This is a genomic window from Thalassobacillus devorans MSP14 (assembly GCF_000496835.1).
Classification (GTDB): Bacteria; Bacillota; Bacilli; order Bacillales; family Halobacillaceae; genus Thalassobacillus; species Thalassobacillus devorans_B.
Genome location: NZ_KI543239.1, coordinates 149,692 through 205,946, shown reverse-complemented (window position 1 = coordinate 205,946; position 56,255 = coordinate 149,692). Strand labels below are relative to the sequence as shown.

At 42.4% G+C, this 56,255-nt stretch carries 67 protein-coding genes and 12 tRNA genes (1 of these 79 running past the window's edge); 20 read left to right on the top strand and 59 right to left on the bottom strand.

What is annotated here, in order from left to right:
* Positions 1–3: 3 nt before the first annotated feature.
* From P855_RS0120155 to P855_RS0120095, 13 genes are all read right to left on the bottom strand, one after another.
* Positions 4–80, bottom strand: a tRNA-Ile gene (locus P855_RS0120155).
* 93 nt (positions 81–173) lie between these two features.
* Positions 174–247, bottom strand: a tRNA-Gly gene (locus tag P855_RS0120150).
* Between the two features lie 26 nt (positions 248–273).
* Positions 274–350, bottom strand: a tRNA-Pro gene (locus P855_RS0120145).
* 5 nt (positions 351–355) lie between these two features.
* Positions 356–432, bottom strand: a tRNA-Arg gene (locus P855_RS0120140).
* Positions 433–490: 58 nt separating this feature from the next.
* Positions 491–578: transfer RNA gene (locus P855_RS0120135), tRNA-Leu, on the bottom strand.
* A gap of 53 nt (positions 579–631) precedes the next feature.
* Positions 632–716 (bottom strand) — tRNA-Leu (locus P855_RS0120130).
* A 6-nt stretch (positions 717–722) separates the two neighbouring features.
* A tRNA-Lys gene (locus P855_RS0120125) sits at positions 723–798 on the bottom strand.
* Between the two features lie 232 nt (positions 799–1,030).
* Positions 1,031–1,105 (bottom strand) — tRNA-Gln (locus P855_RS0120120).
* 9 nt (positions 1,106–1,114) lie between these two features.
* Positions 1,115–1,191 (bottom strand) — tRNA-Asp (locus P855_RS0120115).
* Positions 1,192–1,216: 25 nt separating this feature from the next.
* Positions 1,217–1,288 (bottom strand) — tRNA-Glu (locus tag P855_RS0120110).
* A gap of 19 nt (positions 1,289–1,307) precedes the next feature.
* Positions 1,308–1,398, bottom strand: a tRNA-Ser gene (locus P855_RS0120105).
* Positions 1,399–1,400: 2 nt separating this feature from the next.
* Positions 1,401–1,475 (bottom strand) — tRNA-Asn (locus P855_RS0120100).
* Positions 1,476–1,761: 286 nt separating this feature from the next.
* The gene (locus P855_RS0120095; protein WP_028785218.1) at positions 1,762–2,226 is read right to left on the bottom strand and encodes a SprT family protein; all 465 of its coding nucleotides are present in this window, start codon (positions 2,224–2,226) and stop codon (positions 1,762–1,764) included.
* A gap of 76 nt (positions 2,227–2,302) precedes the next feature.
* On the opposite strand from P855_RS0120095, the gene cmpA reads away from it, so the two are divergent.
* Positions 2,303–2,413, top strand: a complete 111-nt coding sequence (cmpA, locus tag P855_RS22190) for a cortex morphogenetic protein CmpA (RefSeq protein WP_085505089.1) — start codon at positions 2,303–2,305, stop codon at positions 2,411–2,413.
* A gap of 70 nt (positions 2,414–2,483) precedes the next feature.
* Here cmpA and P855_RS0120085 read toward each other — a convergent pair whose 3' ends face one another.
* The 15 genes from P855_RS0120085 to acpS all read right to left on the bottom strand — a co-directional run bounded on the left by P855_RS0120085 (position 2,484) and on the right by acpS (position 15,002).
* The gene (locus P855_RS0120085; protein WP_028785217.1) at positions 2,484–4,652 is read right to left on the bottom strand and encodes a Tex family protein; all 2,169 of its coding nucleotides are present in this window, start codon (positions 4,650–4,652) and stop codon (positions 2,484–2,486) included.
* 111 nt (positions 4,653–4,763) lie between these two features.
* Positions 4,764–5,360, bottom strand: a complete 597-nt coding sequence (locus tag P855_RS0120080) for a SpoIIE family protein phosphatase (protein WP_028785216.1) — start codon at positions 5,358–5,360, stop codon at positions 4,764–4,766.
* On the bottom strand, positions 5,357–6,148 hold the full coding sequence (gene sigB, locus P855_RS0120075; protein WP_028785215.1) for an RNA polymerase sigma factor SigB: 792 nt from the start codon (positions 6,146–6,148) through the stop codon (positions 5,357–5,359). The genes P855_RS0120080 and sigB overlap by 4 nt, the downstream gene beginning before the upstream one ends.
* Entirely contained in the window at positions 6,120–6,596 is a 477-nt protein-coding gene (gene rsbW, locus P855_RS0120070; protein ID WP_028785214.1) for an anti-sigma B factor RsbW, read from the bottom strand. The genes sigB and rsbW overlap by 29 nt, the downstream gene beginning before the upstream one ends.
* A 2-nt stretch (positions 6,597–6,598) precedes the next feature.
* The gene (locus tag P855_RS0120065) at positions 6,599–6,928 is read right to left on the bottom strand and encodes an STAS domain-containing protein (RefSeq protein WP_028785213.1); all 330 of its coding nucleotides are present in this window, start codon (positions 6,926–6,928) and stop codon (positions 6,599–6,601) included.
* 64 nt (positions 6,929–6,992) lie between these two features.
* Positions 6,993–8,003, bottom strand: a complete 1,011-nt coding sequence (locus P855_RS0120060; protein WP_028785212.1) for a PP2C family protein-serine/threonine phosphatase — start codon at positions 8,001–8,003, stop codon at positions 6,993–6,995.
* 14 nt (positions 8,004–8,017) lie between these two features.
* Positions 8,018–8,419 carry an anti-sigma regulatory factor gene (locus tag P855_RS0120055; protein WP_028785211.1) on the bottom strand — a complete coding sequence of 134 codons (402 nt, stop codon included), beginning with the start codon at positions 8,417–8,419 and terminating at the stop codon, positions 8,018–8,020.
* 4 nt (positions 8,420–8,423) lie between these two features.
* Positions 8,424–8,780, bottom strand: a complete 357-nt coding sequence (locus P855_RS0120050) for an STAS domain-containing protein (RefSeq protein ID WP_028785210.1) — start codon at positions 8,778–8,780, stop codon at positions 8,424–8,426.
* Between the two features lie 5 nt (positions 8,781–8,785).
* Positions 8,786–9,655 (bottom strand): RsbT co-antagonist protein RsbRA, encoded by an 870-nt coding sequence (locus P855_RS0120045; protein ID WP_028785209.1) that lies wholly within the window; start codon positions 9,653–9,655, stop codon positions 8,786–8,788.
* A gap of 253 nt (positions 9,656–9,908) precedes the next feature.
* Positions 9,909–10,259, bottom strand: a complete 351-nt coding sequence (locus tag P855_RS0120040; protein ID WP_028785208.1) for a type II toxin-antitoxin system PemK/MazF family toxin — start codon at positions 10,257–10,259, stop codon at positions 9,909–9,911.
* Between the two features lie 4 nt (positions 10,260–10,263).
* Entirely contained in the window at positions 10,264–10,545 is a 282-nt protein-coding gene (locus P855_RS0120035) for a CopG family ribbon-helix-helix protein (RefSeq protein ID WP_028785207.1), read from the bottom strand.
* A gap of 162 nt (positions 10,546–10,707) precedes the next feature.
* Positions 10,708–11,868 carry an alanine racemase gene (gene alr, locus P855_RS0120030; protein ID WP_028785206.1) on the bottom strand — a complete coding sequence of 387 codons (1,161 nt, stop codon included), beginning with the start codon at positions 11,866–11,868 and terminating at the stop codon, positions 10,708–10,710.
* A 127-nt stretch (positions 11,869–11,995) separates the two neighbouring features.
* Positions 11,996–13,012 carry a LolA family protein gene (locus P855_RS0120025; protein WP_028785205.1) on the bottom strand — a complete coding sequence of 339 codons (1,017 nt, stop codon included), beginning with the start codon at positions 13,010–13,012 and terminating at the stop codon, positions 11,996–11,998.
* A 52-nt stretch (positions 13,013–13,064) separates the two neighbouring features.
* The gene (locus P855_RS0120020; protein ID WP_028785204.1) at positions 13,065–14,582 is read right to left on the bottom strand and encodes a bifunctional ADP-dependent NAD(P)H-hydrate dehydratase/NAD(P)H-hydrate epimerase; all 1,518 of its coding nucleotides are present in this window, start codon (positions 14,580–14,582) and stop codon (positions 13,065–13,067) included.
* A 63-nt stretch (positions 14,583–14,645) separates the two neighbouring features.
* Entirely contained in the window at positions 14,646–15,002 is a 357-nt protein-coding gene (acpS, locus tag P855_RS0120015) for a holo-ACP synthase (protein ID WP_028785203.1), read from the bottom strand.
* A 121-nt stretch (positions 15,003–15,123) separates the two neighbouring features.
* Here acpS and P855_RS0120010 point away from each other — a divergent pair, with 121 nt between their 5' ends.
* A complete protein-coding gene (locus P855_RS0120010) occupies positions 15,124–15,888 on the top strand; it encodes a rhomboid family intramembrane serine protease (RefSeq protein ID WP_028785202.1) in 765 nt (254 codons plus the stop codon).
* Positions 15,889–15,973: 85 nt separating this feature from the next.
* Here P855_RS0120010 and P855_RS0120005 read toward each other — a convergent pair whose 3' ends face one another.
* Together P855_RS0120005 and P855_RS0120000 are read right to left on the bottom strand one after the other, a co-directional pair.
* The gene (locus tag P855_RS0120005) at positions 15,974–16,918 is read right to left on the bottom strand and encodes a nucleoside hydrolase (RefSeq protein ID WP_028785201.1); all 945 of its coding nucleotides are present in this window, start codon (positions 16,916–16,918) and stop codon (positions 15,974–15,976) included.
* A 226-nt stretch (positions 16,919–17,144) separates the two neighbouring features.
* The gene (locus P855_RS0120000; RefSeq protein WP_028785200.1) at positions 17,145–18,602 is read right to left on the bottom strand and encodes a DEAD/DEAH box helicase; all 1,458 of its coding nucleotides are present in this window, start codon (positions 18,600–18,602) and stop codon (positions 17,145–17,147) included.
* A gap of 223 nt (positions 18,603–18,825) precedes the next feature.
* Between P855_RS0120000 and P855_RS0119995 the strand changes: the two genes are divergently transcribed.
* Entirely contained in the window at positions 18,826–19,752 is a 927-nt protein-coding gene (locus P855_RS0119995) for a DMT family transporter (protein ID WP_028785199.1), read from the top strand.
* Between the two features lie 21 nt (positions 19,753–19,773).
* Complete coding sequence (locus P855_RS0119990; RefSeq protein ID WP_028785198.1) at positions 19,774–20,631, top strand: DegV family protein; 858 nt, start codon at positions 19,774–19,776, stop codon at positions 20,629–20,631.
* 307 nt (positions 20,632–20,938) lie between these two features.
* On the opposite strand, the gene P855_RS0119985 is transcribed toward P855_RS0119990, so the two are convergent.
* From P855_RS0119985 to P855_RS0119970, 4 genes are all read right to left on the bottom strand, one after another.
* Entirely contained in the window at positions 20,939–21,625 is a 687-nt protein-coding gene (locus tag P855_RS0119985) for an alpha/beta hydrolase (RefSeq protein WP_028785197.1), read from the bottom strand.
* A 69-nt stretch (positions 21,626–21,694) separates the two neighbouring features.
* On the bottom strand, positions 21,695–22,081 hold the full coding sequence (locus P855_RS0119980; protein ID WP_028785196.1) for a YppG family protein: 387 nt from the start codon (positions 22,079–22,081) through the stop codon (positions 21,695–21,697).
* A gap of 142 nt (positions 22,082–22,223) precedes the next feature.
* Positions 22,224–22,487 carry a glutaredoxin family protein gene (locus P855_RS0119975; RefSeq protein WP_028785195.1) on the bottom strand — a complete coding sequence of 88 codons (264 nt, stop codon included), beginning with the start codon at positions 22,485–22,487 and terminating at the stop codon, positions 22,224–22,226.
* Positions 22,488–22,690: 203 nt separating this feature from the next.
* Positions 22,691–23,323 carry an SDR family oxidoreductase gene (locus tag P855_RS0119970; RefSeq protein ID WP_028785194.1) on the bottom strand — a complete coding sequence of 211 codons (633 nt, stop codon included), beginning with the start codon at positions 23,321–23,323 and terminating at the stop codon, positions 22,691–22,693.
* Between the two features lie 120 nt (positions 23,324–23,443).
* Here P855_RS0119970 and P855_RS0119965 point away from each other — a divergent pair, with 120 nt between their 5' ends.
* Entirely contained in the window at positions 23,444–24,541 is a 1,098-nt protein-coding gene (locus P855_RS0119965; RefSeq protein ID WP_028785193.1) for an SDR family oxidoreductase, read from the top strand.
* Between the two features lie 190 nt (positions 24,542–24,731).
* Here P855_RS0119965 and P855_RS0119960 read toward each other — a convergent pair whose 3' ends face one another.
* Both P855_RS0119960 and P855_RS0119955 read right to left on the bottom strand, forming a co-directional pair.
* Positions 24,732–25,139: a hypothetical protein gene (locus P855_RS0119960; RefSeq protein ID WP_028785192.1), complete on the bottom strand. Its 408-nt coding sequence runs from the start codon at positions 25,137–25,139 to the stop codon at positions 24,732–24,734.
* A gap of 540 nt (positions 25,140–25,679) precedes the next feature.
* Positions 25,680–26,144, bottom strand: coding sequence for a MarR family winged helix-turn-helix transcriptional regulator (locus P855_RS0119955; protein ID WP_028785191.1), 465 nt, complete (start codon positions 26,142–26,144; stop codon positions 25,680–25,682).
* Between the two features lie 153 nt (positions 26,145–26,297).
* On the opposite strand from P855_RS0119955, the gene P855_RS0119950 reads away from it, so the two are divergent.
* Positions 26,298–26,909: a class I SAM-dependent methyltransferase gene (locus P855_RS0119950; protein WP_028785190.1), complete on the top strand. Its 612-nt coding sequence runs from the start codon at positions 26,298–26,300 to the stop codon at positions 26,907–26,909.
* Positions 26,910–26,997: 88 nt separating this feature from the next.
* On the opposite strand, the gene P855_RS0119945 is transcribed toward P855_RS0119950, so the two are convergent.
* Positions 26,998–27,384, bottom strand: coding sequence for a VOC family protein (locus P855_RS0119945; RefSeq protein WP_028785189.1), 387 nt, complete (start codon positions 27,382–27,384; stop codon positions 26,998–27,000).
* A 138-nt stretch (positions 27,385–27,522) separates the two neighbouring features.
* On the opposite strand from P855_RS0119945, the gene P855_RS0119940 reads away from it, so the two are divergent.
* Positions 27,523–27,738 carry a hypothetical protein gene (locus tag P855_RS0119940; RefSeq protein ID WP_037986657.1) on the top strand — a complete coding sequence of 72 codons (216 nt, stop codon included), beginning with the start codon at positions 27,523–27,525 and terminating at the stop codon, positions 27,736–27,738.
* Positions 27,739–27,786: 48 nt separating this feature from the next.
* On the opposite strand, the gene P855_RS0119935 is transcribed toward P855_RS0119940, so the two are convergent.
* Both P855_RS0119935 and P855_RS0119930 read right to left on the bottom strand, forming a co-directional pair.
* Positions 27,787–28,680 carry a YegS/Rv2252/BmrU family lipid kinase gene (locus P855_RS0119935; protein ID WP_028785187.1) on the bottom strand — a complete coding sequence of 298 codons (894 nt, stop codon included), beginning with the start codon at positions 28,678–28,680 and terminating at the stop codon, positions 27,787–27,789.
* A gap of 120 nt (positions 28,681–28,800) precedes the next feature.
* On the bottom strand, positions 28,801–29,460 hold the full coding sequence (locus P855_RS0119930; protein WP_028785186.1) for a DUF4396 domain-containing protein: 660 nt from the start codon (positions 29,458–29,460) through the stop codon (positions 28,801–28,803).
* A 396-nt stretch (positions 29,461–29,856) separates the two neighbouring features.
* On the opposite strand from P855_RS0119930, the gene P855_RS0119925 reads away from it, so the two are divergent.
* The 3 genes from P855_RS0119925 (at position 29,857) to P855_RS0119915 (ending at position 33,009) form a co-directional block, all read left to right on the top strand.
* Positions 29,857–30,858, top strand: coding sequence for a C40 family peptidase (locus P855_RS0119925; RefSeq protein ID WP_028785185.1), 1,002 nt, complete (start codon positions 29,857–29,859; stop codon positions 30,856–30,858).
* Between the two features lie 214 nt (positions 30,859–31,072).
* Positions 31,073–31,744: a hypothetical protein gene (locus P855_RS0119920; RefSeq protein WP_028785184.1), complete on the top strand. Its 672-nt coding sequence runs from the start codon at positions 31,073–31,075 to the stop codon at positions 31,742–31,744.
* A gap of 17 nt (positions 31,745–31,761) precedes the next feature.
* Positions 31,762–33,009: an efflux RND transporter periplasmic adaptor subunit gene (locus P855_RS0119915; RefSeq protein WP_028785183.1), complete on the top strand. Its 1,248-nt coding sequence runs from the start codon at positions 31,762–31,764 to the stop codon at positions 33,007–33,009.
* A 39-nt stretch (positions 33,010–33,048) separates the two neighbouring features.
* On the opposite strand, the gene P855_RS0119910 is transcribed toward P855_RS0119915, so the two are convergent.
* The gene (locus tag P855_RS0119910) at positions 33,049–33,420 is read right to left on the bottom strand and encodes a thioredoxin family protein (RefSeq protein WP_084315784.1); all 372 of its coding nucleotides are present in this window, start codon (positions 33,418–33,420) and stop codon (positions 33,049–33,051) included.
* Positions 33,421–34,112: 692 nt separating this feature from the next.
* On the opposite strand from P855_RS0119910, the gene P855_RS0119905 reads away from it, so the two are divergent.
* The 4 genes from P855_RS0119905 (at position 34,113) to P855_RS0119885 (ending at position 38,581) form a co-directional block, all read left to right on the top strand.
* The gene (locus P855_RS0119905; RefSeq protein WP_084315783.1) at positions 34,113–35,108 is read left to right on the top strand and encodes an LLM class flavin-dependent oxidoreductase; all 996 of its coding nucleotides are present in this window, start codon (positions 34,113–34,115) and stop codon (positions 35,106–35,108) included.
* Between the two features lie 12 nt (positions 35,109–35,120).
* Complete coding sequence (locus P855_RS21440; protein WP_051353344.1) at positions 35,121–35,804, top strand: VOC family protein; 684 nt, start codon at positions 35,121–35,123, stop codon at positions 35,802–35,804.
* Positions 35,805–36,105: 301 nt separating this feature from the next.
* On the top strand, positions 36,106–36,471 hold the full coding sequence (locus P855_RS0119895; protein WP_028785180.1) for an ArsR/SmtB family transcription factor: 366 nt from the start codon (positions 36,106–36,108) through the stop codon (positions 36,469–36,471).
* Positions 36,464–38,581, top strand: a complete 2,118-nt coding sequence (locus P855_RS0119885; RefSeq protein ID WP_084315782.1) for a heavy metal translocating P-type ATPase — start codon at positions 36,464–36,466, stop codon at positions 38,579–38,581. The genes P855_RS0119895 and P855_RS0119885 overlap by 8 nt, the downstream gene beginning before the upstream one ends.
* Positions 38,582–38,618: 37 nt before the next feature.
* Here the strand turns inward: P855_RS0119885 and P855_RS0119880 are convergent, their stop codons facing one another.
* Together P855_RS0119880 and P855_RS0119875 are read right to left on the bottom strand one after the other, a co-directional pair.
* Entirely contained in the window at positions 38,619–38,873 is a 255-nt protein-coding gene (locus P855_RS0119880) for a DUF2164 domain-containing protein (RefSeq protein ID WP_028785178.1), read from the bottom strand.
* A gap of 11 nt (positions 38,874–38,884) precedes the next feature.
* On the bottom strand, positions 38,885–39,088 hold the full coding sequence (locus P855_RS0119875; protein ID WP_028785177.1) for a hypothetical protein: 204 nt from the start codon (positions 39,086–39,088) through the stop codon (positions 38,885–38,887).
* A 156-nt stretch (positions 39,089–39,244) separates the two neighbouring features.
* Between P855_RS0119875 and P855_RS0119870 the strand changes: the two genes are divergently transcribed.
* Positions 39,245–39,901: an SIMPL domain-containing protein gene (locus P855_RS0119870; protein WP_028785176.1), complete on the top strand. Its 657-nt coding sequence runs from the start codon at positions 39,245–39,247 to the stop codon at positions 39,899–39,901.
* Positions 39,902–39,979: 78 nt separating this feature from the next.
* Here P855_RS0119870 and P855_RS0119865 read toward each other — a convergent pair whose 3' ends face one another.
* From P855_RS0119865 to P855_RS0119820, 11 genes are all read right to left on the bottom strand, one after another.
* Positions 39,980–41,056, bottom strand: coding sequence for an NAD(P)/FAD-dependent oxidoreductase (locus P855_RS0119865; protein WP_028785175.1), 1,077 nt, complete (start codon positions 41,054–41,056; stop codon positions 39,980–39,982).
* Between the two features lie 82 nt (positions 41,057–41,138).
* Positions 41,139–41,456, bottom strand: coding sequence for a thioredoxin family protein (locus tag P855_RS0119860; RefSeq protein WP_028785174.1), 318 nt, complete (start codon positions 41,454–41,456; stop codon positions 41,139–41,141).
* 28 nt (positions 41,457–41,484) lie between these two features.
* Positions 41,485–42,303 carry a DUF368 domain-containing protein gene (locus tag P855_RS0119855; RefSeq protein ID WP_037986653.1) on the bottom strand — a complete coding sequence of 273 codons (819 nt, stop codon included), beginning with the start codon at positions 42,301–42,303 and terminating at the stop codon, positions 41,485–41,487.
* Between the two features lie 154 nt (positions 42,304–42,457).
* A complete protein-coding gene (locus P855_RS0119850; RefSeq protein ID WP_028785172.1) occupies positions 42,458–43,789 on the bottom strand; it encodes a DUF2254 domain-containing protein in 1,332 nt (443 codons plus the stop codon).
* A gap of 86 nt (positions 43,790–43,875) precedes the next feature.
* Positions 43,876–44,175 carry a hypothetical protein gene (locus P855_RS21640; RefSeq protein WP_152526285.1) on the bottom strand — a complete coding sequence of 100 codons (300 nt, stop codon included), beginning with the start codon at positions 44,173–44,175 and terminating at the stop codon, positions 43,876–43,878.
* The gene (locus P855_RS21635) at positions 44,145–44,441 is read right to left on the bottom strand and encodes a nucleotidyltransferase domain-containing protein (protein WP_051353342.1); all 297 of its coding nucleotides are present in this window, start codon (positions 44,439–44,441) and stop codon (positions 44,145–44,147) included. Before P855_RS21635 ends, P855_RS21640 begins: the two co-directional genes overlap by 31 nt.
* A 161-nt stretch (positions 44,442–44,602) precedes the next feature.
* A complete protein-coding gene (locus P855_RS0119840) occupies positions 44,603–45,283 on the bottom strand; it encodes a TraR/DksA C4-type zinc finger protein (protein WP_028785171.1) in 681 nt (226 codons plus the stop codon).
* Between the two features lie 134 nt (positions 45,284–45,417).
* Positions 45,418–46,029, bottom strand: coding sequence for a metal-dependent hydrolase (locus tag P855_RS0119835; RefSeq protein ID WP_028785170.1), 612 nt, complete (start codon positions 46,027–46,029; stop codon positions 45,418–45,420).
* Positions 46,030–46,091: 62 nt separating this feature from the next.
* The gene (locus P855_RS0119830; RefSeq protein ID WP_028785169.1) at positions 46,092–46,622 is read right to left on the bottom strand and encodes a chromate transporter; all 531 of its coding nucleotides are present in this window, start codon (positions 46,620–46,622) and stop codon (positions 46,092–46,094) included.
* Positions 46,619–47,149: a chromate transporter gene (locus tag P855_RS0119825; protein WP_051353347.1), complete on the bottom strand. Its 531-nt coding sequence runs from the start codon at positions 47,147–47,149 to the stop codon at positions 46,619–46,621. Before P855_RS0119825 ends, P855_RS0119830 begins: the two co-directional genes overlap by 4 nt.
* Positions 47,150–47,213: 64 nt before the next feature.
* A complete protein-coding gene (locus P855_RS0119820) occupies positions 47,214–48,824 on the bottom strand; it encodes a gamma-glutamyltransferase family protein (protein ID WP_028785167.1) in 1,611 nt (536 codons plus the stop codon).
* Between the two features lie 180 nt (positions 48,825–49,004).
* On the opposite strand from P855_RS0119820, the gene P855_RS0119815 reads away from it, so the two are divergent.
* The 3 genes from P855_RS0119815 to P855_RS0119805 all read left to right on the top strand — a co-directional run bounded on the left by P855_RS0119815 (position 49,005) and on the right by P855_RS0119805 (position 51,229).
* Positions 49,005–50,267, top strand: a complete 1,263-nt coding sequence (locus P855_RS0119815) for a helix-turn-helix transcriptional regulator (RefSeq protein ID WP_327084792.1) — start codon at positions 49,005–49,007, stop codon at positions 50,265–50,267.
* Positions 50,264–50,386, top strand: coding sequence for a hypothetical protein (locus tag P855_RS22695; protein ID WP_268744502.1), 123 nt, complete (start codon positions 50,264–50,266; stop codon positions 50,384–50,386). The genes P855_RS0119815 and P855_RS22695 overlap by 4 nt, the downstream gene beginning before the upstream one ends.
* Positions 50,387–50,590: 204 nt before the next feature.
* Positions 50,591–51,229: a hypothetical protein gene (locus tag P855_RS0119805; protein ID WP_028785165.1), complete on the top strand. Its 639-nt coding sequence runs from the start codon at positions 50,591–50,593 to the stop codon at positions 51,227–51,229.
* A 47-nt stretch (positions 51,230–51,276) separates the two neighbouring features.
* Here the strand turns inward: P855_RS0119805 and P855_RS22335 are convergent, their stop codons facing one another.
* The 3 genes from P855_RS22335 to P855_RS0119780 all read right to left on the bottom strand — a co-directional run bounded on the left by P855_RS22335 (position 51,277) and on the right by P855_RS0119780 (position 53,210).
* A complete protein-coding gene (locus P855_RS22335) occupies positions 51,277–51,435 on the bottom strand; it encodes a hypothetical protein (RefSeq protein WP_161628838.1) in 159 nt (52 codons plus the stop codon).
* Positions 51,436–51,447: 12 nt separating this feature from the next.
* Positions 51,448–52,086, bottom strand: coding sequence for a Type 1 glutamine amidotransferase-like domain-containing protein (locus tag P855_RS21630; RefSeq protein WP_051353341.1), 639 nt, complete (start codon positions 52,084–52,086; stop codon positions 51,448–51,450).
* A 704-nt stretch (positions 52,087–52,790) separates the two neighbouring features.
* Entirely contained in the window at positions 52,791–53,210 is a 420-nt protein-coding gene (locus P855_RS0119780) for an organic hydroperoxide resistance protein (protein WP_028785164.1), read from the bottom strand.
* 273 nt (positions 53,211–53,483) lie between these two features.
* On the opposite strand from P855_RS0119780, the gene P855_RS0119775 reads away from it, so the two are divergent.
* Positions 53,484–54,035, top strand: coding sequence for an NADPH-dependent FMN reductase (locus P855_RS0119775; RefSeq protein ID WP_028785163.1), 552 nt, complete (start codon positions 53,484–53,486; stop codon positions 54,033–54,035).
* Positions 54,036–54,081: 46 nt separating this feature from the next.
* Here P855_RS0119775 and P855_RS22725 read toward each other — a convergent pair whose 3' ends face one another.
* The gene (locus P855_RS22725; RefSeq protein WP_028785162.1) at positions 54,082–54,699 is read right to left on the bottom strand and encodes a lytic transglycosylase domain-containing protein; all 618 of its coding nucleotides are present in this window, start codon (positions 54,697–54,699) and stop codon (positions 54,082–54,084) included.
* Positions 54,700–54,908: 209 nt separating this feature from the next.
* On the opposite strand from P855_RS22725, the gene P855_RS0119765 reads away from it, so the two are divergent.
* On the top strand, positions 54,909–55,445 hold the full coding sequence (locus P855_RS0119765; protein ID WP_037986651.1) for a DUF2179 domain-containing protein: 537 nt from the start codon (positions 54,909–54,911) through the stop codon (positions 55,443–55,445).
* Between the two features lie 101 nt (positions 55,446–55,546).
* On the opposite strand, the gene P855_RS0119760 is transcribed toward P855_RS0119765, so the two are convergent.
* Complete coding sequence (locus tag P855_RS0119760) at positions 55,547–56,002, bottom strand: YueI family protein (RefSeq protein ID WP_419177289.1); 456 nt, start codon at positions 56,000–56,002, stop codon at positions 55,547–55,549.
* 46 nt (positions 56,003–56,048) lie between these two features.
* Positions 56,049–56,255 carry the final stretch of a diacylglycerol/lipid kinase family protein gene (locus tag P855_RS0119755; RefSeq protein ID WP_028785159.1) on the bottom strand. Its footprint extends 681 nt past the window's final position, so only the last 207 of its 888 coding nucleotides appear in the window; its start codon lies off the right edge, out of view; the stop codon is at positions 56,049–56,051.

Below are 56,255 nucleotides of genomic sequence, written 5' to 3'. Positions count from 1 at the left end.
TAATGGTGGGCCTGAGTGGACTTGAACCACCGACCTCACGCTTATCAGGCGTGCGCTCTGACCAACTGAGCTACAGGCCCCAATTAATTCAATAAGAAATAATGGAGTGCTTACAGCACACGATTGATTTTTTACAATGAAGCAAATCCATCGTAGTGAAAAAATCGGATTAATGGAGCGGGTGATGGGAATCGAACCCACATCATCAGCTTGGAAGGCTGAGGTTTTACCACTAAACTACACCCGCATATATTATTGATATTGTTACATCGATGGTCGGGAAGACAGGATTCGAACCTGCGACCCCTTGGTCCCAAACCAAGTGCTCTACCAAGCTGAGCTACTTCCCGTAGAATGGCGCGCCCGAGAGGAGTCGAACCCCTAACCTTCTGATCCGTAGTCAGACGCTCTATCCAATTGAGCTACGGGCGCTTAATAAAGCGACATTTTCTAATATAACATTCATTCAATTTTAAGTCAATACTTTTTTTGGTGCGGCCGAGAGGACTTGAACCTCCACGGGGTGAACCCCCACTAGGCCCTCAACCTAGCGCGTCTGCCGATTCCGCCACGACCGCAAGTTTAAAACGAACCGGAAACAAACTAAAACGCTGTACATGACAACAAAAAATGGTGCGGGTGGAGGGAGTCGAACCCCCACGCCGTAAGGCACTAGATCCTAAGTCTAGCGTGTCTGCCAGTTCCACCACACCCGCATAAAATGGTGAGCCATGAAGGATTCGAACCTTCGACCCTCTGATTAAAAGTCAGATGCTCTACCAACTGAGCTAATGGCTCATTAATTAAAGAAGTATTACAATCATTTTGAGTGTTGTGCTCGTCGTGTTGCAAGCTAATTCAGATGATGCCTCACTCCTCGCAAAGCCTACAATGATGTAGTACAAGGATGTTTACGGCTTCTCTTCCAACTGAGCTAATGGCTCATAATATATATCTTCTTAAAAAAGCGACATTGACTATTATATGAACTTTACAAATTAAAGTCAATAGTTAATTTTGGAATAAAAAATGGCTGGGCCAGCTGGATTCGAACCAGCGCATGACGGAATCAAAATCCGCTGCCTTACCGCTTGGCTATGGCCCAAACACAAAATGGCGGTCCGGACGGGACTCGAACCCGCGACCTCCTGCGTGACAGGCAGGCATTCTAACCAACTGAACTACCGGACCTATGTAATTTCCAAAAAAACAAAAGTGACCCGTACGGGATTCGAACCCGTGTTACCGCCGTGAAAGGGCGGTGTCTTAACCACTTGACCAACGGGCCATTCAGACAAAAAATAAAATGGCGGAGAAGGAGGGATTTGAACCCTCGCGCCGCTTACGCGACCTACACCCTTAGCAGGGGCGCCTCTTCAGCCACTTGAGTACTTCTCCACTGGCTCCACCGGTAGGATTCGAACCTACGACCAATCGGTTAACAGCCGATTGCTCTACCACTGAGCTACGGTGGAATGATATTATTGAGTATATCATTGAGCTGCAATCTTAGGTTATGTGCTCTTCATTCAACCATATCATTCATCTTTCTGGCTAAATCAATGATGTTGAATTCCTCGCAAAGCTTGCTTCGAAGATCTTTCGATGAGGTTGGCTTCGCTGTGTTAAAGCGTAACAACAGCGACGTTAAATATAATATAATATTTAGCCAGGCTTGTCAAACACTTTTTTAAAAATGAGTTATGTGTTTTGGCTTGTTTTTTTAAGGCTTATTTAATTTAACACGGGCGATGAATTTCGTCAATATTTCTTGTCATGTTTTTTTAATTTTCCACGACATTTTCCACAGCGGTACCGTTTTGTGTCGACTCTTCTGACCCTCGCATAGGATTGACCGCACTTTTCACAATAATAATGATGTTTTCTTTTAGATCTCTGAGAAGGTAGTTGTGAGCAGAAACGCGGAGATCCGGTATGTTTCAGCAGCTGACGAAACTCAGGGTCCCGGTGCTTGTATCCTTTTCCTTCAATATGCAGATGATAATGACACAGCTCGTGCTTGATGATTCCTATGAACTCTTCTTCCCCTATTTCCTCCAGAAACTTCGGATTCAATTCGATCGTACGCTTGGCAGGAATATACCTTCCTCCCGTAGTCCGGAGCCTGGTATTGAAACATACGTGATCAAGAAACGGTTTGTTAAAGTATTTCTCTGATATCTGATGCGTTAATTTTTCCAATTGAGCCTGGTCTAATTCCATCATATAGTCACACCACCTATACTACTTGCATATCTTATCATAGCAACTTATTTTTTCATCAAGGAGGTCTGTAAACCAAATGCCTGGCTGGTTAAAAAAACAGATGGCAAATGCTTTTTATCATAAAGATAAGTATCAAATAAAAATGCTGAATCAATGTTGGTTCTTTTACAAAAAGGAATATAAATAAAAGATACCAGAAATGGATACATCCTGGTATCTTTTTATATTTTTAAAAAAGGTTGTTGCTTTTTGTGGCGTTATTTATCGACCATTGTCAATGCAATCCTCTGCTTATCAACATCTACCTTTTCCACCCATACGGTGACTACATCTCCAACTGAGACCACATCCATTGGATGCTTGACAAACTTGTTGGCAAGCTTGGATATATGAACAAGCCCATCCTGTTTGACTCCGATATCTACGAAAGCACCAAAATCAACTACATTACGGACCGTACCTTCTAATTCCATTCCTTCTTCCAAATCCTCCATGGCGAGCACATTCTTTTTCAGTAATGGCTTAGGCAAGTCATCCCGGGGATCCCGGCCAGGCTGAACCAGTGCTTTGATGATATCCTGCAATGTAGGCAGACCGATATTTAACTTTTCTGCTGTTTCCTCCGTCTCCATCTCTTTCAAATTATCGGCAAGCTGTTTCGTACCTAAATCTTTTTCATTGCTTCCGACTATTTGTAATAGTTCCCGGGCTGCTTGATAACTTTCCGGGTGGATCGGTGTTCGGTCCAGTGCTTCATCACCATCCAGCACTCGTAAGAAACCAATACTTTGTTCGTATGTCTTCGCCCCAAGCCTTGGGATTTTTTTCAGTTGTTTCCTGTTCGTAAACTTGCCAAGCTCTTCCCTTTGTTTCACTACATTGTTTGCTACTGTCTTGCTTAAACCAGAAACATATTGAAGCAGTGAGCTTGATGCAGTATTAACATTAACACCAACCTGGTTTACTGCAGTTTCAACGACAAATGTCAATGATTCTTTCAGTTTTTTCTGGGTTACGTCGTGCTGGTATTGCCCTACCCCAATGGATTGTGGATCGATCTTGACCAGCTCGGCCAATGGGTCCTGGACACGGCGGGCGATGGAAATCGCACTTCGCTCTTCCACCTGCAGTTCCGGAAACTCTTCCCGCGCCAAAGGTGATGCGGAATAAACACTTGCTCCTGCTTCATTGACAATCATATAAGCAATGTCAAGGTTGTGCTTTTGGATCATATCGGCAATGAATTGTTCAGTCTCCCTGGACGCCGTTCCATTTCCGATCGCTATCAACTCAATCGGATGCCTTTCTAAATAAGAGAGCAACATCTTTTCTGCACCTTTTGTGTCATTACGTGGTGGTGTGGGGTACATAACCGAAACTCCATGGACTTTTCCGATTTCGTCGATGACGCCCAGCTTGCAACCTGTACGATAGGCCGGATCCACCCCAAGGACGGTTTTCCCTTTTAACGGCGGTTGCAACAGTAAGCTGCGTAAATTTTGGGAAAAGACTTCAATCGCTTGTTCTTCCGCTTTTTCAGAAAGGCTGTTACGGATCTCTCTTTCCACCGAAGGTTCAATCAGGCGTTTGTACCCGTCCTGGATAGCAGAAACTAAAAAGTCACGTATATCCTGTGCTGTAGAATTACGAATGACTTTACGTTCCAGATAAGTGATGATGCTTTCTTCGGGAGGATTGATAGAGACTTTGATAACCCCTTCTTTTTCTCCCCGATTCAAAGCCAGCACACGGTGGGAAACGATCGCCCTTACCGGTTCCTGGTAATCATAATACATTTCGAAAACGCCTTTTTCATCAGCTTCATCATTCTTTGCTGCAGACTTGACCGTACCGGACTGAAAGGTTTTTTGGCGGATATTCTCCCGATATTCAGGATGATCAGCAATCCACTCTGCAATGATGTCGTTGACTCCCGCCAGGACATCTTCTGCCGTATGTAGCTCGTTTTCTTCAGAGATATACGCCGCAGCTTCCCCGTCAAGGTCCATTGTTTTTTGTGCCCATACTTGTTCTGCTAACGGCTCCAGGCCTTTTTCTTTGGCAACTGTAGCACGAGTACGTCTTTTTTGTTTATAAGGACGGTATAAGTCCTCCACTTTTTGGAGCTGTGATGCTTGTTTTATGTCTCTGTGCAATTCATCTGTGAGTTTCCCCTGTTCTTCGATCAGACGGATTACTTCTTCTTTTCGCTGGTTCAAATTCTGAACATAGTTCCATTTATCTTCGATGGTTTTAATTTGTACTTCGTCCAGACCACCGGTCATTTCTTTTCGGTATCTGGCTATGAACGGTACGGTATTCCCATCGGCGAGCATATCAATTACTTGTTTTACAGCCTTTTCAGCTACATTTGCTTCTTGAGCCACCCATGCTTCCGGTGACGTTTTTACACTTTGTTCACTCAACGTGCAACCTCCTCAAACAATACATATCTTCTTTATTCTAACAGACTTTAGGTGTGTTTTTCTGTACGGACTAAAAAGGACCCTATCCCTGATACTGTGAGATAAGGCCCTTCAGTCATATTTCATGGCAATTAGTGTCGTATCATCATCTCTGACACCACCATTTTCAATTTCATAGTGTTTCACAATTCGCTCCACGTCAAAATCATGAAATAGTTTAGATGAAAGCTGGCGCTCATTCACACCATCCGAAAACATGATGAATACTAAACCACGTTCCAGTTTACCGTGGACGACGCGCATTTTTTTCGGATAACCGGTGAGATAACCGGCTAACGGAATATTACGTTTCTTTCGGCCTTCACTCGTCACCGTCATGATGCCGATATTACCAATTGAAGAATAGGAATAGGTCTCTGAAGGAAAGTCGATCTTCAATATACCCAGGACTACCCCTCGTTTGCTCATGAGGGCTTCGTTGCACTTCTTGATCAGGCCTTCAATAGGCAGGTCAGGATTGTCTTCAATCACATCCATGACAGCCTGGGAGGATTCTTTGGCTAGTTCGCCGCTGCCAAGCCCGTCAGCTATCGCGCAAACAAATGAATGTTCCGTTTCTTTGTAATAAAAACTGTCCCCACAATAATAGTTTCCCTTCTTAGGCTTTTGATACGTTGCAATTTTCACACGACGTACTTCATTACTCAATAGAAAGCCTCCGAGGATTCGGATTGCAGGGCTTCACGGAGTTTCCTAAGCGCTCGGCGCTGTAGCCTGGATACATGCATCTGGGATATTCCCAATTGCTCGCCGGTATCCTTCTGACTCATATTTTCAAAATAGGTACATTGAAGAATTTCCTGTTCGCGTTCGGATAAGATAGGAAGCACTTTCTCTAAAAGCATCTGCTGATCGATTTGATCATATCCGGCTTCCTGATTGCCAATTAAATCTAAGATCGTGACAGTGCTGCCATCCGAATCTGCTTCGATTTTCCGATCCACAGACAATGCTTTGTAGCTCTTACCCATCTCCATCGTTTCTAACACATCTTCTTCCGATACCTCTAAATAATCAGCAATCTCTAATACAGAAGGTGAACGCTGTAATTGAGTGGTTAATTCTTCAGCTGCTTTTTTAATTTTCGGTCCTAATTCTTTAATTCGTCTTGGCACATGCACACTCCAGGTTTTATCCCGGATAAAACGCTTGATCTCCCCAATAATCGTAGGAATGGCAAATGACTCAAACGATTTACCGAAAGACGGGTCATACCTGCGAATAGCTGCCAACAGACCTAACATACCAACTTGAGCAAGGTCTTCATGAATCGAGCTGTTTTTTGAATATTTTCTGGCTATAGATTCAACCAGATCCTTATATGCTAATACCACTTTTTCCTGGACTTCCTCATCTCTAGGGTTTTCCTGGAGATAAGCAATCCATTGGTATACTTCATCTTCCCCTTTATTGTGTTGTTGAGATCTGGTCGCCATCTTGACCCACCTCATTCTCAGAAAGATACTTCGTCATAAGCACTATGACTCCATATCTGCTACTGATCTCCACCTTATCCATCAAGGCATCAATCAAAAACAACCCGAAGCCCCCTTCTCGCAGGTCTTCGATCGCATCATTCTGTTGGTAAGGACCGATATCTTCTTTAACATTGGAAAGATCAAAACTTCCGCCATGGTCTGCTACCATGATTTCCAGACGATCACTATAAACGCCGAAACCGATTGTTATTTCACCTTCATCGGTTTCTTTATATGCATGTTTAACTGCATTGGTAATCGCTTCTGAAATAGCAACTTTCAAATCTTCAATATCTTCATAAGAAAAACCCATACGATTGGCTATACCAGAAGTACTTAACCTTACCACACCTACATACTCAGGCTTGGCAGGTACCTTCACTTCAACAAAATCAAATGGTTCCATTGTTAAATTCCACCTTGTACTGTAGAGTCGATATTCATGATCTCGGTTAGCCCGGTGATTTTGAACAGACGGTGCACACGCTCTTGCATATGAACCAGCTTCAATTCGGAATCATGTTCTTTGGTTGACTTCAAAGCACTGATGAAAACACCAAGTCCGGTACTATCCATATAGTTGACATTATTAAGGTCAACTTCTACTGTTTTGCCTTCTTCTTTTGTCAGGGGTAACAGTTCTTCTTTCAGTTTTGGAGCTGTAAACGCGTCGATTTCTCCTGAAAGGCTGACCACTGATTTGTGTTCTTTATTCGTTACATCTATCGTTAAGTTCAATTAACTCATCCTCTCAATATAGAAAATGGTGCATCAGATGACTTGTACCCACTTCAAGCGTGTGCTAAACATCTCTTCTAAGAACAACGAGGGTAAAATCATCCCTTAACTGAAAATCCTGTAACTTTTCAAAGTGCTTGTACACTTGCTCTACCATTTCCTGCGCAGGTAAATGCATATATTCCTTTATGATTTCAAGTACTTCCTCCGGCTCTATAAACCGGTCGCCCTGACGGCATTCTGTTACACCATCGGTCAACATGATAATCATATCACCAGGTTCCACCAGCTTTTCTTTTTGCGGATATTCTGCATCTTTGGTAACTCCGAGTACAAGCCCTGGAGCGTCCATTTCGGAAAACTCCCCTTGTTCATGGTGGTAATAATACCCTGGCTCGTGGCCTGCAGATGAATAATAGAACTTATGATCCTGCGGGTTATACAGGCCATAAAACATAGTAATGAACATACTGGAATCAACATTACGTTCCACTACCCGGTTAAGGCTTTCTAAAATAACACTAGGGTCCATGCGCTTATGAGGAAAACTGTCCATGGAATATTTGATCATAGACATACATAACGCTGCTGGGACCCCTTTACCAATTACGTCCGCGATACCGATTCCCAAGGAACCTTCCTGGTCCTGTACAAAATGATGATAATCTCCATTCATCTGTTTTGCTGGTACGCTGATAGCGCCAATATCTATTCCATTGAAATCGGGTTTGTTTGTAGAAAGCAATGTCTTCTGCATATTAGCAGCTACCGATAATTCGGATTTCAACTCAAGCTGCTTTTCTCTCAAAGCTTGATGCTCTTGATATGCCAGCCCATAGGAAATCATGGTTTCCAGAAGGAAATTCATGGAGGCCTGGATATCAGCCGGCATTTCAGGGTAGATTTCCTGTAATGATTGTACATGAATATTTATGATTTCTTCAGGCGAAATATTGTGCTGCATCGAGTGTTTACTGAATTGTTCAGCCTGATATAAGGCTTGTTCATCCTTAGTTCTGATATATTCTTTCAATAATTCTTTATAATTTTCAAGGTCAAGCTTCAAGGTGCTCATCGTTTAAACCTCCTTTAACGGAGCCATTTGACAACTTTAATTTCTGTGCCTTTTCCTTGCTCTGACACAATATCAAATTCATCCATCAATCTCTTGACACCAGGAAGGCCTGCTCCGAGTCCCCCAGAGGTAGAAAAACCATCTTCCATCACCTGGCTCAACTCTTCAATGCCAGGCCCCTCATCTACTGCGATGATACTCAACCCTTTATGGTTCATATCATCAATGGCCTCAAAACAAACCTTTCCACTTCCTGCATATAAATATATATTCCTTGCTAATTCTGAAATGGCAGTCGCAATGCGCGCTTGGTCGACCGTACCGAAGCCGATCTTTTTAGCAATATCCCGTCCTAATTGACGAGCCCCGACTATATCCCATTCCTTTTTAATATTGACACAGGATTGGAAGTCCATGCGCTTATTCCTCCAATTCCTGACGAAGTTTAATCAACCCTTGTTCTAAGTCTAATGCCGTCGGTACATCCTGCATATGGATTCCAAGGTCGATCAACGTCATCGCAACAGCTGGCTGGATGCCAGTCAATACAACTTTTGCGCCCATCAAATCTGACATCGTCACTACATCACCTAGTACTTTCGCGATGAATGAATCGATGATATCCACCGAAGTCAGATCAATGACAACGCCAGTGGCACCACTGGAGTGGATTTTATTTAATAGATCTTCTTGAAATTGAATGGCTGTCTGGTCATCCAAATCAATCTGAATAGAGATCAGCAAGTAATTATGAAGCTTTAAAATAGGAATTCTCACAGCCTTCACTCCCCATCTAGTGAATCGATTAGTTTTTCAATGCTTTCGTCCTTTTCTTCTGTGGCCACTATCTTGCGGTTGGTAAGTTCAAGCGCGGATTGAAACCCTTTGCGCAAAGAACTTTTGGTGGGGAACTTCGTCAAATCAATCCCCAGGTTCACAATCGTCTGGGCAATCTCAGGGCGGATACCCACTAAAATGCATGTAGATCCAATCAGCCTTACCGCTTCAGCTGCCTGGATGATATGATGGGCAACCATGGTGTCAACCACCGGTACCCCTGTAATATCAATCAGCACGACATCTGCATGGTGTTTGATGACTCCATCCAGCAAGTTCTCCATAATCAGCTTCGCACGTTCTGTATCAATCGTACCGATCAATGGCATAACCGTAATGTTTTCCATCACAGGAATCAACGGGGCGGATAATTCCTGCAGAGCCACACGCTGCAAGGAAACAATATGTTCCCAGCTGCCGGAATATTCGTTGACCAGTCTATTGATGATTGGTCCTACCCAGGCATCCACCTTTTGCATCACTCTGGATAAGTATTCCGAGTCAACTTTGTCTGATTGGCTAAGTATAAAATCAATCGTCACTCTGCGAAACACTTGCATTCCGTCAGTGAGATAACTCAATGGCCAGCCCAGGTTGATCAGTCGCTCTGAAAAGTCGTCCAACTCAGAGCTCAACCCCTGGTTTTCAATGCTGGAAAAAATGACATTCACAAACTCTCTGTTTGTACTTTCAAATAATTCATCAGAGATCGTGGAAGTGTATTCCTTATTTTTATTGTTTTGGACTTCTTCCAGCCACATCTTGACAATATCATTACTGTTTTCAAGCACAAGGCTCTTTAATTTGGCATCCATGTTTTACCCCCGCATAATTCACCATTAATTTTAGTTTATTAAACATTTTCCCATGAATCGTACCCTTAATCAAATAAAAACATCATTTTACCCTTTTTTGGTATATATTCCGACCAGGCCCGACATCAATCTACACCACCTATTATGTATCTTTATACTACTATAAACTCATGTGAAAGAAAGATTATTTAACAAATTGAAAATAGACTTTGATAATATACGAAAAAAACCGCCCGTTTACGGAGCGGTTTCATCAAAAAGCTATCAGACCAAGACTGATTTGCAACGCCTCATCGACGCGCTTCATCATCTTTTCGTCTAATTGCGTTATCTTATCTGTCAGTCTTTGTTTATCAATTGTCCGTATCTGTTCTAATAAAATAACTGAATCTCTTTCAAAACCATATTTTTCAGCATTGATTTCCACATGGGTCGGGAGTTTGGCTTTTTGTATTTGCGCTGTGATGGCAGCCACGATGACTGTTGGACTGAAACGATTTCCGATATCGTTCTGGAGAATGAGCACAGGGCGGACGCCGCCTTGTTCGGACCCCACCACCGGGGATAAATCAGCGAAATATACGTCGCCGCGTTTGACTATCAAATCTTCACACCCCGCTCACTAGGCGTTCTAGGGTGTTCTCCGCCTCCTCTTCCGCCTGAAAAGCTTCCGAAGCTATATTAAGATTGATTTTTGCCATCTCCACGTAGCCGTTTCGCATGGATTCTCTGATATGGCGTTTTTTCTTCTCCCGCAAATACATTTTCGTTGCCTGATACATGAAATCGCTCCAATTCCCGTTCTCGAGTTGCACTACCCCATCTACTTCATTCAACATGCTTTGAGGAAGTTTGATTGTGATTTCCTGCAGATTGTCGGACAAGACCATCCACCTCCACCATCCACTTTTGTAAAAAACCAGTCTATAATTCCATTCTCATATTACCACTCTATCGGTTGGTTTGCAAAGGGCTTCCGGCATTTTTTCCTGAAATTGTGTTTTCATGAGAGCAATTCGGGGTATAGGGATATATTGCCACAATGCATTGATTTAACCCGTCACTGCGTTTTTTACTTCAATGAGTTCCCCGTGGTCATAATAAATTCTTGGCACACGGGAACTGATGATGCATGGAACCTCATAATTGATGGTGTGCAAATAAGCCGCTACTTCATCCATGGAAATTTCTTCATTTCCTTGTCTGCCTATCAATGTAACCTTCTCTCCCACCTCGTACGGCTGATCGAGCTTGACCATAAACTGATCCATGCAAATTCTTCCTACAATCGGCATACGCTTGCCATTTATGAGTACATCCATTCCTTGTAACTGTCTGATCCACCCATCTGCATAACCCAGCGGAACGGTACCGATCCATTCATCTTTTTCTGCACAATAGGTAGCTCCATAACTGACGCAATCCCCTTTGTTCACCTGCTTGACATGGACAAGTCTGCTGTGGAGAGAAAAGGCAGGTTGAAGATCAATCGGACGTTCTTCTTTTACTACTGGAGAAGGGTATAGTCCATACAGGCTAATTCCAAATCGGAGCATATCTTCCTGCTGCCCAGGAAAGCGTAAACTTGTTGCACTATTACTGGAGTGAAAGACAATCGGCTTCGGCCAAACCCCTTCTACATACGCCCTCATATCCTTGTATAGACGCCGCTGATGCTCAAAATAAACAAAATCTTCCTCATCTGCGGTAGCAAAGTGGGTAAACACCCCTTCCAGTAATAAACGATCATCATCAAGCTCGGCTAATAAGCTTTCCAATTCATCCAAGGTACGTATTCCTACCCTTCCCATCCCTGTATCCCATTTCATGTGCAGTTTCAGGGGTCTGGGCAACTCCAGCTCCTTTACTTCCTGTATCCACTCCATTTGAAAAAAGGTCACTGTAATATCATGCTCAGCGGCAATGGGGGCATCCTGGCTTCGGATCCACCCCATAACCAGAATCGGAGCAGTGATGCCATTGGCCCTGAGCCGCAACGCTTCATCAAGCAGGGATACTGCCAGGGCATCGGCTCCAGCATCCAGAGCCGCACCGGCAACCTGGATATCTCCGTGTCCATATGCGTTAGCTTTAACGACAGCAAATATCTTCTTTTCTTTCGGAATATGGTTTCTTAAATTCTGGATATTATACGAAATCGCATCCAGGCGGATTTCCACCCAGGAATCACGATAAAAAGTTTCGATTGCCAAGGCTGTGTTCTCCTCTCAATTTCCTTTCATCTATTATTGAATGATGATACGGCCCTGTCAATCCTATCGCACCTTGTCTCTCGTTCAAAAAAATAAAAGCAGACCCACTGAGCCTGCCCAACGTCAATTATTTTTCTGCCTGCTCATAGACAGAGCTTGCCACTGCAATCATTTCTTCTTTCGTTAACGATTCACTGGCCAAGCGGAAGTTCATTCCTTTATAATTCCATTCCAGCATATTTTCACTTTGTGCCCCAACGGTAAAGCCTAAATTGACAGGTTCACCTTGAACGGGAACGACATCTGAAGTGCTCACTGTTTGAACTTCTGCTTGTTCCTGTATCAATGTGAAATTCCTTTCCCCCTCATAAGTCATGATGACACGCTTTCCGTTCTCGAGGTCCACTTCCTGTTTTTCTGTCATTTCTGCACCCAGCTGTTCGGAAGGGTAGCGCACCGTGAATGCTTGATTTTCTTCCATATTCATCACTGGCACTTCACTTTGGACAGCAGCCATGTTCTTTTGCACTTCGAAATCTTCTTCCTTGAATGAAGGATCCTTCGTGAATTTAGAGAATTGGACTTCTACCAATGCTTGCATATCCTGATCATACACTTTTACAAGCACAGGCTGATAGGTTTTCTTCTCAAAATAGATTTCCTGATAAGGAAGCGATTTGTTATTTTGATAGTTTGTTTTCGTTTTGAACATGTAATAATCATCCATAACCGTAAATGTAGACTCAGGATCTTTCATGATGTCCTGAACTAAAGATTCATAGAGATAAGGCTGACTGCTATTTTGCGGCCAATCACTCTGGAATTTAAAGCTTTTATTCAGTGCTGGAGTCAATACGTAAACACCGTCTTTATTCTTCAATATGACTTGACTGCCTTCTTCATCCTGATCGTGCTGCAGCTTCACACGGTAAAAATCTTTTTTCTTATGCCATACTTCTATATGGTACTTTTGTTCTTCTTTTCCCGTATTCATTGTCATGGTGGCGTTTGTTTTGTAGCCGCTCATTTTCTCGATCTTCTCTTCCAGATTTTGCACCACATCTTCTTTTGATTTTTCTCCACATGCAGTGAGCAGGATGAAGAACAGTGAAGCGAATATGATCAATGCACTACGTTTCTTCATGAATTCAACTCCTTTGTCTCATTTCGAGGACAAAGGGAACGCGCTCACCCGATTAAAATACAAATGTACGAAAAGATTGGGATAGACCCTCAATGAGGTCAGTTGCTAACAAGTCTGATTGGGAATGCTCTTCTGCTGTAAGCAGTTCTGCCGTTTTCCCATGCAGGAAACATCCATTGCATAAAGCTTCGGAAATGGACTCCGATTGCATAATCAGCGCAAGCAAAATACCGGACAAGACATCACCGCTGCCTCCTTTAGCTAAACCTGCGTTTCCGGACGTTTCTACCACTTGGGTTCCATCAGGCGTAGTAATAATCGTTGCCGGCCCTTTTAAAACTAAATAAACCCCATGAATGCAAGCGAATCTCCGGCTCTTCTCAAAGGGCCTTGCCAGCAATTCAGGCACTGTAATCCCTAACAGACCAGCCATCTCACCTGGATGAGGAGTAAGAATGGCAGGTTGGTTACGATTCTTCAAAACCTCCAGCATCGCTCTCAAATGATAGAGGCCGTCCGCGTCAATGAGTACAGGGACATCGGCTTCTTCTATTACTTGCCTTACAATCTCCCCTGAAGCTTCTGACCTGCCCATCCCCATGCCAAGGGCGATTCCATCATAGCCTGAGAAATCCATATCCAGCCTTTCCGCCAACATCCCATCGGCTTCTTTAGCACTAATTGCAGTAGCTTCTGGAATATGTGAAGAAACAGAAGGCCAGGCGCTGCCGGGTGTTGCCACCGCTGCCAGCCCAGCTCCAGACCGAAGCGCGGCCCGCGCAGAAAGAGCTATCGAACCTGGCATCAGGCAGGAACCTCCGATTAACAGACCCTTTCCATGTGTCCCTTTATGGGAAAAGGGACTCCGTTTTGGAAGAGATGCTATTGCTTTATGGCTTTCCCATAGCGATTGAGAAGGCTTGTTAAGCTTCAAAGGCGGCAACCCGATTTCCACAACCTCCCACTCCCCATAATATGGGGCGGTATGCTGCAGAAATAAACTCATCTTTGGGGCGGCAATGATGCACGTAAAGTCCGCCTGTAAACCATCAAAGTCCGTGACACCTTCATCTGCAGGTAAACCAGTAGGAATATCGACGGCAATTTTAAAGGCTTGTGTTTGATTGACGTAGGCTACAACTTGGTCAAATGGTGACTTCAGTTTCCCCTCAACCCCAATCCCAAGCATGGCGTCAATGATCACATCTGCCTGATCCAGCTCGCGGAATAATTCATTCACTCCTGTGAAGTGGTTGAGTTCATACCCCGCCCCCAGATACAGTTGTTTATGAGCCAGAGCATCCCCTCTGATTTTTTCATCAGGGACGAGCTGCCAGGCTTTAACCGCATAGCCTTTGTTCAATAACGTACGGGCGATGACAAATCCGTCCCCCCCATTATTGCCTGCACCAATCAGCACGATCATGTGCTGGCCGCTTCGCACCTGCTTTTCTACTTGTCCAGCTACTGCCCGTCCGGCATTTTCCATCAAAAGTTTTCCGTCCATCCCGGCTTCTTCGATTGACTTTCGATCCCAATCGTACATTTCTTTTGCGGTGACAATATACACTATCGTTCCCTCCTACCCGCATTAAACTATATGAGACAGCCTATTCATTTATGCAGAATGCTCCTACTCTTCTAATACAACCTGAGCGATGGCATGATCACGGCTATGTGAAATAGATAACCAGATATGCAAATGTTCATATCCGCTTACACTTATTTGAGGGGCCCCCTGATCTGTGCGGGAAATTTCAATATCCTGAAAGCTCACTTTTCCAATCCCCGTACCTAAAGCTTTCCCTACTGCTTCTTTAGCAGCAAAACGTCCGGCAATAAATTCTATCCGCCTTGCTTCATGTTTATATGAGGCTAGCTCCAATTGCTCCTTTTCGGTAAGTATTCTTTGTACAAACCGGTCATTACGCATTATAATTTTATTAATTCGTTCCAATTCTATCAGATCGATTCCGATACCTTTTATCATTGTACTCTTCCTTTTCCTATTGATGATTTCAGTATAACTGAAATACTACAAAGGAAAAAATATAACCGTGTCACAGCTTGCATAGTCTATAATAATGTCACTAACAAAAAGGGGATGGAACATGTTTCTTCGTACCGAAAGTTTTAAAGAATTTCTGCGTTATTATCCAATCGTATCCATCCTGGTCGCCATTCACCTTTTTTTATGGGTGCTGATCGACCTGTTTCAATTCAGGTTCGCCCTCGATTGGCTGCATGCAGGTATAGGACTTAATATCGCGATATCTTCAGGAGAATACTGGAGGCTGGTAACTCCCATTTTCTTACACAATGGGCTCGGACATGCGTTCTTCAATTCTTTTTCCCTAATATTGTTTGGCCCGGCACTTGAACAAATGCTCGGCAAAACCAGGTTCATCGCGACTTACTTGTTCGCTGGAGTCATCGGCAATGTAGCTACATACTTATTCCATCCCGATTCGTATATCCCACACCTCGGGGCTTCAGGAGCAATTTTCGGGCTTTTCGGTGTCTACTTATTCATGGTAGCCTACCGGAAACACTTGATCGACCAGGCTAATTCACAGATTGTCATGGTTATCTTCATCATAGGCCTTGTCATGACATTCATTCGCCCGAACATTAATATTCTTGGTCATATCGGCGGTCTGGCCGGCGGTTTTTTCCTTGCACCGCTTGTGTTGAAAAATGCCAGTCCTTTTTCCATCTGGAAAAATAGCAGCACTCCCACTAGTAAAGGAAATATTTCATTCAATCCGAACCGCTGGAAAAAGAGCCGTTTCCCATGGAAAAAGGTTCTCACTTATATAGTGTGGGGCAGCATCATCATCCTGGTTCTATTCGGACTACTTGGCAGAATCGCATAAAAAAAGCAGCCTGTTATGGCTGACATGTCCATAAAATAATGTAAGCTCAGAGCATTTTTAACGGCTCTGAGCTTTTGTTTGAAGTTTAAAAGTCTTCTCCTGTCATGGTACACATGAAATTTTTATAAAACGAAAAATAATCGAATTGAAAGGCGATCCGATGCCGCTTTTCGCTTGACGGAAGCGTTACATACGATCGTATATCCGCAATGGTTTGCCCACGATGCGCTCCTTCCCGTTCTGTAACAACTTTCACCGGCAGCATCCGAAAGCTGAACATGGTGTCATCCACGGCTGCCATTACCGGGAGTAAATCATGGATAGGACTTCCAATAATACCCGGATCTCTGTTTTTATAAAACTCATAATAATAATCAACTAAGGTTTTTAAAATTTTCGCCTTTCCTTTATAGGCTATGTAATCAGACATCGCAGGTGTTATAATCGCATGATCGGTAACATTCAATGGAAAAATGGTAACATTAGTGGCATAAGTGAAAACAATGTCCGCCGCAATCGGATCCGCATAAATATTGGCCTCAGATACAGCCGTGACATTTCCAGGTACCCAAAAGGCACCCCCCATGATGTAGTATGCCTTCACTTTCTCCATCAGTGATTGATACAATATGAACATGGTGGCCAAGGAAGTCAACCTTCCGACATTAACGATCACCAATTCATTCTCATATTTCTCAATCAAACGAACAATTTCAAAAAAGTTTTCAATAACACCTTCATAAACCCCCGGAATAATAGGTCCTAATCCATACTTCCCGTGAATTTCCGGATAAAAAGTGGGTTGTTCGCCGGTCATTGGCGTTTCTGCTCCACCAATTACTCTTATTTTCCCCTTCAAGTCGAACAGTTCCAGCAGGTAATGGACACTGGATACTGCTGCTTCTCTGGGTACATTACCATAATCAGCAACAACCCCAACCAGTTCAACACCTTCATTCAAATGGGAATAGATAAGAGCAACAGCATCATCAATCCCTATGTCCCCAAAGAATAGAACTTTCACCGCCATCCATTCCACCCCTATCTGGCTTAATACAGCGACCCCTTATATTAGTTCATGTTACCAGGCTCCCTTTTATGTATATTATTGGTAATCCACGGATAAAGACAAGCAGTTTTATAGCTTACCACCTGCTTAAAAACTAGCACAATCTTCCCGATTTCCGACCCATATAATTTTCTGGACGATTAAAAAAACCTGCCGGGATAGCACCCGGCAGGTTTATAAAAGTTCTTTATTTCTGGTTTTGATTGCGGCCACCGCGTTTTTGGTTGAATTTACGGTTACGTGAATTCTTACGGTTGAAGTCGCGCTTTTTATCATTTCGGTTATAAGACTTTTTCTTGCCTTTATCATACTGTGCTTTTTTAACACTGATCGGCTGGACACCAGAGAGACGGACTGGCGTTTCACGACGTTCTTTCGTCATCATTTTTAATGCTGCTGCTACAATGTCCATGGAATCATGCTGCTGCAGCAATTCGTTGGCTGCCTGGTGGTAAGCCTTAAGATCACTGCTTTCCATAGTCTTAAGAAGCTTATCAACAGCTACCTGCTGCTGACCACGCTGAGCTTCATCGTTTGATGGAACATCAAGACGCTCTACTTTTTTCTTTGTTAATTTCTCGATCAAATGCAATTGAGCTTTCTCACGATGCGTAATGAAAGAAATTGCTTTACCCTGGCGTCCAGCTCGTCCTGTTCTGCCGATACGGTGGACATAACTTTCCGGATCTTGCGGAATGTCGAAATTATATACGTGGGATACTTCAGAAATATCCAACCCACGAGCTGCAACATCGGTTGCGACCAGGATTTCAACTCTTCCTTGTTTGAACTTATTCAATACGGACATACGCTTCCCTTGAGTCAAATCACCATGGATTCCTTCGGCACGGAAGCCTCGTGTTTGCAAACCATCTGTCAACTCATCAACACGGCGTTTTGTCCGACCGAAGACAATAGCCAGTGCCGGAGCCTGGATGTCTAACAAACGAGTAAGTGCGTCGAATTTTTGTCGCTCCTGCAGTTCTACAAAGTACTGTTCAATGTTTTCCACAGTCATTTCTTTTGCCTTCACCTTAACCTCTTCAGGTTTCTTCATCAAGGTAGAAGCAATATCACGAATCGCTTTTGGCATGGTAGCTGAGAACAACAACGTCTGTCTTTGTTCCGGGATAGCCTTCAGGATATCTTTGATATCATCAATGAATCCCATGTTCAGCATCTCATCAGCTTCATCCAGTACGGCTGTATGCACGTTGGCCAGTTTGATGGTTCTGCGACGGATATGATCCAACAGGCGTCCTGGAGTCGCTACCACGATCTGATTTTGGTCTTTCAATGCACGGATTTGACGATCCATGTGCTGTCCGCCATAGATAGGCAGGGCACGGACCCCTTTGAATTTACCAAGACGGTTAATTTCTTCTGCAACCTGGATAGCAAGTTCACGAGTAGGCGCAACAACAAGCCCCTGGATATCGTTACGGTCCTGATCGATTTTTTCGATCATCGGGATACCGAAAGCTGCTGTTTTACCTGTACCTGTCTGCGCCTGCCCGATGACGTCCCGTCCCTGCATAGCGAGTGGTATAGTTTCAGACTGTATCGGTGTAGTTTCTTCAAAACCCATTTGGTCTAAAGATTTCAACACCGGTTTAGTTAATCCTAATGAATAAAATGTAGTCACGTTCTTTTCATACTCCTTTAAATAAAATCTTTTGTACTATTTCTATTGTAAGTCACGTAAAAAAAGCCTTTCCCCACTTTACGGAAGAGGCTGCCGCTCCACTTGTCCGATAGATTCATCCATCATAACATACGACCATTTTTTATTCTACCTATTTTTCAGATGCTTTTCAAACAGATGAATGATAAAATGGTAAAAAACTGATGTAACAAGGAGGGATCCGATGGATAAGCCTCCATTCAATCCATATATTGCTGTTTTTATCGGGGTCATTTCCGTTTCAACAGCAGCAATCTTCGTAAAGTTGGCGGCAGGAGCTCCAGCTTCTATTATTGCTAATTATCGCCTGTTATTCGCTGTTTTAATCATGAGTCCCTATGTACTTTTGAAATATAGGGAGGAGTTTCGCAAGATTTCAAAGCTGGACTGGCTATTAGCATGCTTTGCTGGTATTTTTCTCGCACTCCACTTCATTTTGTGGTTCGAGTCGCTAAGTTATACATCAGTAGCCAGCTCGGTCGTTCTGGTTACCATGCAGCCGATCTTCGCTTTTCTTGGAACTTATATCTTTTTTCAGGAAAGATTCACCGCCGGTGCTCTTTTAAGTATGGTAATCACCCTGACAGGAAGCGTCATCATTGGGTGGGGCGATTTCCAAATCAGCGGTATGGCGTTACTGGGAGATATTCTGGCACTGCTTGGCGGCGCGATGGTTACAGGGTATTTCCTTTTAGGTCAAAACTTACGCAAGCGGTTATCCTTAATGACTTATACCTTTGTTGTCTATGCGATGGCATCGGCAGTATTAATTATCTACAACCTGCTTTTACAGCATCCATTTACCGGATACCCGGCTGGTCATTGGTGGATCTTCCTGGCCCTCGCCATCATCCCGACCTTTTTTGGCCATACCATGTTCAATTGGGCACTGAAGTGGCTGAGCACCTCGACAATATCGATGAGTATTCTGTTCGAACCGCTAGGTGCAACCATATTAGCCTATATCATATTAGGTGAAATGATTACCTGGGCTCAATGGTTAGGCGGTACCATCGTAATATTCGGCTTGATGATGTTCATCTTTAGTACCACTAAAAAAGCAGCCCCTAAATTAACACGGTTAAGTAAAAACAATCATACGAATCAATAATTAATGAGAGCGGGTGTTAAGATGACTATTCAAATGATCATTGATGGAGGAGCAGATGTTCCTGAAAGCTTGATTGAAAATTACGGGCTGAAGATCGTACCATTGAATCTCCATTTTGGAGATGAACAATACAAGACGGGAGAAACCCTGGATCTCCCGCTCTTTTATGAAAAGCTAAAACAATCGGAGGAATTGCCACGTTCTTCTGCTCCAAGCCCTTATGACTTTTATCAAGCTTGCAAGCAAGTGGATAAAGACCGCCCCATCCTCGTGCTGGCGATGACCAAAGGATTAAGCAGTACTTACGAGAGCGCTGTTATGGGAAAAGATATGTTATTAGATGAGGAACCCGACCGGGAAATCGTCGTTTTGAATACAAAAACCGCTTCTTGTGGAGTAGCGCTGCTCGTGCAGGAAGCAGGAAAGAAAATCAAGGAAGGATCTGACCTGCAACAGCTTGCCTCCCATATGGAAGAACGGATAGAAAAAACAACAACACTTTTTATTCTGCAGACACTCGAAAACGTCATCAAAGGCGGCCGACTCGACAAAGTAAGAGGAACCATTGCTAAAACCTTGAATATTAAACTATTATTGAAAGCAAGCGATGATAAAGGTGACATTGAAGTAATTGAAAAAGTCCGCGGAAACAAAAAGGCATTCCGAAGATTTATTGAACAAATCGGAGAGTATGCCAACAGCTTTGAGGATCGTGTAATCTCCCTTTCTCATTGCAATAGCGAAGAGAAAGGCCGCTTGATTTTAAACGATATCAAAACCAAATATAATTTTAAAGACAGTCTGTTCATGGAAACCGGGCCATTGATTTCCACCTATGCCGGCGAAGGCGGACTCGTAATCGCGTTCTTCAAAGACTGATATTAAAGAAAGCGCAGGCGCCTTCTTTGCCCCACGAGCTTAAGCCAAGCCTCGCCGTGACGTTTTTGATCACAGAGAGGATTGGTTTAAGACCTTGAGTGGGTAGGCGCTGGAGCTGGATGCAGTTCAGTGCAAAATGTTATCTATAATCATCATTAAAATTTCCTGGACAAGAACTAAGAGCCTGGCTGATGGGTGTATGTTCCTTCAGCCAGGCTCTCTTTTATTTCGTTTAGCTTTTCACTGTCCCATGATATCGTTCATAATCAGGCTGTGGAGATAACAATACGAATATACCCGTCTCCAATTATCGTGTTAAGAAAGATATTACGGTCTCGAATAACTCATCTTTATTTTTACCATGGCAAATTAAATGCTTTGATTGCTTGAAAAAAACGAGCTGCTTGTCTTTGGAGGGGATTTCCTGTTCCAGGTAGAGCGCCGCTTTATCTGGGACCATCTCATCCTGCTTACCTTGAACGATCAAAATCGGATTGTGGATGTCCTTTAAATAAGGTCTTGTAAACTGAACACATTTAACAAACTCCACCGATGACGGAAATGGCGTCTGTTTCAATTTATTCTGATAGTGAAGGAACAGCTCATTCTCTTCCAGACTTCCCTTTAGAGCTTCTGTCAGAAAGCTGGTAAGATCCTTATACATTTGCGGTACGTTGATATATTTTCCTGCAGCTGATAACAATACGAGACGATCCACTTCATGTTTAGCAGAAAGATAGGCAGCAATCATGCCCCCCATGGAAAAACCGATAATATATACTTTATCACACGTTTTTTTCAGTTCAAGGTAGGCAAGTTCAGCCGCTGCGATCCATTCCTGGAAGTAGCGGCCTTTTAAATCCAGTACTCTTCCATGCCCTGGAAGTGTAGGGACTTCAAATTTCCAGTCGGTCCTTTGCTCCAGGTAAGTCACTAATGGCTGTACTTCATATGGTCCTCCTGTATAGCCATGAATACATAAACAACCGATCACGTTTGTCCCTCCTTCGCCTAACTGAAAACATAAAAGAAGTAAGCGTACAAGGACTCGCCCTGCACGCTATTAGCGGATTCCTTTAATGAACCCGCCTATGCCTTTCATCAATGGGGAAAGCTGATTGGCAGTTTGTGCTAATTGGCCGACGGTCTTCATCATTTTATCCATATCAATCTGACCATTCTGATCCTGAAAATAACCGATCATGTTCTTAGGGTTTACGCCGTTGTTATAGAAAAAAGGCTGATTGCCGTATCCACTTTGCATCTTATTCTGCTGCGGAAACATCGGTTTTGTGTAATATTCAAAAGGGTTTCCCGGCGCTTGAGGCATATTCCAGCTTTGCGGATATTGAGGATAACTATAAGAATATTCTCCCATCATCGGCTGGTGCTGGTAAGGGTACGGGAAGAATGGTTCCTGCTGATAATATCTATCTGAATAGGAAAACATGAAAATCACCTTCTTCCTTTCTATCAACAGCCTATGTTTACTAAGTAAAATGGTGATTTGCATAAACAGAAATTGCAGGTTTTCTACAAAAAAAAGACAAGTGATGAACGATCACTTGTAAAATAGCCCTATCGCATTGTCATCAATGAACATTAAAAGAAATGTCATTATATATGCCAAGTTTTCTTTGCAACTTCCCTTTTTGGAAACCCAAAACCTGTTCACCATCAATGAATGCTGCAGGCGTGCCATATATCTTCTGCCTCTGCAGTTCTTTGAAATGCTCTCTATTTTCAGATACATTTTTTTCTCTGAAATTGACATCCCATTCTTTTAACTTTGCAACGACTTTTTCACAATGTGAACAATTATTGCTGACGTATACGACAACATCATGCTTCGTCATCGGTGTGCCCCCTATAATTCCGAGTAATCCTATATCACTGCTGCTAATGCAGTGCCTAGTATATAATACATGTCTACCCCGTTTCAACAGAGGCTAAACCTTTTCCAGAAATTTTTAATAGAAAAATAATCCCTGTCATCCTGCCGTTATAAAAGGCTGCTCCTAATAAGGAACAGCCTCCTTTTGGGATTGTCTTTTTTACATTAATAAGCCAATACTTCTTCCAGTTGGGTATCTCCCTCTAATATTTCAAAGGTCTCGTTTTCTGCACGAGGAACACTTAACAGATATGCCAGCGTTTCTGCTACATCCTCCCGGGAAATGCTACCGAACTCATGCAGCTTTTCGTCCAGTCTGATTTTTCCTGTTCCAGGATTGTTCGTTAAACCACCCGGTCGTACGATTGTGTAATTCAACCCGGAATTTCTTAAATATTCATCCGCTCGATGTTTTGCGAATAAATAATGTTTCATTCCATCAGGGCCTGCGTCTGGCTGGTCAGCCCCCATCGAACTTAACAGGATATAGCGCTGCACTCCAAAGCGCCTGGCCAGATCAATAGATTTTATCGCACCTTCCTGGTCAATCAGAACCGTTTTATCCGCTCCGGTATGCGGGCCTGAACCTGCCGCAAAGATAACTGCATCCACACCGTAATAGGCGGAAGAAAAGTCCCCTTCTAAGTCACCTAGTACCGTATCAACTCCTGCTTCTTCAAATTGCGGCACCTGGTTGGTATCCCGTACCATCGCTACCGGGACATGTTCTGAATCCTTTAATTTATTGATAAGTAACTTGCCAACCTTTCCATTTGCACCGATAACTAATACACGCACAATAACGTCCTCCTTTGAAAGATAACTCATATTCATTCTTCCCTTCTTAAAAATCATATAAACAAACAGGGAAATTACCGCTATCTATCGAATAATATCGAAAAGGAAGGAGACATTTAGATGGCCAATACATATTTCTTTACAGGATATCCCGGATTCCTTGCTTCACATTTGATAGATGAAATCTTCCATCAAGGCTATCCCGTGGACAAAATATATTTGTTGTACGTTAAATCAGCAAAAAAACAGGCAGAATCATCATTGCAGAGGCTTATCCAGAAAAGCTACCTGACCGAAGATAAGTTTTGTTTAATCGAAGGCGACATCACTGCTCCTGAGTTTGGTATTGATGAAGAGACATCCGCACAGTTAAAAAATGAAGTGACCCACTTTTTTCACCTGGCAGCTATCTATGACTTATCCGTACCTTTAACTCCAGCATGGCAGGTAAATGTCAATGGAACGAGGCATGTCAATGAGTGGGTAAAACTGGCAGACCGTATAGAACGCTATAGCTATTTCAGTACAGCTTATGTATCAGGTAGACGCTCAGGCGCTATCTACGAAAACGAACTGGAACATGAAGCAGGCTTTAAAAATCATTATGAATACACCAAATATGAAGCAGAACGATTGGTTCAATCAGTAAAGCATGATGTACCAACTACGATCCTGCGCCCAGGTATAGTAGTTGGAGATTCCAAAGAGGGTACTACCGCTAAATTCGATGGCCCATATTTCATCCTTAATATGATTGCGCATATGAGCTACGCTCCCCTGCTTCCTTTTTTCGGAGAAGGACAGGTAGAGGTGAATCTGGTCCCATGGGATTACGTCGTCCAGGCTGCCATCCACCTCAGTCATCACCCTATCGGCGCAGGGAAAACCTACCACCTGACCGATCCGGCGCCATTGACGGCAAAAGCTATCTATAAACTTTTTGCCAACTCATATCTCTCCAAAGAACCTAGCTTTACCGTACCACTTGGATGGGCAGGAAATACGTTGAAACTGGCAGTTGTCCGGAAATGGTTAGGCATGCCAAAGGAAGCGTTAGACTACTTCACTTGCGACAGTCATTATGATGTTTCCCAGACTCAAAAAGACCTGGAAGGTACTCCTATCACATGCCCTGACTTCACGAGCATTCAGGAGAATCTCGTTAAATACTATAAAGCTAACAGAAAAAATCCCGCTAAGCAGGTATCTATCCACTGACAGGGCTATAAGAAAAAATCGGTTTGGCCCCAGGACATATGGAGAAAGCCTTCGTATTTTCTTGCTGGAGCTTGATGTGACCCACCGCTTAAAGTGAGCCACACAAAGAATCACTAATAATTCCCCAGACGAGTATAAAAAGGCCGACACACTTTTGGTGTCGGCTTTCATTAAATAAACTTCCTCATGGTCAAATTGCATTTTTCACTAACCTGCGCACTTGCTTCACGTGTTTGAAAGGCGAAGACAGTGAGGGCATATAAATAGAAAACGGCAGCATTACCAGACCGAAAAAGAACATTGGCACCTGTATTTGCTGCATGCCGGAACTTGGCATAATAGCATTCACATCAGGCTGGAACATCAGGAAATCCCGGTACCACCCAAGCCAGTGGATGCCATCGCTGTAAAAAAGCCCAATCAAAAGGATCCCATTAATAATGAACAAGGAAATCATGGTGACATGATACATCATTGGTACCTGCTTCTTTTTTGCACCTTCCTCATATCTCCATATCATTCCCATCATAAATACAGCAACAGAGACATACGGGAAAATCATCCATACCAAAAGACCAGATAAGTTCATATCAACCACGATACCCTCTCCCTTTCAAAGGTTTTTACTATTTATATAGTAAATTCTTTTTGAAAGGCTAACTATGATATACGTCACACATCCTTCATTTTTTTCAGACTTCCACCCACTCCGCATAAAGTGCAGCAATTTTTGTTTCCAGACGTTCTTTTTGTATATTCAACCCCTCTAACTCACCCTATTCCCGCTTTTCCATCATTCTTTTTTCAAGCTTTTCCAAAGCTTTTCCAAATTTGCTTCTCTTCCACATAAATTAACTTTTCATAATCCTTTTCTACCGGATTGTTTTGTTTGTATGGCTGCTGAATGATTTTTTCCTGTTCTTCAGCCTGGGTCGTTTGCAGCTGTTTCCACTTATGCTGTGTTTCCTGATAGCTGCCAGGGAAACGGCTTTTTAACTTCTTTTAATGAAATGATCAAATTTCTTCCTCCTAAAGACAAAAAAAGTCAAAGGTCCGCAGACCTTTGACTTTTTCAGATAAAGTAAATATATCTTCAGGAATTAAATTATCATCAATTGTATCAATTCTCTGATTAAATCTAGCCCTTTAACTGATCTGCGTGTTTACCGAGTTTTTTCAGCAGTTCGATCGCCTGGAGCTTCTCCTCTTCCGACAGTCCATCAGTGATCTGCTCAATCTGCTTCCAATGGTCCGGAAAGATTTTATTAAGCATTTCTTTCCCCTTAGGGGTAATAGATGCATACGTTATACGACGATCATTAGGACAAGGGATTCTTTCTAAATAGGCTTTCTTTTCTAATTTATCTACCACATAGGTGATACTTCCGCTTGCCAGCAGGATCTTTTCTCCAATTTTCTGAAGCGGCTGTTCCCCTTGATGGTATAGAAGTTCCAACACACCAAATTCCGTGGCATTTAAGCCATAGCGGTGAATATCTTTTTTAACCAGATCTTCAATCGACCTTTCTGCTTTTGACAACACAACAAACAGCTTTAAGGAAGGATCCTCTTTTTTCTGTTGGTATTGTTCTTTTTCATCCATAGGGTTTCTTCCTCTCATTAATATCTCGAATTTAAAATAATTATAAATCGGTGATAAATCCCTGTCAAATCACTTACGGGTGTTGGTGAATCAACAAAATTTATGGCATACTTTATGAAGATGATTCATTTTTATAGAAAGCGGTGAAGAATAGTGGTTGAGGATACTGGCGAACGTGTTATTCCAGAGTACATGAAGCCCTCCAACAGGATGCTGCTCGAGCATATGGCACGTTACCAATTTGCCATGCCCTATACAAAAGGAAGAGTATTGGATTTGTCGTGCGGCGCCGGTTACGGGACCCACATGATAGCGAAAGAAAGAAAAAAAGAAGTAAATGAAGTCATTGGTGTCGATATTGATCCTGCTATCATCGAATATGCTAAAGCGACTTATTATCATCCGAAAACAAGTTATAAAGTTATGGATGCTGTCGATCCAGAGCTTCCGGAAAAACTCGGGACCTTCGATACGATTGTGAGCTTTGAAACATATGAACACATCGAAGACGAAGAACAACTGTTAGCCAATTACTACAACTTACTAAAAGAAGGCGGAACCCTGGTGGTGTCCACTCCGTTCGGCCAGGGGCGCGGCAAGCCAAGTAGTTCGCCATTTCATATTCATCAGTTGAAACCGGAGGAATTCCAGGACTTATTTACTGATTATAGTTCAAAAGAATTCTTTTATCAAAAAGGGGTTTTAATCGAGCCACCACGGGATACAGTTCATTACCCCCTTGGAATAGCCGTCTCACATAAATAAGAGGAGCTTTCAATGTTGAAAGCTCCTCTTATTTTTCTGTATCTCCTGACCAGGCATTCATACCTCCAGTTGCCATCCCTTCTATCGATCAAGATGGAATATTGCCGCAAATCATGACAACATTCTTATCAGGGTCTTCAATGTTGAACCAGCCAAAATCCCCATGTCTCTCTATATCACGTACAATTATTATACCTTTTCCTTTTACCCACTGGTAGCTTTTTGCAAGGTCTGAAGAGCAAAAATTAAATACCGGGGTGTGTACTGGTTCAAATTGATAATCCGGGTCAAAAGCATGGTCATCCAACGTCATATAAACTTCTCCTGTAAGGGGCATATTATAAACCGGAGACTCCACCCTGCTGCTATCAAATGGAAGGTCTAATAAATCACTATACCAGGCTGCTGACCGACGCAAATTCTTCGTATGTACAAACACTGCATGAACTTTTGGTTCAAAACCACTTACTGTCATTCTTTCTCCTCCTTTTCCTCTATATCTTTTAATTCCATAAAACCCATGAAATCCCTTTTTATGTGGGGTAATTCAGCTTGCAACGAATAAGCTTGTGAACGAGCTGCAAACTAACCTAAGTCAGGAGGTGGATAAATCGTGGCCAAAAAAAGAAACCAGACACAGCAGAATGTGACCCGCACAGCCAAGAGTATCAAGGACGGTGCAGATGCAGCATTTGATGCTGTCCAGGGAGCAACAGAAGCTGTTGAAAGTGCTGCCATGAACGCAGTGGATAAAACTGCAGATGCAGTCAATAAAGCTGCAGATGACGATGATGAAAACCCTAAACGCCCCGTCAACACTTATTTCTAAGAATTTAAAAACACAAGCTCAAAAAAACCGCACGAATATCTCGTGCGGTTATTGCGCATGCAGAAATGTGAGATGGTTAGGTAATAGGTCAATGGAGGATGGTGTCTTGAAATTTATTTCGCCATCCATGTCTACTTCTTGTTCGGGAGAAGCGGTAATTTCAATGTGTTCCCCTTTTGTATAGGACAGCTCCTGAAAACTTTCCGTTTCAGCCCATGGCTGATCCAAAGACATCAACTCTTTGAATAAAGTAAGATTGGAATTTTTAATTACTAAAACATCCAGCTGTCCATCCGAAGCATGGATGGAATCAATCGGTATTTGTCTCGTGCCTAAATACTTCCCGTTCATCACCAGAATCATGATCGCTTCGTCTTCTATCACTTTCCCGTCAATTGTCATACGGAAGGAAAATGAATCAGCCTGATTGATGGTTTTTAGTGCACTTATAAAATAACTCAGTACACCAAGTCTGCTTTTCTGATTTTTATCGATATTAAAAGATGTTTCAGTCACCAGTCCGATTCCCCAAAAATTCAGGAAGTAGCACTCCTCTAATTTCCCCACATCCACCGGAGTCTCCCGGCCATTAACCAGCGTTTTTGCTGCCTGGTTTAAGTTTTGTGGTATCTCCATCATCCTGCTGAAGTCATTGCTCGTCCCTCCAGGAAGAACACCGATGACCGGCCGCTTTTCCAGCCGGGAGATAGTATTGATACAGGCATGCAATGTTCCATCGCCACCTAAGATGAGCAGCAGGTCAATTTGTTCCCCATAATTCAGGCAAGTTTCCTGCGCCTCTTCAATACTGAACGTTTGTATGACAATCAATTCTTTGATTCTTTGCGCAAATACCGGCAGTGTCTCGGATAGTTTCTGCTCTATATTATCGCTGCCAGCATTGCCATTGTATAGAAATAACGCTTTGTTATATCTAGGCATGGATAACCCTCGTTTCTTGGAATTTCTTTCAACTCACCCTATTTAATGGTATCTTACCCTACATTATAGGAAACTTAGCGTACAACCTAAAGAAAAAAGGCGCCAATCAAATGGCCGCCTTTACATTTCTTCTTTTATCCCCTTCTGCACCAGCCACCAGTTAGCAGGATAGCTTGTAGCAAATCCGATAATCATCGCAATTTGCATCATGAACCAGTATGTCGCTTCCGTAGGCTTCGGTGGGTGTGCAAATAAAACATAATGGACAAGTGCCATCCAGGCAAACATCCCGACTTCAAATGCTACAAGGGATAATGTATCCGCCTTGATGGAATCCTTGAATGATCCCATTACTCCTTTATCATTCATAGGATGAATAGCAAAAAACTGGAACAGAATACCAAAAATATATGCTAAAACGAATTGCACCAGATAATGGGCAAATAATGTCGTTCCTAATATAGTCAAACCTGCTATTGCTACCAGCGGAACTCCTGCTGCATCTCCCAGCGTGCATCCGGAAGAACAGTGGCTTGTGGAGAAGAATACTTTTTCCGGTCTCCCACGGTTATCTTCTTTTTCATTATCTTTCGCCTTCAGCCGCCCCCAGCGGAAATAAGTCCATAAGGCAAATGGTCCGAAAAACCATCCATTGATCGGCCAGACGAGATTCATAATCCACATCATCTGTGGATGCTTATATACATCAATAGCTATAATCAATGTAGAAATCAAACCGGTTGCTAATGCGATATATGATATGATTCTAAGCCATTCCATATTATCACTGCCTCCTTTAAAATCTATCTAATTATAGCTACCACGTGAGCAGAATCACTAAACAAAATTAGCAAATCGACTTTAAACCAATATGGCTTTACCTGTTTGCAGAAAACCAACCAGGCAGCGTAAATAAAGCGCGGCTCCTGGCTCATAATAAAGAACTTTGTCAAAAACAAAAACAGGGCGCCGGCAGTTTACATTGCGGCCGGCGCCCTGTTTAATATGTAATAAAATCGTGCTCCAAATTATAATATACCCATTTGCTAATTCATTTATGACCTTTGTAATCATATTGTAATTATACTGTAATGTTAAAACACAGGAATAATATGGTACTATGAGTTTAGCAAAAATTGCTAGAAACTAACTAACCTTTGGAGGTACATAATCATAATGAAAAACAACTTTTTCAAGAAGGCAATCGTTACTACTAGCTTTGTGGGTGCTTTGACTATCGGCGCAGGAGTTGCCAGCGCAGAAAGTGTTACCGTACAATCCGGCGATTCACTATGGAAATTTTCACAACAATATGGTGTTTCTATATATAAAATCAAAGAACTTAACGGACTTTCTTCCCATCTTATATACCCTGGTCAAACTTTGAAAATTTCAGACGATTCCAGTTCCAGCAGCAAAGTGACTACCAGCTCTAACGCTACCACTTATACTGTTCAAGCAGGTGATTATCTTTCTAAAATCGGTGCTGAATATGGTGTAAGCTACCGCGATATTATGAAGTGGAACAATTTGAGCAGTACAATCATTTATGTTGGACAAACTTTGAAGCTTGAAGGTACAACATCCACTCAAACAAGCAATACTGCTTCAAGTTCCAGTTCATCCAGCAACGCAACTACATATACAGTGCAGTCAGGCGACTATCTGTCTAAAATCGGTGCTAAGTTTGGCGTAAGCTACCGGGACATCATGAAGTGGAACAACTTAAACAGCACTGTAATCTATGTCGGACAAAAACTGAGCATTGACGGTTCTTCCAGCTCAACAACCAGTAATGTCTCACAGACCAGCACAAGCTCAAACACATCCACATCCGGGTTGATTTCTACTGCCAAACAATACATGGGAACTCCTTATGTCTGGGGTGGAACTTCTCCTAGCGGATTTGACTGCAGCGGCTACTTGAACTATGTATTTGCTAAAAATGGCACCGACTTACCTAGAACAGTGGCTCAGATCTATAACGCCGGTTCATCTGTAAGCAGCCCTCAAGTAGGAGACCTGGTATTCTATGAAACTTACAAAGCAGGTCCTTCCCATGCAGGAATCTATCTTGGCAATGGACAATTCATCCATGCTGGAAGTGACGGTGTAACTATTTCCAATATGAACATCTCTTACTGGAAAAACCGTTATCTTGGTGCTAAATCTTATTAATTATACAAAGATATATAGTAAGCAAGTACCCAAAATCATGAAATTCCAAACCTCAAAATCACGTATTTTTCAAAATACGTGATTTTTTTATTGGTCTTCAGGCTATAACAAATTTCCACAAATTTTGGATATATATAGAAAGAGTGTAAAAATTCAGCTAGAATAGTAGACAGCATGAATTTATTGAAGATTACAAGGGAAGGAACAATCCACCATGTATGCGATTAACTTATTTAAATTATTCTTCCGGCGTGAGGATCAGCTGTTTAAAATTCACCGCGCAGAAAAGGTTTTTAACTTTTGGAAGTTAATCTTTTTATTATTCTTAGTCTCGATTCTCACTTACATATGGACAAGCTGGATTGGACTTGGCACCGACCCGATTTCTGCCAACGCTACCGAATTCACCCATAAAGAATACGAGCTTCGGAAGCTATGGTTCCTCATCGGGAGGGTTGCCTATGCTATTTTGTTTGCTGCCTTCATTCTCTTTGCTTCTTCTTTCTTCTGGTGGTTATTCAATGATATACGTTACCGCAAACTCATTATTATTCAAATGAATGTATTGCTCGTAATGCTGCTAGAGAGAATCCTATGGATTCCATTAATGGTTTATGCCGGAATCGATTGGTATGTTTCACCATTTTCTTTCGGAGTAGCCGCATCCTATATTACTGATATAGAATGGATCATTTACTTTTTCGGAGCTATTTCTATTTTCCAGGTTTGGATTATCTGGTATCAGATCAAATGTTTACAATATCTTTCCACCACGAAAAGATTTTGGATCTGGCTTGGAGTCATTAGCTGGCACCTGCTTTTATGGGCAGGGACAGCTGCCATTTCCCGTTATGATTTATTCCTGATTTATATTTTGAATAGTTAGAATGAGGGTGAACTGACATGCAGAATAAAAGAAAAAAAAGGTGGTTTTTTTTCCTGACCTTTGCCTTCGTGCTCACTAATTCTCTGCTGATTTTTTTTGACAGGGAAGATAAAGTTGAACAAAAATCTTACATTAATGACTGGTCGGAGGCATTTACATATGACCTGGTTGAAACCCTCTCCACGGATGGGGTTTTCGCAGCTACGGAATCAAATCCGATTTATTTCGATGATAGTGTTGGGTACTTTCAAAAGTTTCTGGTTGAAAAGGGTGACGAAGTCCGGGAAGGTGACGACCTATATGAATATGAAGTCATCGATTACCACACACAACAATCTTCTTTGGAGTCCGATATTAGCCGATTGGAAGAGGAAATCAACGCAATTGAAAGTTATTTGACCGAAATGGAAAGTTATGAAGTACCAGAGCCTGACAATAGCGAAGACAGCAGTATTTTAACACCTGATGAGGAAGGCGATGAGAATTCGCCTGCTTATACGGAGACTGAATTCATGAAAGAACAAACGATTGCTGAGAAAGAAATGGAACTGGCACAAAAAGAAGCTATGCTGGACATGGTAGAATCCCAGCTGGATGATCTGGAATCCGAAGGCCAGATCATTACTGTGCAGAGCCCTTTCAATGGCGTGATCACGGATGTTTCAGAAGAGCTTGATTCACCTATCATCACGATGAAAACTACTACCTTACAGGTAGAAGGCGTATTGGAAGAAGCAGAACGAAAACGCGTAAAAGAAGATATGAATGCCGAAATCACCATTCCGGAGGAAGAAGAACTCCAACTCAAAGGGAAAGTTTCTTCTGTCGCTCGTTTTCCAGAAAACGTTTCCGTGAACCAGGACAGTGAGTATCCGTTCGTAGTATCTATCGAAGAAGATTTGGCTGAAATGCTGCCTGGCTATCATGTAGCTGTTTCCATTATTACGGACAGGGCCGATGAAGCTGTTACCGCCTTCGCCCCTCTGTTAGCTACGGAAGAAAACCTGTTTGCGTGGGTGATGGATGATACTGGAAAATTAGTGCGGCGAGCGATTAAAACCGGCATAGAAGTCGATGGGCTCGTAGAAGTGATAGAAGGGTTAGAACCTGGGGAAATGCTGGCACATACACCACATGATCAATTCCGTAGAGGAGCAACCTTCTTCACTCCTATTCAATCGAATGAATTGCGCCTCAAAGAAACGTTTGCTATAGATTCACAAACAATGCTGAGTTACGGATTGATGGGGCTTATGGCGAGGTAAATTAAGCCGGCACCGCTTCAGGAAGCAGTGTCGGCTGTTTTATTCGAATAGTAAACCTGTCATTTTAGATAATTGTTGATCCAGTTCCTCTATTGGTACAAATCTGGCTTTTCTATCTATCTCTTTCCCATCAACAAAGATAATGACGACCGGAACAGTGAATATCGAATACTCCCCGGCTACAGACGGCACGTCATCCGCTTCCAATTGGAACGAATCCAGTTGAGGGTATTTCTTCACTACTTCTTCTACCTGGGGCAACAGGGAATGGCATACGGAACAGTTGGCTCCGGAAATATATAGTAATGCTAATTTACTCTCTGCAATTTTTTCTTTCAAGGCTTCTAATTCATAAAATCGCTCGATATGATCACTTCCTTCTATTTTCCTTTTTATTTGTATCTTCCACATTTCACCTTTTTATATGCCGGTTTTATGAATATATCTCTGCTAAACGGTGCTGTTATTCAACAATATGGCCGAATTGTGGAAGACTTAGTTTCAAAGTAATTTGGGTTCGTTACCGAGACAGGCGAAAGGGTGGCTGGAAAACGATTCGCTTTCCTGTGGGGGAGGCTGGCAAGCCTCCTCGGCCGTTTCACGACCTGTGGGGTCTCGCCTAGCCCCTTCTCCCACGGGAGTCTCACCGTTTCCCCGCCACCTTATCCATATTTTGACGAACGAACCCTACGTTGTGAGAAGATATCTTCCACATTTTCTGCATGAAAAGCTCAATGATTCAGGACATAAGCTCTTTTCAGCTGTTAAGATGGTGGTTCCGCATATCGATGTTTCCGTTAGTCTTACAAACGCAAGGAGGGCCGGGAAATTGCGAGACTCCTATGGGAGTAGAGTACATGGTGAGATCCCGCAGGGCATTAGCCCGAGGAAGCTCACCGTACCCCCATGGAAAGCGAGTGATTTCCCGGCCCTCCAAACGCTTATCACCATAACGGAAACAGTTTCTCTCGAAACTGAGTCTTCCATAAAAGGGAGCTTATCTGGAAAATCAGCACTGAGATTTAACAGAGCAAAGGCAGATAGGTTGCATCCTGCCCTTAGTGATGGCACGATGTACCTTAATAGTACGAAAGGAGAAAATCATGAGACTGAGCGTATTAGATCAATCGCCCATTTTAACAAATACCTCTCCGGCTCAAGCTTTACAGCAGACAACAGAACTGGCTCAGTTCACCGATAAGCTTGGTTATCATCGATTCTGGGTATCTGAACACCATAGCACAAAAAGCCTGGCAGGTTCAGCACCTGAAATCCTTATTACACATCTCGCAGCCCATACAAAGCAAATCCGGGTGGGCACAGGAGGCATCCTCCTCCCTCATTATAGTGCGTATAAAGTTGCAGAGTCGTTTCGTGTGCTTGAAACGCTTCACCCTAACCGCATCGATTTAGGGGTAGGACGAGCACCAGGGGGTTTACCTAATGTAAACCTGGCATTGAATGATGGAAAGCACCCTTCCATTGAGAGCTACCCCCAACAGGTGAAGGATCTAATGGCCTATCTTCACGGCCATGATCCTTATGAAATGGATGTTTACGCTACGCCTTTAGGAGAAACAGCTCCCCCTGTCTGGATGCTCGGATCCAGTGGTACAAGCGCCCGTCTTGCTTCGGATCTTGGTACTTCCTATTCTTTTGCACATTTCATTAACGGTTATGGAGGAACACGCGCTATGAAGCGTTATGATGAACACTTCACACCTTCCCTGCAACAGTCCCACCCAGAAGGAAACGTTTCGGTTTTTGCCATATGCGCAGATACGGAAGATAAAGCCGAACACCTGGCCTCAGGCCTGGATCTAGCCTTGCTTAAGATTGAGCAAGGCGAGAAAAGGGAGCATTTTCCTACTGCTGAAGAGGCCGCATGCTACCCTTATACTTTTTTTGAAAAAGAACGCATCCGTGAAAACCGCCGTCGTATGGCAGTGGGCTCTCCATCGCAAGTGAAAAAAAAGCTGGAAGACCTTGCAACTGGTTATGGGGTAAATGAAATAATCATCAACACGATTGTCCATCCATTTGAAGAACGCTTACGTTCCTATGAATTATTGGCAGATGAATTCGGACTATCCAAATAAGGAGGTTTCTCTATGCTTGCTTTTGATCATCTGGTGATAGCGGCCAATCATCCGTCACAAGACCAGATAGCCTTTAAAGAGAATTATAGAATAAAAGGTTTTCCTGGCGGCAGGCATGAATTCTGGGGCACATTCAATCACTTGAGTCATCTCCAAAATGATTGTTATCTCGAATGGATCGGGGTTGAAAATGAAAAAACAGCGGGAAATTCAGATAACCCTTTAATTCAACAGCTTGCCCTTGCTTTATCATGCGGAAGACAGGGACCGATCCAATTTGCTTTACGGACCACAGAAATGAATCAGTTTATCCATATTTGGGATAAACAAGGGATTCCTTATAAGGGACCCTTTCCCGGCAGAAGGGAAAAAACTGATGGATCCACCTTAAAATGGCGGATGTTGTTTCCAGAAGCCGCTGGCCGTAATACCCTCCCCTTTTTAATCGAATGGGAAGGCAGTAACCGCCCAAAAGATACGCGTTTCATCAACCCCCAGGCATTCCAGGAAATTAAGACAGGAGTATCTGATTTGGAACAAGCCGTCGATTTATATAATCGTGTCTATGGTTTAGGTACCCCTGAAACCCTTAAAGAGAAAAGCACTCCTTCCTATTCCTGGGATCTGGAAAACGGAAAGTTGGTACTTGTTCAAGGGGAAGGTATCCATGCTTATTTGGAAGGTGCGAAAATATAAAATCGAGGAATGTCCAGTTCAGATAATAGGAAAAAAAGTAGTCATTGCAGATTAGATCGAGTATGAAGTCGCAAAGATTTCATACTCGATTTTTTGTTGATTGTTAGAATTTCTCTTGTATCCACTGCCGCATTCTCTCCCTCCGTTATCTTCAAAAGTAATAAAGTCAATGTTCAACAAACGTAAGTATTAATTGCAGAAATCTCCATAAGGATAATTTCTTTGTCCATTTTTCTTTGACATTCAAACAGATATTTGAATATAATACATTCAAACGACGATTAGAATAAGGAGTGAAACGATGGCGAAAGATACCTGTGATGTCACCTGTATCCATCGGGATAAAGTGGACCATGTAAAAAATAAATTCACGGAGCATTCATTTTCTGACGTTGGGCAGATTTTCAAAGCGCTGGCAGATGAAAAAAGGTTAAAAATCGCTTATGCGTTAAGGATAGAAACAGAATTATGCGTCTGTGATGTAGCTAATATCATCAATAGTACCAACGCAACCGCTTCTCATCATCTCAGATTTTTAAGCAAATCAGGGCTGGCGAAATACCGGAAAGAGGGAAAGCTTGCCTATTATAGTTTGAATGATGACCATGTCAGCCATTTAATCGATATGGCCTTCAATCATTCTAAGGAGGTGGCACACCATGAGTGAGCAAACAGATAAACGAACTTATCGCGTTCAGGGGTTTACCTGAGCAGGCTGTGCGCAAAAGTTCGAAAAGAACGTCCAACACCTGGAAGGTGTGGATCAAGCAAATGTAAACTTCGGAGCTTCCAAGATCACAGTATACGGAGACACTTCTATTGAAGAGCTCGAGAAAGCAGGAGCTTTTGAAAATTTGCAGCTTGCACCAGAAGATGCTCCTTTACCTGAAAAAGAGAAAAAAAGTTTCTGGGAGAGCTATCGAAAAGAATCCTTATCCATTTTATTCATCATCTTAGGGTACGCTTCAGTCTTGATGGACGGGGAGGAAAGTGGATTTACCATTGCATTATTTGCTGCAGCGATCGTCATTGGGGGTACATCCCTGTTTATTACTGGACTAAAGAATTTAAGCCGGCTGGACTTTGACATGCGTACGCTGATGACAATTGCAGTCATCGGAGCAGCTATTATCGGGGAATGGGGCGAAGCAGCCGTTGTGGTTGTGTTGTTTGCCATTAGCGAAGCACTCGAAACTTATTCCATGGATAAAGCACGTGCTTCTATTCAATCACTGATGGATATCGCACCTAATGAAGCCTTGGTCAAACGAAATGGCCAAGAGATGACGCTTCATGTCAAGGACATCCAAATAGGAGATATCATGGTCATCAAACCAGGACAGAAAATAGCCATGGACGGTAAAATCACACAAGGGTCTTCCGCCATCAACCAGGCTGCCATCACTGGCGAATCACTCCCTATCAGCAAGGTGGAAGGTGATGAAGTATTTGCCGGCACGTTGAATGAAGAAGGCTATCTTGAAGTGGAGGTAACTAAAACCGTTCAGGATACAACACTTTCGAAAATTATTCACCTGGTCGAGGAAGCGCAAGCCGAACGGGCACCGTCCCAACACTTTGTCGATAAGTTCGCCAGGTACTATACTCCCGTTATCATCCTGGTAGCGTTGCTCGTTGCATTGGTGCCTCCTCTATTATTGGGAGCAAGCTGGGGAACATGGGTATACCAAGGGCTTGCCGTTCTGGTTGTCGGCTGTCCTTGCGCTTTAGTCATCTCGACTCCTGTAGCCATTGTTACGGCTATTGGAAATGCTGCGAAAAACGGCGTACTGATCAAAGGCGGTGTCTATTTAGAGGAAATGGGCGCAATCCGCTCGATCGCTTTTGACAAGACAGGTACACTGACAAAAGGGACACCAGAAATGACCGGTTATCACCTGGTCACTTCTAACTCTCCTGACCCTATGAGTTGGATCGCAGCATTAGAGTATAAATCACAGCATCCTTTAGCAGCCGCTATTTTACAGCGTGCAGATGAAAAGCAAATCGATTATAAACAAATAGAGGTCAGTGACTTCTCGGCACTTACCGGAAAAGGCATTACAGGTAAGATTGATAGAACCACCTACTATATCGGTTCTCCTTCCCTGTTCAAAAATAAAGCCGGTTATGATGAACAGATAATTGAACGGATTCATGACTGGCAGGCACAAGGAAATACAGTAATGCTGGCCGGGACGGAAACTCAACTCCATGCGTTGATTGCAGTCCGTGATACCATCCGAAAAGAAAGTAGTACGATCATCAAACAGCTTTCTGAGTTAGGAATCAGCAATACAATCATGTTGACCGGAGACAACCAACGTACCGCCAATGCCATCGGTAATGAGATCGGTATCAGCCAGGCAAAAGCCGAGCTGCTCCCGCAGGATAAATTGACATTCATCAAAAGCTACCGGGAACAATATGGAAGTGTCGCTATGGTTGGTGATGGGGTGAACGATGCCCCTGCACTTGCTTCGTCGACAGTCGGGATAGCAATGGGGGGCGCCGGTACGGATACAGCGCTTGAAACTGCAGATATAGCTTTAATGGGTGATGACCTTAATAAGCTGCCTTATACCGTAAAACTTAGTCGTAAGGCACTTGCGATCATCAAACAGAACATCACTTTCTCCCTCGTCGTAAAACTGGCAGCGCTCCTCCTGGTGATTCCAGGCTGGCTCACACTCTGGATTGCCATTTTTGCCGATATGGGGGCGACCTTGCTCGTTACCCTAAATGGACTTCGCCTGCTAAGAGTTAAAGACAACTAAAAAAATCCTCCCGCCTTTTTTGGTGGGAGGATTTTTGTTACCGATAAAAATTCCGGCCGACACGACGCTCCAGCGCTAAGATATCTTCATCCAAATTCATTACTTTTTCTTCTACCAGCCCTTTCGCATCACGAATTCCCTGATTATACATAATCGGGCCAAGCTCTTTTATAAAAAAGTTTAACAACTGTTCCGCGGCTATGCTGCCTAGCTGCTCTCCTCTTTCCAATTCAAAATACTCCTGAATAGAAGCTATTACCTGTTCACGATCTTCTTTTTTAATTTTATTCATACCTTCCACTCCTAACTATAATATCCCAGCCAATACAATCCACTAACCAATAGTAAGGTAACACCTGACCCGGCCCCCAGAGCTACTAAAAACAACCGCCAGCTTTTCATTTGCCATTTCATCATAATAGCTGCAATCAAGGTGAAGATAAATCCGAAAAATAACCCTGCAGCTGGCGTTGTCGGTGTTATCCAATCATACCATTGAACTTCCATCCACATTTCCCCTTTCCTTACATCTATGTTATTTATTTGACTTCTTCCGTTTTATTCCTTCTTGAACATCCACATTCCTTTAGATGATCATTCATTCATTTAAATAAAACATGGAACTATCTATCCAGGCATATACTGGATAGGAGGTGTTGTAGTATGTATCATTACCCCATGCATAGGAATACAAGTGTTAGACCATGGACGATGAAGGTCACTGGAACAGGTATGGTGGCCGCCGCTCCTGACCAGGCGATAATCATAACTGGAGTAGAAACTGAGGATATGAGTCTTCAGGAAGCTCAATCTTCAAATAGCGCAGCAATCCAAAAAATCATCGATGCCTTAACGAAAGCAGGGGTCCCGGAGTCCCAAATTCAAACCAGTGAGTTCCGTATCAACCCTGTCTATGACTTCAAAGAAGGACAGCAAATATTCCGGGGTTACAAAGTCGCCAATCTATTGAAAATAACCCTGTATGACATGGCTGCCATTGGTTCGATCATCGACACTGCTACAGCCAACGGGGCTAATGTTGTCCGCGGAGTGGAATTTTCACTTCAGCATACAGATGTGATCTATAACCAGGCCCTTGCAGAAGCGCTGCAACAAGCAGAACAAAAAGCACAGACCATTGCCAGATCCCTCCACGCCACCCTGAACGCTATCCCACATTCTGTCATCGAGAGCCCTGAAACCAGCCAGCCTTCTCCTTTCTTAAAAGCGACTGCGCTCCAAGCCGCTCCGACGCCTATCGAACCCGGCCAGCTAATGATTAAAGCAGACGTCCTTGTCTCCTATCATTATTATCTATAGGCAACAGGTGTGAAAAAGTGTTGGGAGAAAAGTGTCAGCCAGAAATGAAATAAGAGGCTGCTTATAAACAGCCTCTTTTTAATCATTAAGGAAGTAATTCATGTAATTTTGGTCAAGTTTACTTCTTACTTTCCATGCTTGTTTGTTATGCACACTGACAGCTCCATAGATGAGCAGTCCTTCCTGATCACCTGTAGAAATTATGGAATAGGAGCGTTTTTGAGGGTGGAATTCATCTAAAGATGTATCCTCCAGGGAACTGCAAATATTTTTCCATAATAACTCACCTTGTTTGACTGCATGTCCTTCACTATCTGCATGTTTGGATTTACTTCCTAAAGCTGTCCCATCCCCTACTGCAAATATATAAGGATGGTCTTTCACCTGAAGTGTGGACAGGTTTTCAACAAATCCATTTTCATTGGTAGGGAGTGACGAACGTTCATAAATAGGTCCTGGAGCCGGCCTGCCATGCCAGAATACCTCTGTGAACCTGATTTTATTATTTTTCTCAGTCAGGAGATGGTCATCATGAGTCGCCTGGATGCTTTCCCCTTCCCAAACCTGGACGTTATGTTTCTTCAGAATACGAAGAATTTTTTGATGCGTCCACTGGGCCTCGCTTTGACACAAACGGTTTTCACCAAGCAGGCGGACGTGGCCTTTTTTAGATAAGCGGCGTTTATAAGCCTGGATTGCAAGCGCTAGCTCGACCCCTAAGGCATCCTCGCTCACGATTAATGGGGAATGACTTTCCCGCAGTGTATCGATTTGTTTAAAAATATCCCTGTCCTTTGAATCATTTTCCCCTAATAATTTTTGAGGGTTCTTAGCACCTATATCCAGACTAAGTATATCGAATGGGTAAACGGCGCCATCTTTACACACAAGTTTGCGTTTACCAGTATCGATATAAGCCGCTTCCCTTTGAATAAAGGGAACCTTGGCTTTAGAGCAAAGTTTCCTTAGATCTATTTGTACCTGATCTTTGGTATAATTACCTTCTGCGTAACCAGCAAGCATAGGGGAGTATACTTGAAAGGAAGAACGGGATATCAATAGCAGCTCCACTTGATCGGCACGCTCTTCGATCATCGTGCGTATGACATGTAAATGTGCATGTCCACCTCCGACTAATATTACTTTTGTGGTCACAGTGTTCCTTCCTCCTTTCTAATCCCTGCCAATTTATAAAAAGAGCCGCCTCAATAGGTATACTGAGACCGCCCCAAGAAAATCATAGATGTGCATGTAAAAATGTTTGTACTTCTTCTGGTGTTTTTGCATCCGCACTATGTAAATGCGCTTGTTTTTCACTGTTTTGAAATAATAAAATGCTAGGAATACCCATCACATCATATCGGCTTGCAATATGAGGCAACTCATCACGAGACACCTTATACCATTCATACTGCTGATATTCCTCGATTACATCCCCAATAAACATATCCATCACGATACAATCCGGGCACCCGGACCCCTCAAATTTGATGATGACAGGTTTATTATTGTTAATAACCTTTTCGAATACCTCTTCTGTCATGATAGCTTCCATGTCTTTGTCTCCTCTACCTCATCCAATACTAATTGTATTCTACTCTTCCAAGCAGGTAAGCAGCAAGCAAACCACCGATAAAAGCAATCGCGCTGACGGCCATCATCACGCCACTTCCCGGAACGCCAGGAAATACTACGGCCACCGAACCAATTACTAAACCGATGATTACAGCGAAAGTTCCTTCTGTATAATTATCAAGAAAGAATTTGACAATCTTACTCATGATTACTACACCAAGCACCAGCCCGATACCTACAACGCCGAGAACATCCAATTGGAAGTTAGATACCCCATTGATAATCGTAGAGTAGACCCCGATAATATATAATATCATCGAACCACTGATACCAGGCAGCACCATGGCACTGCTGGCAATCCAGCCGGAAAAGAATAACAACACATAATTTTCCATAGTAAGATTCTGCATTGGTTCTGTTTCACTTGCCTGGAAAAATGCGAGCGAAGCTACAAGCACCGCTCCAATCAGCAATAGCACATAATGCTTTCCTTTAAAGGTATGTTTCATATCAGCCTTATGGTATAAATACGGCAGCACCCCTATAATCAGCCCCATAAAGAAATATTGCGTAGGTCCCGGGTAATGCTCAAACAGCCATTCAATCAGCCTGCTCAGTACAATAAATGCGGTACCTACTCCAATTAATAATGGAATTAAAAATCCTAGCTGCTGCTTCCACCTTTTACTGAATATCCCATTAATCGCATCAATCCAGCGATCATAAATCCCTAAAACAACGGCAATTGTCCCGCCACTGACTCCCGGCACTACATCACTCGCACCCATAAGAATCCCGCGGTAAATATTTTTCCATTCAAACCTCATGGTCCTTGTTCCCCTTTTCTAAGCAATAAACATGCAATCATGTCTTCTATTCTACCAAAAAATTGTAATGAAAGAATACATTTTTTACGTTTATCATACTGTTCGGGTAAGCTTACAAATCTATGTACGCTTCTTCCCTTAAAAAGCCCTTTTATCAAGGGCGTTCTGATTCCATATACTGATCACATGCAATAGCAAGCTTATCTACTAACTGCTTATAATAATAGTAATCAAGCTCAGCCATAGCTTCTTCATTTATAGCCGACCTCATGTATTCAGCAAACTTCCAAACTTCTTTTTTCACAGGTTTTTTATTAACAACTGCTACCCTATATAATGCATCAAGCACAGCATTCATGACGGATATATCGTGCTTTCCGTAAATTCTTATCTGATAAAAGCTTTTATACAGATAATCGCTGTAATGGGCAGGCTCCATAATCAATCGAAGATGCTCATCGTCATCCGCATAATAACGTATTTCTTTATATTGATCGCCAAGCTCCGCCAGAATCGATCCAATTCTATTGATACAATTTACTGCGGTATGGGGGTCGTTGATTCCCGGTGAAATAGCCTTAACAGCAATTTCAACTAATTTCTGAATAGAAAATTCAATGTCCTGCAGGTCTGTTCGTTCATTTCCGATCAAAAGGAATTCGTTGCATTGGCTTGTATCACAATCAACCTCTTCTGTTTGGCCCCAAAAAGTAAATAATGGCATACCTTTTTGGACGTAATCACCAATAAAGAAATGGGCTTCTAACAAAAGATGGTTCTCTTTTGCCCAGTGTACCAATTCTTTTATTTGCACATGTTGGACATAACCCGACCTGGAGGCAAATATATACTCTCCCTTTCCTCCCTTTAACTTGGAGATATCAGTTTCATTCCATTCGATAGCGTCCAAGTCGCTTTTCTTAGAGAATGTTTTATCAATGATTGCTGAGGTGTTCTTTCTTATTTCCCCGATCAAATTATTCACTTGGACAAACCTTGCAGAATGATGAATGAACAAAATAAAAAAAGCTAAACAGACGATGGATACTACTACTGTAAAAAACGGACTTGCCAGTGCTTGCTTTTTATCCTCTGTAAGCAGAATCAAATTCAGCAAAGTGAAAATGAAGCCAAAGGAATATACACCCAGCACATGTTGCGTCACTCTGCTCTGCATGAAATTCTGCAGCGTCCGGGGGGAGAATTGAGTAGTATAAGTAGTCAGTACAACCATTATGGTAGAAAAACTGATTGTGGTCATTGTCAAAATCGCTGTAATCAAAGCGCTATAAAGCGATTTGGCAATATCCTGATTGGTCAGGAACAGGTTTGGAATCGCTTGTGATATCATTGGCAGCAGCGCTTGGTCGGCAAATGTGACTACTGCTACCGCAAATATTGATATTAACCCGTAAATAGTCGGCAGAAACCAAAAACTGTCTCTAATATTCACTTTTGCTTTTTTGGAGTTAGAAGTTGTATTCAATCTATGTCAGCTCGATTCTATAAGAGGTATTATAAGCACTCTATTGCCTATCCTTACTCAAGTTAAACTGGGGAAAAATGACACATTCAGAGCAGGAGTTTCTCAAGCCATGGATGATTAGGGTGACATTGGATCAACCCCTGCTTTAACCATTCCTTCTGCCGTTCATTCAACCGTGGGAAAATGTTCTCGAAATCCTCATTATCCTTTTGCCTGGTTTCTTTCGCTTTATACAGTAAAACAATTTCTGGATTCAAATAAGGAAGCCCTTGTTCTGAACGAAGGTGCATATGAGAAATGGGAAAAGTGATTTCAGGGTCCCTCCGGTAGACCCAACGGTCACTATCCTTTTCATTCAATAAGATTTCCAGTTCCTGTACCTCCATTTTGCATGGATTTCATGTACCGGCATTTCTAATTGCTCTAACTGGTTCCATTCTCTTAATTGTTTATTCTCTATTACATGAACCTCCCACCCTGACATCGTTTCTTTCAGGAGAGATTGGTCTTCACGAAAAATAGCCACCTCGACATCCTGATGCTGACGTGTCTCTTCGCCAATATGCAAATCGATTGCCCAACCACCTGCAATGAACCATTTTCCTTCGAAAGCAGCCATCCATTGCGAAACTTCCTGACATTTTTCAAACATAACTAACCCTCTTTTCTTTGGTAACACTCCAATCCATTCTTCTTTTCCCCTGTTACAGGCACAACCAATCATGCAGTCCAGCTTTTTGAAGACATAATCCCCGAACCGAAAAAAGAAAGAAGCTGCTAGCGCTTCTTTCTATATAAAAATAATACAGCAGCTTATGAGTTTTCTTCTTCCTCAATGTTTTCCTGTTCGTGCATATATTGATCATATTGGACGTTACGCTGGAAATCCACTTTTTCATCCCCCGTGTATCCTTCAATTCCTGTAGAAGCAAAGTTCTCATAGGTTTCCACGTACCCGGAGCCATCTTTATTGTCCATTAACGAAGAATCTTCATAGGTCATACTGCTATCATTGAATGAAGCTACCTGCTCATAAGCGTTCTGCTCATTATACTCTGTTTCTTCGCTGCCTGTATAATACTCTTCCTCTGTTGTCTGCAGAACATCTTCCTCTGCCGGTCGGTCGTCCGAAGCACTTTGATTCGGGGAGGCCTCTACTACTGTACGCGCTGTCGGTAATGCTTCCAGCCGCTCCATCGGTATTTCTTTACCAGTGACCTCGCATATCCCGTAGGTTCCATCATCCATCTGCTTTAAGGAATAGTTGATGTCTGCCAACTCTTCTTGCATATGGGCACTTAAGGCGATATCTTTCTCCCGTTCATAGAGCTCTGTTCCTGAATCTGCAGGATGGTTGTCATATTGGGATAATTCGCCAGAAGAAGTATCGCTGGCAAAACCACGGTTGAACCCGAAGTGATCATTCTGTTCAAGCTCCTGCTCGACTTCCTGTTTACGTTCTTCCAGTTGTTTTCTTAAATGATCATACTTCATCTTTATACTTCCTTCCCTGTTGGTATTGTGCTTAGTTTGACCATTGGTTGCATTTTTACCACAATATTGCAAGGGAAAGTTTATTGCAGCCCCACTTTCTTATGGACTTCAGCTAATTTAGACTACTGATTAGATTAAGTAGCATTCATGATCAATACCCATACGTTATAAATAACCAACACGGTTACAATCGTTTTTTCTGTAACGGATCCTGTCCGGAAGGTGAAAATAAACCGGAAATGCCGTTTCGATATAGGATAAAATATCGGAATCCCCTTTTTGGTAACATAATCTCCAAGAAGATGGGATACAGCACCTGCGAGTAATCCATATAAATAGAACCAGGGCACATGCATCCATTCAACAATCACTTGGCAATACACCCACAACACTAATAAGAACAGAAACGAATGGGTCATTTTACGATGACCGCGAAGCATTACTAAAATGGGAATCATCATCATAACAAAAATCTTCAAGTCTTCCCGGTAAGCATTAAGTACGTGTGGGAAAAATAGATAGGCTAATAATGTGATCAGAAAAAGTAAAATCAGTAACCGCCAGAACTTGCTGCCGAGTCGGGATGTCGGTGTATCGATATCAGGCAGGAGCGCTCCAAAAAGAACGAATACAAAAAACAGTATGACATCCATCGTGTGGACAGGAGCTATGCCGAACTGCTGTAAAATCGTGATGGCAATCACCCCGAAGGTGAAGCCTAAGACCTGATGTCCAGTTGCTAACATGATGTCTAACCTCTTTACCTATGTAATGAAAAAAAGCCTCACAAGTGGAGGCCTTTTCAATATTATCCTAAAAACACAGCGCCGTAAACAAGCGAAAGAAGGATGACAAAAGCCGGATGGACTTTCATTCGCTCAATCAGAAGGAAACTGGAACCGGTAATCAGGATCAATTGCAGCCAGCCTATTTGCATTTGAGCTTCAGCGAAGAACTGCCATGCCATGAGGCCAAGCAAAATAGCGATAGCAGGCCGGACATATAAGGTCATCCGTTGTACTTTAGGAGAATCTTTATACTTATATAGTAAACCCAGCAAGAAAATCATGACAATCAAAGAAGGGGCTACTGCACCAAAGACTCCAATAAACGCTCCAGGAACTCCTCCCTGCTCATAACCGATGTAGCCCGCCATCTTCGTAGCAATTGGTCCTGGGAGAGCATTTCCTAAAGCAAGCACTTCGCTGAATTCCTGGATGGTCATCCAGTCATAGCGCTTGACCACTTCGTTTTCTACTAAAGGAATGGATGCAGGTCCCCCGCCATAACCGAGTATCCCTGGTATAAAGAACGCCAAAAAGATTTGCCAGTAGATCATCCTTCCTCCTCCTTCTTCTCTTCTTTCCGGGAATGGGGGTGCTCTTTTCTCCCCACTGTGGCCAGCAATAACAGTCCGATGATGATTCCCGGATGGAGATTAAGATAGGTAAGCAATAGAAAGATGACGACAGACATGGCCAGGGTCTGTGCCCATCCCATTCCTTGCTTCGCCTTATGGAAAAATTGCCATGTCAACACTGCCAGCATGACAGCCACTACCGGCATGACAGCACTGGTCATCCCCTGTACCCATCCAGCATCCTGGATAGTCGATAATGATGTCAACAAAATAATCATTAAAAATATGGTAGGGATGATGGTAGCCAGCACCGCATTGACAAGACCGAACCAGCCACTGACACGATAGCCGATATATCCGGCCATTTTAGTAGCAATCGGACCTGGAAGCGTATTTGCTAATGCCAATAAATCACCGAATTCGTTATCATCCATCCATTGATATTTATCTACCACTTCTTTATGTACCAAAGGAATGGATGCAGGGCCACCTCCGTACCCAAGCATACCAACCCTGAAAAAAGCTAAAAATAAATGCCATTGTGTCACGTTGTATCACCCTTCTCCTGCTCTACCAGACAGCGATTGCCCCATCTGTACGTGATTCTGTACCGCCAGCTAAAACTCCGGATTTTTGATTACGGAGGATGACCTGACCTCTGCCGAATGCTCCTGAATCAAGAGCTACCTTGATTTGGTGACCTTTTCTCTCCAATGCTTGTGCCACTTCTTTTGGAAATGACGGCTCCACAATTACTTGTTTCCCTTCAACCCATTGCCACCTGGGCGCATCTAAAGCCGTTTGCGGATTCAACTGATAATCGATTAAATTGTTTACTACTTGCATATGACCCTGGGGCTGCATGAAGCCCCCCATTACACCGAAGGGTCCTACTGCTTGATTTTCTTTTGTAAGAAAACCGGGAATAATCGTATGGAAGGTTCTTTTACCACCCTCAAGTGCGTTGATATGATTAGGATCGAATGAAAAATTATGGCCTCTGTTTTGTAGAGCTATCCCTGTCCCTGGTACCACTAACCCAGATCCGAAGCCCATATAATTACTTTGGATAAATGACACCATGTTCCCTTCCCTATCTGCGGTTGCCAGATAAACCGTGCCTCCTTTAGGTGGCTCGCCAGGCTGCGGCAATATAGCCTGCTCTCTAATCAACGAACTTCTTTTCTTGCCATATGTATCAGATAAAAGACTGTCTACAGTATGTCTCATATCACCATGCTCCGTAATATGTGTGAGTCCATCTGTAAATGCCAGCTTCATTGCTTCTATTTGTTTATGGTAATCGGCAACACAATGCTGTATTGAGAAGTCGAATTCTTTGGCTATATTGAGTGCCATCAATGCCACCAGCCCTTGTCCATTCGGCGGAATTTCCCATACATCATAATCACGGTAGTTTACTGAAATAGGATCTACCCATTCCGGTTGAAAACCTGCCAGATCTTCTTTACGTATAAAACCGCCATAGTTTCTTGAAAATTGATCGATTTTTTCAGCTATTTCACCACGATAAAAGGATTCTCCATTAGTCTCTGCTATATCACGCAATGTCCTGGCGTGATCAGGAGAAGACCATACCTCACCGATCTCCGGTGCACGGCCTTTAGGAGCAAATGTTTCAAACCAATAGTTGAACACTTCATCTTCCAGGGTTTGTTTGAATACCTCGTAACCCTTTCGCCAAAACTTTCCGAGAATCGGGGTTAAAGCGAAACCTTCTTCCGCATAAGCAATCGCGGGAGCTAATGTTTCTTTTAAAGATAACTTACCGAACCGATCAGAAAGTTCTACCCAGGCTGCTGGTGCTCCTGGTACAGTGACAGGCACCCAGCCGTGAATCGGTATCTCCTGATGCCCCATTTCCTTGACCGCATCAATCGAAATCGATTGTGGTGATGGACCGCTGGCATTCAAGCCATATAATTTATCCTTCACCCAAACAAGCGCAAATGCATCTCCACCAATCCCATTGGATGTTGGTTCTACAACAGTCAAACAAGCCGCTGTAGCAATGGCAGCATCGATGGCATTACCGCCTTTTTTCATCATTTCAAGTCCAGCCTGTGCCGCTAGTGGCTGTGAAGTCGCAACCATTCCGTTCTTTCCATATGTAGTCATCCGTTGTGAGGGATAAGGATTGTATAATGTATCAAAATTCATTGAACCATCCTCCTATCAATTCCATTATTATACTTTATTATTTCAGAGAGGACTCATTTTTCAAAATATTTTAGCAAAACAAAGTATTTTTTCCTATTCTCGCTTCTATTTTTGTCGAAAAAAACACAAGTGTTCGCACATTTGGTATAATATTGAAAATATAGAAAGGAGGGGGTTACCATTAAAGGAGGGTTAATCAAGCAACAGAGGATTAAACAACAGATGACTCAGGAAGAGCTTGCTTTTGGGATATGTTCCGTTTCTTATTTGAGCAAGATTGAACATGACTTGATCAAACCGAGCGATGAGATTTATGAACTGTTGGGTAAGCGGCTGGGACTTGAACTTAGCTCTCTCAACGACTCATTTGATAGTGTCATTTACGACCGCCTGCATAGCTGGCATGAATCCATCAAGCACAACGATTACACTACCATGGCAGATATTCACCAATCACTCACGGAATCACTGGCAAAAAATTTTCATACTGAATTGAACAATTTGTTTATGATTTTCGAATTTCGGTACGCGTTCACCCTCGGTAAATTAGATGACCCCTCTCAAAAAATAGCCATCTTACAAAATATCGCAGAAACTTCAAACCTGGAATATCGTTATTACTTCCATAAAATACTTGGATATTATTACATGCTCGAAAATGAATGGAATTGTTCCATAAAAGAATTGAAGCAAGCAAAAAAGACGATTGCAGACTTGCCATTGGACGATAGCGAGCTTTACTATCATATGGGATATGTATATAGCAGACTCGGCAACTTTGCCGAATCGATCTTGTACGCAGAAAAAGCACTGGATATGTACCAGACAACCCTGAACTACACAAAAGTAATCGAGTGCTGTATGTTGATTGCCATTAACTATAATTTACTCCATGTCTATGAAATAGCCAAAGAGTACTTTCAAAAAATACTCCATTCGGCTAATGGGTATTTAACAAACGTGGTGCGGGCAAAAGTGTATCATAACCTTGGCTATATTTGCATAAATAATAAACAACATGAAGAAGCTGTAGATTACTTAGAAGCAGCGCTGTGTTTAAAAGAAAACGAACAAACGAACCCTTCCAACACGCTGTATTTACTGGCGCTCTCCCACTATACTGTCAAAAACATACCAAGAGCAAAATTCTATGCTGAAAAAGGTCATAAAGTAGCAGCCGAATTTGAGGATCTCAAATACCTATATAAACACTTCATCTTGCTTCATCAAATAGAAGGTACGCTATTACAAGAAATTTTTATAGAAACATTAAAAGAAGAAATCATACCTTACTTTGAAAAAGTGAATGAAATTGCGGAATACCAGGACGCTTTAAAGTTATTGGGGGAAATCTATTATGAGAATAAGAAATATAAACTTTCCGCCCAGTACTTTAAAATAGCTGCTCAAGCAGATTTTCAGGGGAAGGAGGTCTTACTATGAAGAAGCTGTTGTTGGTATTCGGTGTCTTGTTTTTGGTCTCCACAGCTGGATATGCCTCCCATGACATTGCAGGAAATGATTCTGATTATCCTGAGGTAAAGTCGATGAGTAATGTTTAATTTCTGATTAATTTTACCGTCTTAATCAAGACGGTTTTCTCTTGCCCTTTTTCTCCCTCCTTCTCTTCCTTCCTATGGTGAAAATTTTCCCAACCTTGTCCAAAAACAGCTATTTTTCAACACTCTTCCTTATCTTCTTTCCCAATAATATTGTCAGAATTTTGTGATATATTTATAGTATAACAATTAAAGGGAGGTCTAGAAATGACGATGAAAACATTTCTTGTTGCTGTCGCTTTAGGTACAGGCCTGATTGTAAGCGGAATGGTTACTCACGCTGATCAAACGTCCAAAAGCCTGAATGCCGATGTCCAAGCATCTGACCAGTCTCCCGTCCCCCTTTCCAATGGTGATGAACCGTCACAAACGCCCGAAGGTGACTCATCTGGATCCCACTCCTTAAAGGTTGACAACTCTATAGAGAAAGAAAGTGAAATCAATACAGGCAGGTCAGACCCATCGAACCATACATCATCTAACCAATCTGCTTATTCCCTGCAAGCTTCCTCCTCTCCTCTTCACTCCCAAAATGCACCTGTTATCAGCCCGGCCACTTACTATCCAGTCGTTAAAGATCCCATCTACTTACTGTACGACAAAGCATTGAACCAGCTTTTCAAGGATGGACAACTCAATTCCTTAACAATAGTATTAGTGATCATCATTGGCTACATGATCCGGTATAATCAACAGCCGCAAATGAACGAAACAATACAGCAGCCAGCAGATCCTACGGGTAGTATACTAAAAAAATATATTCAACATTTTCTAATGATTCTCACCATCATTTGTTTACTCGTCGCCTTATTTATCGCCAAACAAATACTGGTCTTGTTGATTTAAAAAAGGGACAGAGGGAGACCAGCACAAGCTGGTCTCCTTCCCTGCGGCTAAGGCATCGGTGGTCTTTGCTGATTACGGTCCTTTTCCATTTCTTCCTCTGTCTCCGCTTCATGAGTCATAACTTTTCGTTTGGAACGGACCAGCCAGCTGATACTCGCTACCAGTAGTAACATTATTACTAACACGACGATGATGCTTTCCATCATTCGTCCCCTCCTTTAAAATTCAATCACGTGACCGAAATATTCACGCTTATTCCCCTCTATCACTATTCCACTCCTGTCGGGACAGGCATAGACCTTACTTCCCATTCCTGTTAAATCTTTTACTGCTTCAAGCTGCCGGAAATCTCCCTTCCAATGGGGATAGAAGTGAAAATCAGCAAGAGCAATTCCTCCATATTCGGTTGGATGTAAGTAAGAACCTGCTAAATACTTGGCATCTACATATTCAGCCGCTAGAATACTTTCAGTCAAAATCATGGCGCCCGCGCTTACTCCAATCAGCACACCACCTTTTTCAGCATACTCCCGGAGCCAGCTAAGCATGTTCCGTTCTCTTAATCTATTTAAAAAATAAAAGGTGTTCCCACCTGATAAAAATATGGCATCACAGTTACCTAAATTCCCCAGTAGCTTCTTTTCAAACGCCTGGTCAACATCGAAGTATAGGTAATCAACAAAACCTGCTTGCTCAAGCTGCTGCTTTGCCGGGTAAAAATATGTACCTTCAGGATCTGTCTGGGATGGAATATAACCTAACTTTGGTTTATCCTTACCAACCAAATTCATAATTCTATGCTCCAAATCACCTGGAAGGGATTCTTTCCACTCACTTAGTAACACTAGACGTATCATTCCTTATCACCTCTATTGACTAACTTAATGGCTCTCAGTGAAACATTGCAGTTGTTTTTCATAAAAGGCTTATTCCACAATTGGGCCGGATTATAGAAGACTCAGTTTCAAGGTTCTTTACCATAAAAGCGTTAGGGGTGGCTTGGAAACTACTCGCTTTCCTGCGGGGGACCTAGCAAGCTTCCTCGGGCTAAAGCCCTGCGGGATCTTGCCTAGCTCCTTCTCCCGCGGGAGTCTCGCAGTTTCCCAACCACCCCATCCGAAGGATGGGAGAAACGAACCCCTGCCATACATAAAGATGTCTTCCACAATTCATCGCCAAACAAGGCCCTTTGTAGCTATTAGTATGGTTGGATGACTCTGCCTGCCAATGTTTCCGTTAGTCTTACAATGCAAGGAGGGCCGGGAAATTGCGAGTCCTCGAAAATGCTACGCATTTTCTTTGTGCGGTGTCTATTCAAGAAGCTCATTCAAAGTCCAATGGGAGGATAGGACATGGTGAAATCCCGCAAGGCGGAGCCTGAGGAAGCTCACCGTCCACCCATGGAAAGCGAGTGATTTCCCGGACCTCCAAACGCCCATCACCATAACGGAAACAGTTTCTCTCGAAACTGAGTATTCCGTAAAAGGGAGCTTATACAGAACTAACTTATAAAACAGGTCTTAAGCCACCAAGGATGACTCAAGACCTTATCTGAAATCTCTTATACTGCTTTCGGTTTTAACTGCACATCCACATTTCCTCGGGTAGCTTTAGAATATGGGCAAACCTGGTGGGCTGATTGTGCTAATGACTCCGCCTCTTCCTGGGTTACACCTTTTATTTCTATATTCAAGACTACCCCTATTTTAAATCCATTATCTTCAGGATCTTTCATTAAACTGACATCAGCCTTTAAGGTTGACTCTATCTCTTTCTTCTCTTTACTTGCCACAAGATTCAAAGCACCGTCATAGCAAGCGGCATAAGCAGCTGCAAAAAGTTGCTCTGGATTAGTGCCTTTTTCGTCTTTGTCTTCATTAGGCATCACAACATTTAAGTCGATCATTCCATCATCTGATTTTACATGTCCATCACGCCCGCCTTTCGCAGTAGCATGGGCAGTAAATAATACATCACTCATCTTATTCTCACTCCTTCACTTATTATTCAAGCATTATTTGTTATTCCTTATTTCCAAGTCTTTCAAACTCTTTTGTGTCCATATGCTTAACATCACACATCCATCTTCTTCCCATATAATAGGTATGTTCCCAATTCTCACTCAATTTATCTTAAAAGCCTGCGCTCAGAGTCGATAATTGCTAATTTACAGCGAATGATTTAAGATTATCAATGGATTGAGAAAACATTAAACTAATAATAGGTCACTTTCAGATAAAGGAGATGAAAAGGGATGAGAATTGCATTAATCAACGGTACCATTGTTGGAAATAAAACCAAAACCCTTCTAGAAGAAACAGAAAAATTCATTAAAGAAGCATCTGATAAATATGATACAGACATCATTAACCTTGAGGATTTTAACATGCAATTCATCGATGGTCGGCCAAATGATCAGTACAATGAGGACATGCAAAAACTGATAAAGCAAATCGAAGAAGCAGATGCTTATATTATCGCTACTCCGATTTTCCAAGGATCTATCCCAGGCACACTTAAAAATTTATTTGATGGCTTATCTCCACGAGCAATGCGGTATAAGCCGGTCTCCATCGTAGCTAATGGTGGTACACTTCAACATCACCTCGTTATTGAAAATCAATTGAAGCCTATTCTGAACTATTTCCGTTGCCTGGTAACACCAAATTACGTCTATACCCATACGAATCATTTTTCCACGCAGGGAGAATTGATTGACGAAGATGTCATCAACCGTTTGAAAGTATTAGCAAACGTTTTTGTAGAGTATATGGAAATGAGCAAAAACCTTCCATCGGAAGACTGATCAAAAAGACCGCAGTGAGAGAAGGATCTTTCTACTGCGGTCTTTTTCATACTCTTGATAAAACTTTATGTACATAATTCTGTGTTTCTTTAAAAGGTGGAATATCCCCATATTTATCTACATTTCCAGGGCCTGCGTTGTAAGCGGCTAAAGCGAGTTCATTATTCCCTTCATAGCGATCAAGCATTTGTTTCAAATATTTAGTACCGGCCATAATATTTTGCTGTGGATCAAACGCATCCGTGACCCCGAGCCCTCTTGCGGTCTCTGGCATCAGTTGCATTAGTCCTTGTGCCCCTGCATGACTGACAGCTAAGGCATTAAAGTTTGATTCATGCTGGATGACAGAACGAATCAAGTTTTCTTTTACTCCAAATGTTTTTGAAGCCGTTTCAATCCACTGGTCAATAGTTTTCCTTGTTTCACTGGGTGGATTAGGTGACACGTTTAATGAGAAGGTCGCAGGATTTGGCTGTTCCGGGAATGCAGCAACTGAACCCACCGATTCAGCAGATGATTGTCTTGGTTCAGATTCTGTTGACATAGTTGCCTGCAAAACACTATGAAAGGCCATGTCCATCAAATTGTCCGCCATGGAACTTTTTCTGTTCATTGCTGACAAGGCTTGCATCTGGATTATTTGCTGCATACTTTTTATATCCAATCTCTCCACCTGCTTTTTCTTGTATTAGCTACTAACATTTTACATTTATTTTCATCATACAACAATATTCCCCAGGAAATAATTATTTTCACTCATTTAGCTCCTTCGCTTAAGTATTTCATAAAATTAAAGTTTCCTTAATAGTCTTAAAGGTAATGAAGTATTATAATTGAAATTAAAATGTCTTAGATATTGGAGTGTTATATGTAATGGAAGCATTAATTATTTTTGTTGCCCAGTTAGTATTGGTACCAATTGTTACGATCCGGACTATCCTAGTCGTGAAAGGGATTCGAAATGTTGCGGCCTTCATTGGTATTTTTGAAGGATTCATTTATGTCATTTCCTTAGGGCTGGTATTTAGTGATTTATCAAATATATGGAATATGGTCGCTTATGCTTTTGGTTTTGGAATAGGACTTTTCTTAGGAAGTCTACTCGAAACCAAACTGCAAATCGGTTATGTCACATTCCAGGTCAATTTAATGAATCGAAACGAGGAACTGGTACGAACACTGCGCGCATCCGGGTTCGGTGTTACGACTTATATCGGTGAAGGTATTGAAGATCATCGTTACCGACTGGATGTATTGGCGAAAAGAAACCGTGAGAAAGAGTTCATGGATATTATTGATCACATGGACCCGAAAGCTTTTGTTGTTTCGTACGAACCACGCACCTTCAAAGGCGGCTTCCTGACTAAACGAATGAAAAAACGTCAGGAACAAGCGGAATCGAACGCCTGAATAGAAGGCAGTTCAATATCTGCCAATACTAAATAAAACGTACTGCCCCCCATAAATGAAGCCCCCATAGATGCATATCGCCTGCCGCTATGGGGGCTGTTTTATTTACCCTTAAATATTTTCTTCAAAAAACCGGTGATACCCTCAGCTTCCTGTGCTGATTCGTTACTACTTTCTTCTACCACCTCTTCAAAGAAAATGTTTTGCTTTTCAATCGCATGGTCGCAGGTGAGAACAGCTCCTATATCAGTTTCCGATTCCCTGTTAGAAATCGTCGTATGATGTAATCCATATTTATCAGCCACAGCTTTATAGTCCTTCAGGAAACGGTAGCTGATATTACCATTTAAAAGCAGCTTGGCTTCAGGGTTATCCTTTATCTCCTGTTCTAAATTATCCAACCCTTTATTTTGTATTACTTGTCCTTTAGTCAAAGCTAAAACGACTCTCTCACGAAGCGTTCCTAAAAAACGTTTCCTCTCAGCCGGTTTCGTTTCCCTCGCACCATATATTCCTTCTTGCAGATAATCATCGACATCTTTTTTCAATGCTGCCACTCCTAATGAACAATCGGTACAATGTAAATTTACTATAGTTAAAAAATCAATCCAATTCAGGGACAACCACTTCGATATGGCTTGTCTTCACTTCCATCTCAACAGGTAAACGATCCCCTTGTTCTCCATCTACATTGGTCACCAGTGGATCAGGAGATGAAACCTTCAGGTGTTTAGCCGTAAAGTATTCTACATCTTCCTCTTCTTTTAATTCTCCTTTAAGAATCGCTGTTGCGATAGAAGCTAACCGGAT

Coding starts and splice junctions, on each gene's coding strand:
- P855_RS0120095 (WP_028785218.1), bottom strand. CDS start 2,226: ATGATGGAATTAGACCAGGCTCAATTGGAAAAATTAACGCATCAGATA.
- cmpA (WP_085505089.1), top strand. CDS start 2,303: ATGCCTGGCTGGTTAAAAAAACAGATGGCAAATGCTTTTTATCATAAA.
- sigB (WP_028785215.1), bottom strand. CDS start 6,148: ATGGCGACCAGATCTCAACAACACAATAAAGGGGAAGATGAAGTATAC.
- rsbW (WP_028785214.1), bottom strand. CDS start 6,596: ATGGAACCATTTGATTTTGTTGAAGTGAAGGTACCTGCCAAGCCTGAG.
- P855_RS0120060 (WP_028785212.1), bottom strand. CDS start 8,003: ATGAGCACCTTGAAGCTTGACCTTGAAAATTATAAAGAATTATTGAAA.
- P855_RS0120055 (WP_028785211.1), bottom strand. CDS start 8,419: ATGGACTTCCAATCCTGTGTCAATATTAAAAAGGAATGGGATATAGTC.
- P855_RS0120045 (WP_028785209.1), bottom strand. CDS start 9,655: ATGGATGCCAAATTAAAGAGCCTTGTGCTTGAAAACAGTAATGATATT.
- P855_RS0120035 (WP_028785207.1), bottom strand. CDS start 10,545: ATGGTCTTGTCCGACAATCTGCAGGAAATCACAATCAAACTTCCTCAA.
- P855_RS0120025 (WP_028785205.1), bottom strand. CDS start 13,012: ATGAAGAAACGTAGTGCATTGATCATATTCGCTTCACTGTTCTTCATC.
- acpS (WP_028785203.1), bottom strand. CDS start 15,002: ATGATAAAAGGTATCGGAATCGATCTGATAGAATTGGAACGAATTAAT.
- P855_RS0120010 (WP_028785202.1), top strand. CDS start 15,124: ATGTTTCTTCGTACCGAAAGTTTTAAAGAATTTCTGCGTTATTATCCA.
- P855_RS0120005 (WP_028785201.1), bottom strand. CDS start 16,918: ATGGCGGTGAAAGTTCTATTCTTTGGGGACATAGGGATTGATGATGCT.
- P855_RS0119995 (WP_028785199.1), top strand. CDS start 18,826: ATGGATAAGCCTCCATTCAATCCATATATTGCTGTTTTTATCGGGGTC.
- P855_RS0119990 (WP_028785198.1), top strand. CDS start 19,774: ATGACTATTCAAATGATCATTGATGGAGGAGCAGATGTTCCTGAAAGC.
- P855_RS0119980 (WP_028785196.1), bottom strand. CDS start 22,081: ATGTTTTCCTATTCAGATAGATATTATCAGCAGGAACCATTCTTCCCG.
- P855_RS0119975 (WP_028785195.1), bottom strand. CDS start 22,487: ATGACGAAGCATGATGTTGTCGTATACGTCAGCAATAATTGTTCACAT.
- P855_RS0119965 (WP_028785193.1), top strand. CDS start 23,444: ATGGCCAATACATATTTCTTTACAGGATATCCCGGATTCCTTGCTTCA.
- P855_RS0119955 (WP_028785191.1), bottom strand. CDS start 26,144: ATGGATGAAAAAGAACAATACCAACAGAAAAAAGAGGATCCTTCCTTA.
- P855_RS0119945 (WP_028785189.1), bottom strand. CDS start 27,384: ATGACAGTAAGTGGTTTTGAACCAAAAGTTCATGCAGTGTTTGTACAT.
- P855_RS0119935 (WP_028785187.1), bottom strand. CDS start 28,680: ATGCCTAGATATAACAAAGCGTTATTTCTATACAATGGCAATGCTGGC.
- P855_RS0119930 (WP_028785186.1), bottom strand. CDS start 29,460: ATGGAATGGCTTAGAATCATATCATATATCGCATTAGCAACCGGTTTG.
- P855_RS0119925 (WP_028785185.1), top strand. CDS start 29,857: ATGAAAAACAACTTTTTCAAGAAGGCAATCGTTACTACTAGCTTTGTG.
- P855_RS0119920 (WP_028785184.1), top strand. CDS start 31,073: ATGTATGCGATTAACTTATTTAAATTATTCTTCCGGCGTGAGGATCAG.
- P855_RS0119915 (WP_028785183.1), top strand. CDS start 31,762: ATGCAGAATAAAAGAAAAAAAAGGTGGTTTTTTTTCCTGACCTTTGCC.
- P855_RS0119910 (WP_084315784.1), bottom strand. CDS start 33,420: ATGTGGAAGATACAAATAAAAAGGAAAATAGAAGGAAGTGATCATATC.
- P855_RS0119905 (WP_084315783.1), top strand. CDS start 34,113: ATGAGACTGAGCGTATTAGATCAATCGCCCATTTTAACAAATACCTCT.
- P855_RS21440 (WP_051353344.1), top strand. CDS start 35,121: ATGCTTGCTTTTGATCATCTGGTGATAGCGGCCAATCATCCGTCACAA.
- P855_RS0119895 (WP_028785180.1), top strand. CDS start 36,106: ATGGCGAAAGATACCTGTGATGTCACCTGTATCCATCGGGATAAAGTG.
- P855_RS0119880 (WP_028785178.1), bottom strand. CDS start 38,873: ATGAATAAAATTAAAAAAGAAGATCGTGAACAGGTAATAGCTTCTATT.
- P855_RS0119875 (WP_028785177.1), bottom strand. CDS start 39,088: ATGGAAGTTCAATGGTATGATTGGATAACACCGACAACGCCAGCTGCA.
- P855_RS0119870 (WP_028785176.1), top strand. CDS start 39,245: ATGTATCATTACCCCATGCATAGGAATACAAGTGTTAGACCATGGACG.
- P855_RS0119860 (WP_028785174.1), bottom strand. CDS start 41,456: ATGGAAGCTATCATGACAGAAGAGGTATTCGAAAAGGTTATTAACAAT.
- P855_RS0119855 (WP_037986653.1), bottom strand. CDS start 42,303: ATGAGGTTTGAATGGAAAAATATTTACCGCGGGATTCTTATGGGTGCG.
- P855_RS21640 (WP_152526285.1), bottom strand. CDS start 44,175: ATGGAGGTACAGGAACTGGAAATCTTATTGAATGAAAAGGATAGTGAC.
- P855_RS21635 (WP_051353342.1), bottom strand. CDS start 44,441: ATGTTTGAAAAATGTCAGGAAGTTTCGCAATGGATGGCTGCTTTCGAA.
- P855_RS0119840 (WP_028785171.1), bottom strand. CDS start 45,283: ATGAAGTATGATCATTTAAGAAAACAACTGGAAGAACGTAAACAGGAA.
- P855_RS0119835 (WP_028785170.1), bottom strand. CDS start 46,029: ATGTTAGCAACTGGACATCAGGTCTTAGGCTTCACCTTCGGGGTGATT.
- P855_RS0119830 (WP_028785169.1), bottom strand. CDS start 46,622: ATGATCTACTGGCAAATCTTTTTGGCGTTCTTTATACCAGGGATACTC.
- P855_RS0119825 (WP_051353347.1), bottom strand. CDS start 47,149: ATGCTTGGGTACGGAGGTGGCCCTGCATCCATTCCTTTGGTACATAAA.
- P855_RS0119820 (WP_028785167.1), bottom strand. CDS start 48,824: ATGAATTTTGATACATTATACAATCCTTATCCCTCACAACGGATGACT.
- P855_RS22695 (WP_268744502.1), top strand. CDS start 50,264: ATGAAGAAGCTGTTGTTGGTATTCGGTGTCTTGTTTTTGGTCTCCACA.
- P855_RS0119805 (WP_028785165.1), top strand. CDS start 50,591: ATGACGATGAAAACATTTCTTGTTGCTGTCGCTTTAGGTACAGGCCTG.
- P855_RS22335 (WP_161628838.1), bottom strand. CDS start 51,435: ATGATGGAAAGCATCATCGTCGTGTTAGTAATAATGTTACTACTGGTA.
- P855_RS21630 (WP_051353341.1), bottom strand. CDS start 52,086: ATGATACGTCTAGTGTTACTAAGTGAGTGGAAAGAATCCCTTCCAGGT.
- P855_RS0119780 (WP_028785164.1), bottom strand. CDS start 53,210: ATGAGTGATGTATTATTTACTGCCCATGCTACTGCGAAAGGCGGGCGT.
- P855_RS0119775 (WP_028785163.1), top strand. CDS start 53,484: ATGAGAATTGCATTAATCAACGGTACCATTGTTGGAAATAAAACCAAA.
- P855_RS0119765 (WP_037986651.1), top strand. CDS start 54,909: ATGGAAGCATTAATTATTTTTGTTGCCCAGTTAGTATTGGTACCAATT.